Genomic DNA, 57,044 nt, shown 5'->3' with positions numbered 1-57,044 from the left:
TTAGCGGATCTATTCGGCTCATGTAGTGAGCCGATTAAAACCCGTATTCGGCTCATTGTCCAATTGCGTGGCTTGAGCTGCAGCGACGGGCACAGGGTAGGGTGGTTTAGTGCGGGCGATACCGATCGTATGACGGGAGAATTCGTGTCGCGCGTTTATCGGAGAAATGGAGGGCCCAGTAGGGTGGAAGCGGGTTTCACGAAGCGGCTTTGCGCCGCTGGAACGCCCGAATCTCTGATTTCGGGCGGGAATAGTCCCATGGGGTCTTGCGCGACCGAAGGGAATGGTGGGCCCAGTAGGACTTGAACCTACGACCAATCGATTATGAGTCGACTGCTCTGACCAACTGAGCTATAGGCCCACTTATTTACAGCAGTGGCGGATTATACGGACTGCGCTTGGCTGTGGCTAGCGGCTGTGTGGGGCCGGGGGCTGCGGGGCACTGGAGGAGTGCCTCGCAGCCAGGGGGCCTTACTCGCTGATGTCGATGCTGGACAGGCGTTCAGCTTCGATCTGCGTGCGGGTGAAGGGCAGGCGGTGCCAGTTCTTGTCCGAGTAGGCTTCGGTGTAGTCCGCGTAATGCGGGCTGGCAGGGTCGGTGGATTGGGCGTTGCTCAGGAATGTATAGGCGCGCACGGGCTCGCCTTCGGGGAAGTCCACCACGTGCATGTAGGTATTGCGCAGCACGGTGAAATAGCCCTCGGCGCCTTCACCGCCGTACTGCGGAATCTCCCTTCCTGGTTTGAGGAAATACTGGATGTCGTCGAGTCTGGCATTCAGCGGGATATCCGCTTCGACTAGCTCAGCTACCGCGGTGCTGAACGCCTCGCGTACGGCGGTCTGCACCTCGGAGCTGGCGCTCAGGCCTGCCGGGGTGTTTATCGGATCGGCGGGGTCGAAGGGGGTCGCGTAGATATCCACCTCCTGGGTCGCCAGCGCGTTCCAGAATGCGGTCCAGATGTGCGCGCCGACGGCGTCCAGTTCACCGGTATCGTTCCAACGGGCGAGAATCTCGCAGGCCTGCTGCTCGGCGTCTGGCGCGCCGTCCTGGCAGACGCTGGCAAGAACCTGATCTTTCAGCAGTTCGGCGCTGTAGACCCGACTGTTGAGGGCGATCTCGCGAATGTTCTCGCTGCTGGCCAGGTTGCCGTTCAACCCGTCGGTCCCGGCCAGCCGCTCGCGCACCAGCGTATGGCCCATGCGGGTGCGCAGGGTCTGCCGGTAATCCTCCCGTCCGATGATGCCGTCGAACCCGGTCAGGGGCTGCTCCGGGTTGCTCAGCCAGTAGCTGTCATTCATGTTGGCCACGTACTCGGTGGTGAACAGGCTGGGCAGGTTGTCGGGGCCGAAGGCGCCGGGCTGCCGCGAATCGCCGTCGGTGCGCCAGTCGCATTCAGTGCGGCTGCCGTCCAGCAGCGGCAGGCCGGGTACCGCCTCGATGACCACGTAGCCCAGCGGATTGGCCAGGCAGCCGGGGAGCATGCTGTCCGGTACGTTGGGCACGGCGGTGATGTCGGAATACAGCGCCCGGTCATCGCCCCGGCCGATGGCGGTGGTATTGACCCAGGGTATGCCGACGTATTGCCGGGCTATGTCATAGAAATCGGTCAGCGACTCGGCCTGGTTCCAGGCAAAGAAGTTCTCGAAGCCGCGGGTGTTCTCCAGATTGATGTCGCGCAGGGTAAACGCAGTCTGCTCGTTCCAGTCGGGCAACCCCATGCCGGCCAGATTGATCATAGGTCCATATACCGAGCGGTACAGGGTTCGGGACACCGGTACCAGGGAGCCGTCCGCCTGTTTGACCTGAACGGTGAGGTCGACAGTCTCCAGCGCGTGCTCCTCGCCGTCCTGGATATAGCGGGTGGGGTCGCCGTCGGCGAGCTGCAATTGATACAGGGTAAAGCGGTAAGCCGTGGAGACCGTATGCGCCCAGGCAATATCATCATTGAAGCCCATCTGAATCATCGGTGAGCCCATGATGGATGCGCCGGCCGCATCCAGTTTGCCGGGGATGGTCATGTGCAACTGGTAGAAACGATCGATGCCCAGGTGGTACCAGTGAGGGTTGGCAAGCAGCAGGCTGCCGCCGGATTCGGTGGTGTCACTACCGAAGGCAAAGGTGTTGCTGCCGATCTCGCCATGACGGCCCAGTCTGAATCGCTCCGGGTCGAGCTCCGGATCCGGAACTGCGCGGCGCATCCGCTGAGTTGCCGCTGCCGCGCCGGGTGGCTGCGCACTGGTGATCTCTTCCACCCAGTTGGCGCTGCTGGCAGCAAGGTTCAGGGCTATCAGGCGGCGCATGAGATCGTCTGCGGTGACACTCGTCAGCCATTGCTGATCTCGGCAGGTGGCGTGGCGACCTGCATGCTGACCCTCTTGAATCTCCCTGACATAGCGGTTGTAACCAGCGGTAAAACCGTGCAGCAGCTCGCGTACATCTGCTGATTGGGCGTCCTTGAATTTTTCCACTGTGTGGTCGTCAACCACGAAGCGGAAGAAGAAGTCGGCCTCCAGATTGGGCGGCGAACCGAAGGTGCTCATGGGGGCAGCGGGTTGTTCCGGGCCGAAATGCGCTGACCGCTCACCACGGAAGGTCAGAAAGGCGTCGGCCAGTACGCACAGATTGTCTTCGGCAATAGCGTAACCGTGGCCATAGCCCGCGCCGGCGAAATCATCGGCGGTGATATGCGGAATGCCATAGGTGGTGCGTTCAATGGTGGCCTTGTAGCCGGTGGGGGGCGGGGCAGGGTCGCTGCCGCCACCACCGCCTCCGCCGAACTTGCATGCACCCAACATCAGGAAGGCGCTGATCAAACTGAGCCGAGCGAGCTGTCCATACCGCATGGTTTGCCGCATTTGTCGTTCCTCTTGTTTTATTGTTAGCCCCCCATTCGGGGGATGCTGCGAAGCAGAATAGGCGAGGATCGCAACGCTGGACAGGCGAAGCCGTAATTTTGTGCGGATTAGTGGGCGGACATGAAAACGCCCGGCAAGCCGGGCGTTTTTCATACTGCTGGCGCTTACTCGTCGAGGAAGCTGCGCAGGTGATCGCTGCGGGTCGGGTGACGCAGCTTGCGCAGGGCCTTGGCTTCGATCTGCCGGATCCGCTCCCGGGTGACGTCGAACTGCTTGCCGACTTCTTCCAGGGTGTGGTCAGTGTTCATGTCGATGCCGAAGCGCATGCGCAGTACCTTGGCTTCACGGGCAGTGAGGCCGGACAGCACTTCGCGGGTGGCTTCCTTGAGGCTTTCCACGGTGGCCGAGTCGATCGGCGACTCCATGGCGCCGTCCTCGATGAAATCACCCAGGTGCGAGTCTTCGTCGTCACCGATGGGGGTTTCCATGGAGATCGGCTCCTTGGCGATCTTCAGCACCTTGCGGATCTTGTCCTCGGGCATTTCCATGCGCTCGCCAAGCTCTTCCGGGGTGGGTTCGCGGCCCATTTCCTGGAGCATCTGCCGGGAGATGCGGTTGAGCTTGTTGATCGTCTCGATCATGTGCACCGGAATCCGGATGGTGCGGGCCTGGTCGGCGATCGAGCGGGTGATAGCCTGCCGGATCCACCAGGTGGCATAGGTCGAGAACTTGTAGCCGCGGCGGTATTCGAACTTGTCCACCGCCTTCATCAGGCCGATGTTGCCTTCCTGAATCAGGTCCAGGAACTGCAGGCCGCGGTTGGTGTATTTCTTGGCAATCGAGATCACCAGACGCAGGTTGGCCTCGACCATTTCCTTCTTGGCGCGACGGGCGCGGGCTTCACCGATCGACATGCGACGGTTGATGTCCTTGACGTCGGCGATGCTCAGCTGGGCGTCTTCTTCCAGTGCAATGAGCTTCTTCTGCGCGCGGAGTACGTCGGCCTTGACCGCTTCCAGCTCGGCCGCGTAGCGCGGCTTGTCAGCCAGCAGGCTATCGATCCAGCCTTCGTTGGTCTCGTTGCCGGGGAAGCTGCGCAGGAAGTCGGCACGGGGCATGCGCGCATCACGCACGCACAGCTGCATGATGGCGCGTTCCTGGGCGCGGATGTGGTCCTGGGTGCTGCGAACACGCACGACCAGTGCATCGTACTGCTTGGGTACCAGCTTGATCGGCATGAACAGCTGGGCCAGCGCTTCCAGTTCGGCTACGCCTTCGGGGCTGTGGCGACCGTGCTTCTTGAGCGCCTTGCGGACCTTCTGCAGCTGCTCGTTGATAGCACCGAAGCGCTGACGGGCCAGTTCCGGATCCGGGCCGCCATCACCTTCTTCGGCCTCGTCCTCTTCGGTTTCCTCGTCCTCTTCCTCGTCTTCGTCGTCCGTCTTCTTGTCGTTCTTCGGCTTGGGTGTCTCGCCGGGAACGATGGCATTGTCGGTGCCGGACATGCCGTCATCGTCAGGGTCGATGTAACCGCTGAAGATGTCTGACAGGCGCCCGCCTTCCTCGGCGATGCGCTGGTATTCGGTAATGATGCCCTCGACGGTGCCGGGGAACATGGAGATGGCCGCCATCACCTCGCGGATGCCTTCCTCGATGCGTTTGGCGATTTCGATCTCGCCTTCGCGGGTCAGCAGCTCGACGGTGCCCATTTCGCGCATGTACATGCGCACTGGGTCGGTGGTGCGGCCAATGTCGCTTTCAACGGCGGCGAGTGCGGCAGCGGCTTCTTCAGCGGCGGCCTCGTCGGCGTCGTTATCGGCGAGCAGAAGAGCATCGGCATCGGGTGCAGTCTCGAAGACCGTGATTCCCATGTCGTTGATCATGCGAATGATGTCTTCAACCTGTTCCGGATCTGAGATATCCTCCGGCAGATGGTCGTTGACTTCCGCGTAGGTCAAGTAGCCCTGCTCGCGACCGCGGGCAATGAGCTCTTTGAGACGGGATTGCTGTTGCGCTTTTCCGGACATAACAACCCTATGTGGATGCCTTGGTGTGCAAAAAAGTAAGCTGCGGATTATACCCAAAATCAGGCTGTCTTGCCAGTTGGCCTGATTGTCAGCTCTCGGCAGTTGGTGTATGGCGCCTGCCCAGAAGCTCGCGCAGCTGCTGTTTTTCCTCGGCGGTGAGTGGCGTTTGAGCCGACTTGTCGAGGAGGTATTGAATCTGACGGTCGGTCTGTCTTGCCATCAGTGTAGTTATGGTGTCGAAAAATTGTTGTTCAAGGTTGGCACTGGGAATATTCAGTACCCATTCCTTTTCCGCCAGTCGATTGAGCTGCTCGCCCAGCGCCGTTCCATGCCATCTGGCCAGTAATTCAATGGTCGACAGCTGCGGATTCTTTTGCAGGGTATCGATCAGCGCGATCAGCAGCTGGGCTTCTTCGTCATCCTCGTTCGCCAGTTGACTGGCCTGCTTCGCCAGCCCCGCCAGGTGGGGATGGTGCAGCAGGGTGCGGGTCGCGCTCATGACGGGGCTTTCCACGCCGCTGGTATCGCGCTGCCGTGGCCGTTGCGGTGTCCGCTGGGAGCGACTGGCACGGGTGGTCGCGGGCTGCGGCTCGCCCCAGCTCGGTGTTTCATCATAGTGCCGCTCGTAGCTGTCCCAGGCCGGCGCGCCATAATCGTCGGGTGCTGCCGGTGCCGGGGCCGGTTCGACCGCTGGCGCCGCAGGCAGGCTGTCCAGGTCCATGCCGGTGCGTGCTTCCAAGGATTGGCGCAGCAGGCGCCTAAGCAGGCTGCCGGGCACCTGTTCGATCAGCGGTAGCGCCAGGGTCGCCAGGTGGGCCTTGCCCTCCAGGCTGTTCGGTGGCGCCTCTTCAGCCAGATGGCGGAACAGGTAGTCGGTCAGCGGTTGCGCCTGCTGCACCATGCGCGCCCGGAAGGCGTCATGCCCTTCGCTGCGGATCAGGCTGTCCGGATCATGACCTTCAGGCAAAAACATGAAGCGCACATGGCGACCATCTTCCAGCGCCGGCAAGCAGGACTGTAGGGCGCGCCAGGCGGCCTGACGCCCGGCATTGTCGCCGTCGAAGCAGAAGATCACGCTGTTGACGATGCGGAACAGCCGTTTGAGGTGTTCCTCACTGGTGGCCGTGCCGAGAGTGGCGACGGCGTTGGTCACGCCGTGCTGGGCCAGGGCAATGACGTCCATGTAGCCCTCGACCACCAGGATGTCGTCGAGCTGCCGATTCTGCTTGCGCGCCTCGTATAGGCCATAGAGTTCTCGCCCCTTGTGGAACACCTGCGTTTCGGGCGAGTTCAGGTACTTGGGCTTGTCGTCGCCCAGCACCCGGCCGCCGAAACCGATGACCCGACCGCGGCTGTCGCGGATAGGGAAAGTGATCCGGTCGCGGAAGCGGTCGTAGCGCTTGCCGCTGTCGGGGTTCTCCACCACCAGGCCTGCTTCGATCAATACCTTCTCTTCGGTATTGTCTGTGGCCAGGTGCCCCATCAGGTTGTTCCAGCCGGGCGGCGCAAAGCCGATATCGTACAGCTTGGCGATTTGTCCGGTGAGGCCGCGCTGCTGCAGGTAATCCACGGCCCGCTTGCGTTGGGCGTGATGGCGCAGCTGCTGGCGATAATAGGCGGCGGCATTCTCCAGTACCGGATACAGCGGGCTGTCCTGGCGTGACGGACGAGTCCCGCCGCGGCGGTCGCTGCGCTCCTCCCGGGGTACATCCACGCCGGCCTGGCGCGCCAGTTCTTCCACCGCCTGGGGGAAATCCAGGCGCTCGAAATCCATCAGAAAGCCAATGGCATTGCCGCCGGCACCGCAGCCGAAGCAGTAATAGAACTGCTTGTCGGGGCTGACGCTGAAGGAGGGTGATTTCTCGTTGTGGAAAGGGCAGAGCGCCGAGTAGTTCTTGCCGGTCTTCTTGAGTTTCAGGCGTGAGCCGACCACTTCGACCACGTCGGTGCGTCCAAGAAGATCGTCAATGAAACCCTGCGGGATCAGCCCGGCCATGCATGCTGCCTTGCAAAAGTGGTGAGTACCCAGGGTCGAAGACCCTGCTCTGCCGCAACACCTATGTCTGGGGGTTGGGCAAGTGGCTATCGGGGCAAGATGATAGCACACGCAGGCAACACAAAAATCCAGCCATTTCCAGTAATACCGGAAGGCCGGACCAATGTGTGCTCTGTCAGTTCTGTCCCGTTGCCATTGCGCGGGTTGCGCTCGGCGGGCCTGGGATCAGGCCCTGCAGGACGTTACAGCTGAACTCAGTACAGACGCTCGCGGCGACGGTTTTCGCGCTGCAGCTTCTTGGCGTGACGTTTGACAGCAGCAGCTGCCTTGCGCTTGCGCTCGGTAGTAGGCTTCTCGTAGAACTCGCGACGGCGGACTTCAGCCAGGACGCCAGCTTTTTCGCAGGAGCGCTTGAAACGACGTAGGGCCACGTCGAAGGGTTCGTTCTCTTTTACTTTGACGGCAGGCATTTCGTACCTTTCTCAAAAACAGTGGGTAATTGCCCCGACCACGATCAGAGCGAATGCATTTCAAGGGGAGCGGATGTTACCGCCTTTGAAGCGTAAATGCAAAGGGTCGGTGGCTTAGTTCAGCGCGGCGGCTGACGCGCGGGCAGATTGAGCGATTTATATTGAGCCTGTCTCGGCTTTGAAACAGAATGCTGGCGCAATGAAGGCAACCAGCAATGCATCAGGGAATCGCCAGGGCGATGAACCGCATCATCGCCAACTACAAACCTTATCGGGAGGCGGCCGGACTGGAAGGGCGCTTCGCCATGCGCGTGGTTGACAGTCGCACGGTATTCGCCGGCCAGGGGCTGCTGGCGGCGCATACCGTTCATCTGATCAAGCAGGGGGTGTCCAGGAACGCGCTGCGCCAGCAGGTGGATGATTTTACCCGGCATATCTATGGCTGCGCCATTCCACGAAACCTGGATTACATCCGCCAGCGCAGCCTGTCCCGTGGTGAGAAGAGTGTCTCGGCTACCTCGGCCTTTCTCGCGCGGCATCTGAAGATTACCCCGCTGATCTGGGGGCAGGGCCATAATGGCGGCCCGGTGTTCCGGGCGCGCAGTTTCGAGGCTGCGGTCGAGCGCATGATCGATTACGCCTGTGCCCGCATCCGCGCCGGCCTGTTGTCGCCCTATGTGGTGTTTACCGCGGGCATGGACCTGGACGAGATGGCCAGCTTGCCCGGCTTCGACCAGCTGCAGCAGACCTGCCGAGACCACGGTGTGGAGCTGCTGGCCACCCCGGCCAACATCACCAGTAATATCTACGCCGGCCCCGGTGGCGCCGGGTTGGCGCTGGCGGCTGAGCCGCACCGCTTCCAGGATACCCGCTGAGCCGGGCGCCGCTGCCGCTACGGTGGTCAGGAAAGGCTGGTCTGGGGCGGGCATGGGCATTATCATGCACGCCTCTTTCCAAGCTGACCGGCATTCCTGATTCCATGCGTGTTCTGGGTATTGAAACCTCCTGTGATGAAACCGGCGTTGCGCTGTACGACAGCGAGCGCGGCCTGCTGGCGGACGCTCTGTTCAGTCAGATCGACCTGCACCGCATCTACGGCGGCGTGGTGCCGGAGCTTGCCTCCCGGGACCACGTGAAGCGCCTGGTACCGCTGGTGCGGGAAGTCTGCGAGCGGGCCGGAATTGGCGCCGGTGAGGTGGACGGCATTGCCTATACCGCCGGGCCAGGTCTGGTGGGCGCGCTGCTGGTCGGCGGCGCTTTTGCCAGGGCGCTGGCCTTTGCCTGGCAGGTGCCGGCGTTGGGCGTGCACCACATGGAGGGCCACCTGCTGGCCCCCATGCTGGAAGAGCAGCCGCCGGCCTTTCCCTTTGTGGCGCTGCTGGTATCCGGCGGCCATACCCAGTTGGTGCGGGTCGATGGCATCGGCCAGTATCAGCTGCTGGGCGAGTCCCTGGACGACGCCGCCGGTGAAGCCTTCGACAAGACGGCCAAGCTCATGGGGTTGCGGTATCCGGGCGGGCCGGAAATCGCCCGCCTGGCCGAACAGGGGCAGCCGGGGCGGTTCGTCTTTCCCCGGCCGATGACTGATCGCCCTGGCCTGGATTTCAGTTTCAGCGGTCTCAAGACCTTCACCCTGAACACTTGGCAGCGCTGCGTCGCCGAGGGCGATGAGAGCGAGCAGACCCGCAGTGACATTGCCCTGGCCTTTGAGCAGGCGGTGGTCGAAACCCTCACCATCAAATGCCGGCGAGCCCTGAAGGCGACCGGTCTCAAGCGCCTGGTCATTGCTGGCGGCGTCAGTGCCAACCGACGGCTGCGTGCGGCCCTCGGAGACATGGCCCAAGGCCTCAAGGGCGAGCTGTTCTACGCCCGTACCGAGTTCTGTACCGATAACGGCGCCATGATTGCCTACGCTGGCTGCCAGCGCCTGCTGGCCGGGCAACAGGACGGGGCAGGCCTCGAAGCCCGGGCCCGCTGGCCCCTTGAAGCCCTGCCAGCTATCGTCAGCTGATCACGAGCGGAAGCGGTTTTCGGTACCGGCAAGCAGCCGACCAATATTCAACCGGTGGCGCAGCAGTATCACCAGCACCATGAGGCTGACGGGGATCTGCAATTCCGGGCTATGCCAGGCCAGCCAGGGCAGCATCAGGATACAGGCAGCGAGCGAGGCGAGGGAGGCAATGCTGCGGATGGCGAAGGCGCCCAGCCAGGCCAGTGCCGCCACCAGTGCCGCTGGCCAGGACAGCACCAGGAGCACACCGCCCGCCGTTGCCACACCCTTGCCACCCTGGAAGCGGTGGTACAGGGGCAGGATATGACCGACCACGGCAGCGAGCCCTACCCAGGCCTGCTGCAGTGGCTCAAGCCCCTGGTGGCGGGCGAGCCAGACCGCCAGGGCGCCCTTGCCCATGTCGCCGACCAGGGTGGCCAGGGCCAGGGGTCGATTGCCCAGGCGCAGCATGTTGCTGGCGCCGGGATTGCGGGAGCCGAAGCTGCGCGGGTCGGGTTGGTGGCGCAGGCGCGACAGCACCACAGCGAAGGATATCGAGCCGAGCAGGTAGGCCACACACAGCAACAAATTGAATTCGATGTTCATGGTGTCCCTGGCCGGGTTGATTGAAAAGCCATTGTAGTCGACATGGGAGCAAACGGTGGATCAGGTATTTGTCAGAGGTCTGGAAGTCGAGACGGTCATCGGCGTCTACGATTGGGAGCGCGGCATCCGCCAGCGCCTGGTATTGGACCTGGAGATGGCCTGGGATATCAGCGCAGCGGCAGCCCAGGACGATCTGCGCCTGACGCTGGACTACGCTGCGGTCAGCCAGCGCCTGATCGAATACGTCAGCTCGACCAGCTTCGAGCTCATCGAAACCCTCGCCGAGCGGGTGGCCGATGTGGTGCTGGGTGAATTCCAGGTGCCCTGGCTGCGCCTGACCCTGACCAAGCCCGGTGCGGTGCAGGCAGCCCGCGGCGGCGTGGGCGTGGTCATCGAGCGGGGCCAGCGCGCCCCATGAACACCGTCTACCTGGGCATCGGCAGCAACACCGACCGCGAGCATCATCTGCGCCGCGGGCTGGATGCCCTCGAACAGCTGCTCGGCCCACTGGAAATTTCCCCGGTATTCGAAAGCGATGCCGTGGGCATGCTCGGGACGCGCTTCTACAACCTGGTGGTAGGCGCGCGCTGCCAACTGGGGCTGGCCGATCTTAACGCCGCGCTCAAGGCCATCGAGGCAGCCTGTGGCCGGCGCGAGCAGGCCTCACCCGGGCGGATCACGCTGGACATTGATGTACTGCTATATGGTGAGCTGGTAGGGCGCCATGAGGGCGTGCTGCTGCCACGCCCGGAAATCCGCCGCAACGCCTTCGTCCTCTGGCCGCTGGCATTGCTGGCGCCGACGGTGCAGCTAGCCGGCAGCGAGCTGAGCATTGGCCGGTTGTGGGACGATTGGCGCGGTGAGCAGAAGGTCTGGCCTGTGCCGTTCGAGTGGCGTGGCCAGGCACTGACGCCGACGGCGCTGCTGCGCGAGCGGCTGCCTGCACACAGTCCTGCTCCCGGGAGCGGGGCGGCCTGAGCCGCAGCTCGGTGAGCACCTGCCAACGATTTTGGTCTTAGCGCGCTGCCCGACGATACTCGGCCAGCAGCCGCAGGCGCTCCTGCTCCAGGCCTGTTCCCAACTCGGCGCCCTTGAGTCCCTGTTCCAGTAGTTTCTGCACATCCGCCGAGCGCGCTGCCGCGGCAGCTCCTCGCAGATAGTCCGGCTGCGGGTAGGGCCGCTGCTCCAGTCCGGTGCGGCCGCGGGCATCGGCCTCGCAGGCGCCGAGAAATTGCTCGAAGCGCTCCGGCCGGCGGTAGATATCGAAGGCCTTGAACAGTTTCAGCAGGGTGCTGGGCTTGAGCTCCAGGGCGCGGTGGCAGTGGGTATGGAACTCGCAGGTCAGCAGCGCCAGCTCCTGGCAGTCGCGCGGCGCCTTGCAGCGCTGGTTGACCGCCTTGACCGCCGCCAGGCCCTTGGTTTCATGGCCGTGGTGCTTGGGCCAGAACCGCTCCGGGGTGCGCCCCTTGCCCAGATCGTGGAGCAGGCAGGCCCAGCGGGCGGGCAGCGGCAGGGCCATGTCCGCCGCCGTGCGCAGCACCAGCAAAACATGCTCGCCGGTATCGACTTCCGGGTGGTGGGCCTCGGGTTGCGGGACGCCAAACAGGCAATCGACCTCGGGCAGGAGCTCGGCCAGCGCGCCGCAGTCGCGCAACACCCGGATGAAAACATCAGGCCGGGTTTCCATCAGCGCCCGGCTGATTTCCTTCCAGCTGCGCTCGGCCGTGAGCGCCTGCAGCTCGCCGGACTCCGCCAGCTCGCGCATCAGTTGCATGGTTTCCTCCGCGACGCGAAAGCCCAGCGGCGCATAGCGGGCCGCGAAACGGGCGACCCGCAACACCCGCAGGGGATCTTCCGCGAAGGCCGGGGAGACGTGGCGCAGCAGCCGGTCTTGCAGGTCCTGCTGACCGCCGTAGGGGTCGACAAGGGTGCCGTCGCCCGCCATGGCCATGGCATTGATGGTCAGGTCGCGGCGCAGCAGATCCTGCTCCAGGGTGATATCCGGCGTGGCGTGGAAGGTGAAGCCGCCGTAGCCGCGCCCGCTTTTACGCTCGGTCCGTGCCAGGGCGTATTCTTCGCCGGTTTGCGGATGGAGAAAGACCGGAAAGTCCTGCCCCACCGGGCGAAAGCCGGCCGCGACTAGTTGTTCCGGCGTAGCGCCGACCACGACCCAGTCGTGTTCGTGCCAGGGGATGCCCAGCAGCTGGTCGCGCACGGCGCCGCCAACCAGGTAGGTGGTGAAATCTGTTTTCATGGCGCGACTGTAAGGCATTGTGCCCGGCAGGCCAAGAACCTGCGGAAACCAGCCGCTGGCGGCTGGCTTCCGAGGAGCGCGGCGGAGTCCGCTGGGTTCAGATAGGCGGGATATTCATGTCGAAGCGGGGGATGGCCTGCTCGCCGGCAGCGGGGCGCGGCGGCATATGGGACTCGCTCTTGACGGTATCGCCGTCCATGCTCACCAGATGAATATCGAACCCCCACAACCGGTGCAGATGTTTCATCATCCGCTCGGTCGTCTCGCCCAGGGGTTTGCCGTCATGGCGCTGGTGGCGCAGGGTCAGTGAGCGATCACCCCGACGATCCACCTTCCACACCTGGATATTCGGCTCGTTGTTCCCCAGGTTGTATTGCGCGGCAAGCAGCTCGCGAACGCGGCGGTAGCCGTTGTCGTCATGAATGGCGGCAACTTCCAGGTGGTCGTCCTTTTCGTCATCGACGATGGCAAACAGCTTGAGGTCGCGGATCACCCTGGGCGACAGGTACTGCAGGATAAAGCTTTCATCCTTGAAGGTGCGCATGGCGAATTTGAGGGTCTCCAGCCAGTCACTGCCGGCGATGTCAGGGAACCAGTCGCGGTCCTCGGCAGTGGGGTGTTCGCACATGCGGCGGATGTCCTGCATCATGGCAAAGCCCAGCGTGTAGGGATTGATGCCGCTGAACCACTGGCTGTCGAAGGAGGGCTGATAGATAACGCTGGTATGCGATTGCAGGAACTCCATCATGAAGCCGTCGGTGACCTTGCCCTCGTCGTACAGATGGTTGAGCAGGGTGTAATGCCAGAAGGTGGCCCAGCCTTCGTTCATCACCTGGGTCTGGCGCTGCGGGTAGAAATACTGCGCCACCTTGCGCACGATGCGCACCACCTCGCGCTGCCAGGGTTCCAGCAGCGGCGCGTTCTTCTCGATGAAGTACAGCAGGTTTTCCTGGGGTTCGGCGGGGTAGCGCGCTTCCTCCTGGTGTTTGTTGTGGGCATCGGGGTTGACCGGGATGGTGCGCCACAGGTCGTTGACCTGCCGCTGCAGGTATTCCTCACGCTCCTGTTGGCGTCGCCGTTCTTCCTCGGCGGAAACCGGATAGGGCCGCTTGTAGCGGTCCACGCCGTAGTTCATCAGGGCGTGGCAGGAGTCGAGCAGGTCTTCCACCGCATCGATGCCGTAGCGCTCCTCGCACTGGCCGATGTACTGCTTGGCAAACACCAGGTAATCGATGATCGAGCCGGCGTCGGTCCAGCTGCGGAACAGGTAGTTGCCCTTGAAGAAGGAGTTGTGGCCGTAGCAGGCGTGGGCGATCACCAGCGCCTGCATGGTCATGGTGTTCTCTTCCATCAGGTAGGCGATACAGGGATCGGAGTTGATCACGATCTCGTAGGCCAGGCCCATCTGGCCCCGCTGGTAGTGCTTTTCCGTATGCAGGAAATGTTTGCCATAGGACCAGTGGTGATACCCCAGCGGCATACCCACCGAGGCGTAGGCGTCCATCATCTGTTCGGCGGTAATGACCTCGATCTGGTTGGGATAGGTGTCCAGGCCGTAGACCTCATGGGCGATGCGCCCGATTTCCCGGTCGTATTCGCGGATCAGGTCGAAGGTCCATTCCGATTCGGTGGAAATGGGCTGTCGGATCATGTTGCCATCCTCTTCTGGAACAGCTTGCGGAACACCGGATAGATATCCCCCGCCTCGACGATCTGCTGTTGGGCGAAGCTGTCGGGGAAGTGTTCGGCGACCTGCTCATACTCATACCACAGTGCCTGATGCTCGCGCGGGGTGATTTCCACGTAGCAGTAATACTGCATGGCGGGCATCAGCTGGCGGATCAGCAGCTCCCGGCAGATCGGCGAGTCATCGTTCCAGTTGTCGCCATCGGAAGCCTGGGCGCAGTAGATGTTCCACTCCGCCGGCGAGTAGCGATCGGCGATGATCTGCTGCATCATCCGCAGGGCGCTGGAAACGATGGTGCCGCCGGTCTCCCGGGAATAGAAAAATTCCTCCTCATCCACTTCCTTGGCGCTGGTGTGGTGGCGGATGAAGACCACTTCGATGCGCTCGTAGTTTCGCTGCAGAAACAGGTACAGCAAGATGTAGAAGCGCTTGGCAATATCCTTGGTCGCCTGGGTCATGGAGCCGGACACGTCCATCAGGCAGAACATCACCGCCCGGGAGCTGGGATCGGGTTGCTTGACCAGCAGGTTGTAGCGCAGGTCGAAGGTATCCAGGAAGGGGATACGGTCGATCCGGGCGCGCAGCTGCTCGATCTCTTCCTCCAGCGCCTTGATATCCACCAGGTTGTCCGGCTGCTGCTGGCGCAGCAGTTCGAGCTCCTTGGTCGCGGCGCGCAGGCGCGCCCGGCTGCCGCCGGACAGGGCGATCCGCCGGGCGTGGGCCGCGCGCATGGAGCGCACAATGTTAATGCGTGACGGATTGCCCTGCTGGCTGATGCCGGCGCGCACGGTGCGGAAGGTGTCGGTACCGGTCAGGTGACGCTTGATCAGGTTGGGCAGCGCCAGGTCCTCAAACATGAAGTCGAGGAACTCCTCCTGGGTGATCTGGAAAACGAAGTCGTCCTCGCCCTCGCCGGAATTGCCTGCCTGGTTGCCGCCACCGCCTCCGCCGCCGCCCTCGGGGCGGGCGATACGGTCGCCGGTAGCAAACTCGCGATTGCCGGGGAACACCCGGGTCTGCCGGCCACCGGGGCCGTGATGGAAAATGGGTTCATCGATATCCCGCCCGGGGATACTGATCTGCTCCCCGTGCTCGATGTCGGTAATGGAGCGCCGGCCTACTGCTTCTTCCACCGCTTTCTTGATATGCGCCTTGTAGCGGCGCAGAAAACGTTGGCGGTTGACCGTGCTCTTGTTCTTGCCGTTCAGACGACGGTCGATCACATAACTCATAAGGCCCCTCCGGCCAGCTTCAAGCTTGAGGTAGCAAGCTGAAGCAACCCCAGTTGTTGTCTGCCGCTCCTGCGGTACCATCCCTGGCTTCCAGCTTCCAGCTTCCAGCTTCCAGCTTCCAGCTTCCAGCTTCCAGCTGCCTTATTGCGCCTTGCGCACCCGCAGGTACCATTCCGACAGCAGACGCACCTGTTTCTCGGTATATCCCCGTTCGACCATGCGGGTGACAAAGTCGTTGTGCTTCTTCTGGTCCTCGGTGGAGGCCTTGGCGTTGAAGCTGATAACCGGTAGCAGGTCCTCGGTGTTGGAGAACATTTTCTTCTCGATCACCACGCGCAGCTTCTCGTAGGACAACCAGCTGGGGTTCTTGCCGTTGTTGTGGGCGCGGGCGCGCAGCACGAAGTTGACGATCTCGTTGCGGAAGTCCTTCGGGTTGCTGATGCCGGCCGGCTTCTCGATCTTTTCCAGCTCCTCGCTGAGGGCCGCGCGGTCGAGGATCTCGCCGGTGTCGGGGTCGCGGTATTCCTGGTCCTGGATCCAGAAGTCGGCGTACAGCACGTAGCGATCGAAGATGTTCTGGCCGTATTCGCTGTAGGACTCCAGATAGGCGGTCTGGATCTCCTTGCCGATGAACTCGACGTAGCGGGGTGCCAGGTATTCCTTGAGGAAGCGCAGGTAGCGCTCACTGACCTCGGCCGGGAACTGCTCCTGCTCGATCTGCTGCTCCAGTACATACAGCAGGTGCACCGGGTTGGCCGCCACCTCGGTATTGTCGTAGTTGAACACCTTGGACAGGATCTTGAAGGCGAAGCGGGTCGACAGGCCGGTCATGCCTTCATCCACCCCCGCGGTGTCGCGGTACTCCTGGATCGACTTGGCCTTGGGATCGGTGTCCTTCAGGTTCTCCCCATCGTAGATGCGCATCTTCGAGTAGACGTTGGAGTTTTCCGGCTCCTTCAGGCGCGACAGCACACTGAATTGGGCGAGCATCTTCAGCGTGTCGGGCGCGCAATGGGCGCTGGCCAGCGAGCTGTTGGTGAGCAGCTTCTGGTAGATCTGGATCTCGTCACTGACCCGCAGGCAATAGGGCACCTTGACGATATAGATCCGGTCGATGAAGGCTTCGTTGTTCTTGTTGTTGCGGAAGGTGTGCCACTCCGATTCGTTGGAGTGCGCCAGGATCACGCCATTGAAGGGGATGGCGCCGAGGCCCTCGGTGCTGTTGTAGTTGCCTTCCTGGGTGGCGGTCAGCAGGGGGTGCAGCACCTTGATCGGTGCCTTGAACATCTCGACGAACTCCATCAACCCCTGGTTGGCGCGGCACAGCGCGCCGGAATAGCTGTAGGCATCGGGGTCGTTCTGGGGGAACTCCTCCAGTTTGCGGATATCCACCTTGCCGACCAGCGAGGAGATGTCCTGGTTGTTCTCATCGCCCGGTTCGGTCTTGGCGATGGCGACCTGTTGCAGGATGGAGGGGTACAGCTTGACCACCCGGAACTGGCTGATGTCGCCATTGAATTCATGCAGGCGTTTCACCGCCCAGGGGGACATGATGCTGGTCAGGTAGCGCCGCGGAATGCCAAAGTCCTCCTCGAGGATATGCCCATCTTCGGCGGCGTTGAACAGCCCCAGTGGGGATTCGAACACCGGTGAGCCCTTGATCGCGTAAAAGGGCACCTGCTGCATCAGCGCCTTGAGCTTCTCCGCAATCGACGATTTACCGCCGCCGACCGGACCCAGCAGGTAGAGAATCTGCTTCTTCTCTTCCAGCCCCTGCGCGGCGTGCTTGAAAAAGGAAACGATATGCTCGATCGCATCCTCCATGCCGTGGAAGTCGGCAAAAGCGGGGTAACGCTTGATCACCTTGTTGGAGAAGATACGCGACAGCCGTGGATCCAGCGAGGTGTCGATCAGCTCCGGCTCGCCGATGGCCATCAACAGGCGCTCGGCGCTGGAAGCGTAGGTCATGGGGTCCGACTTGCACAGATCAAGATACTCCTGCAGGGACATTTCCTCCTGCTGAACGGTCTCGAATCGGTTCTGAAAATGACTGAATATGCTCATGGCACGACCTCGCTTTTACTGAAGAAGAGGTTCGGGGCTTCCGGGTAGGAGCCCACCTGCCATGCAGTGAAGGGCGAACGTGATGGCATACGCAAATCCCCCAATACCGCCTGTCAGACAAGGCCCAGGAAGTGGGTCGACGGCAGCCCCCGCTGCGGTTCGACTTTCTCCCCTGTTATCGGAAGCCGGCGGACCGACTTTTTATTGTGTTGTTGACTGCCTTGCTTTCAGGATAGTTGGTTTGTGCGAGGGTGACAGAGGATGCGCAAAATATTTTGCCGGGGGAGGGCGGGATTCAGCCGCGGCTGACGAGATCGGGATACTGCTGGTGCCAGGATTCAAAACCACCATCCAGGCTATAGACCTGGCTGAAGCCCAGCCCGGCAAGCCAGGCGGCGGCCTGCTGGCTGGAGTTGCCGTGGTAGCAGCACACCAGCAGCGGCTGCTGGCGGTCAGCGGTCGTGACGAATTGCTGGACGTTATCGTTATCCAGCCGCAGGGCGCCGCGGATATGGCCGGCGAGGTAACTCTGCGGGTCACGGATATCCACTACGCAGGCGTCGGCCTCGAGCATCTGGGCGGCCGTATCGGGAGAGATGCGCTGGAAAGTGTTCATGGCGGTGCTCCGTCGGGTTGATGGGCCTAGGCTAGGGCAGGAACCTCAGGCTGGTCAATGGTCGCAGTCGCACTGGTGTTTTTCACCGGTATCCACATTCATCAGCGTCAGGCTGTTGCCCCACACGCAGCCAGTATCCAGCGCATGGATGCCGGGCACGTCCACTTTGCCCTCCAGCGCCGCCCAGTGCCCGAAGATGACGCGGATCTCCGGTGCCCGCCGCGGCAGCGTGAACCAGGGTGAGAATCCCTTGGGCGCGCGGTCGGCGGCTTCCTTGGCCTTGAGGTCCAGGGTGCCGTCTGCGCTGCAGAAGCGCATGCGGGTCAGGTAGTTGGTGATCACCCGCAGGCGGCGGGTGCCGTCGAGGTCGGGGTGCCAGCGGGCCGGCTCGTTGCCGTACATTTCGTCGAGAAACCAGGGCAATTGCTCGTCGCAGCGTAGCACCGCCTCCACTTCCGCAGCGAAGGAAACGGTCTCCTCGGGGCTCCAGATCGGTGGGATGCCGGCATGGGTCATGATGACGCCTCGGGCAACGTCCAGGTGGGCCAGCGGGCGCTCGCGCAGGTTGCGCAGCAGGCGCTCGCGGTCCGGTGCCTCGAGAATGGGTCGCAGGGTATCGGACTTGCGCAGCCGCTTGACATCGTAGGCCACCGCCAGCAGATGCAGGTCATGATTGCCCAGTACGCTGAGGCAGGCATTGCCGAGGTTGTCGAGAAAGCGCAGGGTCTCCAGGGAGGAAGGTCCCCGGTTTACCAGGTCACCCGCTGCCCAGAGCGTATCCCGGGACGGATTGAAGTCGACTTCCTGCAGCAGGCATTGCAATGGCTTGAGACAGCCCTGGATATCTCCGACAGCGTATACGGTCATGCGAACCTCAGTTGAGCGCGTTGGGTCTGGCCAAACGGAAGACCGCAATCGGCGCGCTGAATTCCTTACCGTCGGCGCCGCGCATGCCGTAGCTGCCGCGCATGCTACCCACCGGCGTCTCCAGCAGGCAGCCGCTGGTGTAGGTGTGGCTGGCGCCAGGCTCAATCAGCGGCTGCTCGCCGACCACACCAGGGCCGCGCACTTCCTGGGCTTTGCCGTTACCGTCGGTGATGATCCAGTGGCGATCGAGCAGGGTGGCGGCCTGGGTGCCGGTATTGTGGATGGTAATGGTGTAGGCGAAGGCGAACCGGTTCTGCGCGGGGTCCGACTGCTCGCTCAGGTAGCGCGTCTGCACCTCGACCACAATGCTCTGCAGCCGCGAATCAGTCATGGGTACGCTGCTCACGGGCCAGGCGGTTGGCGAGCCGAACGAAGCCGGCCAGGTCGATCTGTTCCGGACGCAGGGTCGGGTCGATGCCTTCCTCGGCGATGGCATCGGCCTCCAGCAGCCCCTTGAGGGTGTTGCGCATGGTCTTGCGCCGCTGGTTGAAGGCCTCGCGAACGATAAGCTCCAGCATCTGCGGGTCATCCGCCGGATGCGGCAAGGTGGCATGGGGTGTCAGCCGGACGATGGCGGAGTCGACCTTGGGCGGCGGGTTGAAGGCGCCGGGGCCGACATCGAACAGGTGCTCGACCTGGCAGTGGTACTGCACCATGATGCCCAGCCGGCCGTAATGGTTCATGCCGGCACCGGCGGCCAGGCGCTGCACCACTTCCTTCTGCAGCATGAAGTGCATGTCGGCGATGCAGTCGGCCTGCTTCAGCAGGTGGAACATCAGCGGCGTGGAGATGTTGTAGGGCAGGTTGCCGACCACCCGCAGCTTCTCACCCGGTTGGGCCAGGGAGCCGAAGTCGAACTTCAGGGCGTCGCCCTTGTGCAGGGTGAAGTGCGGATTGCCGCCGAAGCGGGCCTGCAGCACGGGATGCAGGTCGTGATCGAGTTCTACCACGTCAAGCTTGCAGCCGCTGGCGAGCAAGCCTTCGGTCAGGGCACCCTGGCCCGGGCCGATCTCGACCAGATGCTGTCCTTCGCGCGGGGCAATGCCGCGCAGGATGCGGTTGATCACGCCGTGATCGTGCAGGAAATTCTGACCGAAACGCTTGCGCGCCCGGTGTGGAGCAAATTCGGTCATTGCTGGCCTCGGGCTTCGATCATGTTGATGGCGGTGTGCAGGGCGACTTTCAGGCTACCCACATCGACGCGGCCGGTACCGGCCAGGTCCAATGCCGTGCCATGGTCAACCGAGGTGCGGATGATCGGCAGGCCCAGGGTCACGTTCACGGCCTGGCCAAAGCCCTTGTGCTTGAGTACGGGCAGCCCCTGGTCGTGATACATGGCCAGCACCGCATCGGCGTGGTCCAGATGCTTGGCGGTGAACAGGGTGTCGGCGGGCAGCGGGCCTTCGAGCTGCAGGCCTTCGCTGCGCAGGCGCTCGAGCAGCGGGATGATGATGTCGATCTCCTCCCGCCCCAGGTGTCCCCCTTCGCCAGCATGGGGATTCAATCCGCAGACCAGGATACGCGGCGCGGCGATGCCGAACTTGTCCCGCAGGTCGGCATGCAGGATACGGATGACCCGCTCCAGGCCCTGCGGGGTGATGGCATCGGCCACCTCGCGCAGCGGCAGATGGGTGGTCGCCAGGGCCACCCGCAGGCCCGGACAGGCGAGCATCATCACCACCTGCTCGGTACCGGTCTGGTCAGCGAAAAATTCGGTATGTCCGGAGAAGGGCACACCGGCGTCGTTGATCACGCCCTTGTGCACCGGCGCGGTCACCACGGCGGCAAACTGACCGTCGAGGCAGCCTTGACCGCCGAGGCGCAGGGTTTCCAGCACGTAGCGGGCATTGGCCGGGTTCAGCGTGCCGGGTAGGCAGGGCGCGGTCAGCGGTACGGGCAGTACGCTGAGTTGGCCGGCCCGCTGGGGGGTTGGCGGCCGAGCGGGGTCGAAGACCTGCAGTTCGACCGCCAGGCCAAGCTGGCGCGCACGTTCGGCGAGCAGGTCGGGATCGGCGATCACGACCCGTTCATGGGAGCAGGGTTCACTGGCAAGCAACAAACACAGATCGGGACCGATGCCGGCGGGTTCGCCGGCGGTCAGGGCAATAGCGGAGGTGGTCACTTAACTCTTGATCTCTACATAAGCTTCGTCGCGGATCTCCAGCAGCCAGGTCTGCAGTTCTTCATCGAACTTGCGATTCTGCAACAGATTGCGCGCTTGCTGCTCGCGCATCTCGTCGGTCATGTCGACCTCACGCTGGCCTTCCACCTGCAAGATGTGCCAGCCGAACTGGCTCTGGAACGGAGCGGAAATCTGGTTCTGCGGCGTGGTGGTCATCACGTCGCGGAACTCGGGAACCATGGCATCGGCAGTCACCCAGTTGAGCGAGCCGCCGTTGAGCGCCGAACCCGGATCTTCGGAGAACGAGCGGGCCAGGTCGGCAAAGGATTCGCCGGCGCGGATGCGTTGGTACAGCCGCTGGATCAGTTGGGCGGCTTCTTCCTCGCTGCGGATCTCGCTGGGCTTGATCAGGATGTGGCGCACGTTGAACTCGTCCACCAGCAGGTTATCGCCACCGCGCTTTTCCAGCAGCTTGAGGATATGGAAGCCGGCCGGGGAGCGCAGCGGAGAGGTGACCCCGCCGATCTCCAGGTCATCCACGGCCGCGGCAAAGGCGGGCGGCAATTGCGCAGCCTTGCGCCAACCCAGCTCGCCGCCTTCCAGCGCCTGCTCGCCACCGGAGCGGCTGACCGCCAGGCGGGTAAAGTCGGCACCTTCGCGCAGCTCGCGGTAGATATCGTTGATGACCTCGGCCTGCTGCCGAACCTCATCATTGCTGGCGCTTTCCGCAACCGGCAATACGATCATCGCCAGGCGGTAGTCAGCCGAGGTCTGGTAGCGGCCCACTTCGGAATTGAGGAAGTTGCGCACTTCCTGGTCGCTGACCTGGATGCGCTCGGCCACCCGGCGCTGGCGTACGCGGTTGATGATCATCTCCCGACGTACCTGCTCCCGGGCCTTGTTGTAGCTGATACCGTCACGCTCCAAGGCTGCCCGGAACTGGTCCAGGGTCACGCCGTTGCGTTCGGCCAATTGCTGCATGGTCTGATTCAGGCTGGCATCGTCGATGCGAATGCCGGCCCGCTCGCCCATCTGCAGTTGGATGCTCTCCAGTACCAGGCGGTCGATCACCTGGGTGCGCAGTACATCCTCAGGCGGCAGCTCGGTACCCCGCTCGGCGAGCTGCTGGCGGATGGTGGCCATCCGTTCTTCTACCTGGCTTTCCATCACTACGTCGTTGTCGACGATGGCGGCGACCCGGTCCAATTCAACCATCTGGGCTTGCAGGGCAGTACTGATCAGCAGACCGGCACACAGGCCGATCAGCTTGCGGTGTAGCTTAAAATGCATTGTTTTCACGCTCTCTGTAGCCAGGGATGCCTTCGTCGAGAAGACTGTCGACACGATTGCCGGTAACGCTGCCGAGTCCCTTGAGGACCACCTGCAGGAAGATGCCGCGGTTGCCCTCGTCACGGGTAACCGACTCGAATTCGTTGTAGTCGACCCAGTAACGGTTGATGAAACGGAGCTTCCAGCAGCAGCTGTCATATTCAAGACCGCCGAAGGCTTCCAGGGTTCGGTCACCGGCGAAATCATGCTGCCAACGGCCGATCATGCTCCACTGCGGGTTGAGCGGCCAGATGAAGGACATGTCCGACTGATCGATGCGGCGATTCTCGTTTTCGTTGAACGTGCCGGTCAGGGCATTGAAGGTGTTGGTCTCATTGCGGAAACGGTAGCCCGCGTTGATCACCTTGCGTGGCTCCGGCTGGTAATTGACCAGCAGGCTACCGGCGTTGTTGTTGTTCTCCTGGGGATCCCAGAGTACGTCACCGCGCAACTTCCACGCATTGCTTACCCGGTACATGAACTCGGCGGCATAAGCGGAACTGGAGTTGTCGTTCTCTTCGCGGCGCTGACCTTCGGTCTCCAGCAGCTGCACGCGTTGATCCTCGAAATAGAGGATCTGGCCGAAGCTGGCGCGGGCGCGCTCGACGCCGTTGCTTTCCAGCGCCCGGCTGGTCACGCCCAGGGCCAGTTGGTTGGCATCGCCGACACGGTCGCTGCCGCTGAAGCGATCGTCGCGGAACAGCGCGTTGTAGCTGAAGGTGTTCTCGTTGGTATCGAACAGCGGCTGGTCATCCTGGTCGCGGTTGGGCGCGTACAGGTAGAAGGCGCGGGGCTCCAGGGTCTGCCGCAGATCGCGGCCGAACCAGCTGGTGTCGCGGTCGAAATACAGCCCCGCATCCAGGCTGGCTACCGGAATGGTGCTGGAGGGGTTGGTGTCGGCGCTGTCGTAATCGAAAGCCAGGGCCGGGTCCCGGTGCTGGCGATCATCGAAGTCCAGATCGTAATAGGTCGACTGCACCCGCGCCGCTGGAGTGAAGTAGCCCCAGCTGTTCTGCATCGGATAGCTGAGTCGGGGGCTCAGGCTGACGCGGTGGCCGGTGGCACGCTGAAGACCCACCAGGTTCTCGTCCGGGGTCCAGATCGGGCCAAAGGCGTCAAAGTGCACACCGTCTTCACCTACCAGGAAGCCCCGGTCGAAATCCCGGTCGAAATAGGCGTATTCGGTGCGATAGTCCAGCTTCAGCCCGCTGTCTCCCAGCCAATGACCGCCGTCCAGACGCAGCTGCGGCAGACGCTCATAGGGCGTGACCGCGGTAATCGTGGCCAGTTCGTAGGCATGAACGGCCGCCTGGAACTGCCAGCCGTTACCACGATAGGTGACGGCGCCACGCTGGTTGACGTAGGTATCGCTGCGCGCGTCCAGGGAACTGTTGAGGTCCTGGAAGAAGAACGGATCGCTGATGTCGAAATATTCGACCTCGGTGGTCCAACGGCTCTGCAGGCCGCCGAGGTGTTCCCAGCCGTACAGCCAGCGGTTGTCATCGAACTCCCGGTCATCCAGGAAGGAGGCAGTGAGCTGGCCCTCATGGTCTGGCTGCATATAGCGGAACTCGCCTTCCATCTGCAGGCCGCGCTTGCTCATCATCCGCGGGTACAGCGTGGCGTCGTAGTTCGGTGCGATATTGATGTAGTAGGGCGTGACCAGCTCGGTGCCGTTGTCCGTGGAGTTGCTCAGGGACGGGGGCAGCAAACCGGTGTGGCGGCGATCATCCAGCGGGAAGTAGATGTAGGGGGTGTAGAACACCGGCACATCCTTGACCTTCAGCACCACGTGCTTGGCTTCACCCCAGCCTTTTTCCTGGTCCAGTTCGATGTCGTCACTGTGCAAAGCCCAGGTGTTGCGGCCCGGGTCGCAGGTGGTGTAGCTGCCGTCGGTCATGACGATCACTGCATCGTCCCGGCGCATCAGCTTCTCGGCGCTGCCCCGGGCGTTGGCGTCGTGCACCACGTAGCGCACCTGCTCGATGCGGGTTTCGCCACTGTCGATCTGCATCTGCGCCCGATCGCCCAATACCAGCACGCCCTGGTCGCGCAGGCGCACGTCGCCCTCGAGGCGAACCAGGTTGTTGTTCTGGTCGAAGCTGGCCTGGTTGGCCTGGGCCTGGAGGCGGCCCTGCTGCAGCAATACGTCGCCCTGCAGCGTGCCGGTCTGGCTGCGCTGCTCGAAACTGCTGGAATCGGCGCTGGCATAGACGGGGAGCTGGTCGAAGGGGGTGTTGTCATTCCGACCGGCGCGCGGCGGTTCGATGTAGTCGCCGCTGCAATAGGGCGCAATGGCCGCCTGCTGGGCTGCGGTCAACTGGTCGCGGGGTACCCAGTCCAACTCGCTGAAATCGGCGCTGCGCGGGCGGGCCGCCGGCTGGCGTGTGTCGCTGACGACGCGCTCGGCCTCCGGCTCCGGTTCGGCGGCGCGGACCACCGGTTTGCCAGGGCGCGGCGGCAGGTCTGCGGTGGCTTTCAGCGGGGTGCAAACCCAGCCGCCACCGCTGCTGTCGGCGCGGCATTCGACCTGGCTTGCCGCCAGGCTGGTGGCAGGTTGAGCCAGCAACAGCCCACTGACCAGCAGCAGGGAAAAGGAGGGGCGAAACGGTGGTGTTGGGTAGGCCATTTTGTCGTTATCCGGGATTCAGTCGGGCGTGCAGGCTCGCGATGACTCGGAAGCGTCTCCCTTGTGCGAGGCAATTGCAACATGCATGCTGCGTCTGCTTATCGAGATCGTGGATAATAAAGCATTGTTAGGCGCCAGAGCCAGTGCGGAAGCAGGAGAGCCCAGAGTGGATGCAAGACGACGTTTATTGGAGGCATGGTTGCCCGCAGCCGTAGCCGAGGCGCACCAGGCCCAGGGCTGGGCCCAGGCCGGTGCCGGTGAATTGCAACCGGCCAGTGCCGATGCCAGTTTCCGCCGCTATTTTCGCTGGAGCGACGGCGCTCACAGCCTGATCATCATGGATGCCCCGCCGGAGCAGGAGGACGTGCGCCCCTTTATCCGCATCGCCGGCCTGCTGGCCGCAGCCGGCGTCAAGACGCCCGCCATCCTCGCCGCCGACCCTGACCAGGGCTTCCTGCTGCTGGAGGATCTGGGCGCGCGGACCTATCTGCAGAGCATCCAGGCCGGGGTCAGCGAGGCGGAGCTCGAACGCCTGTTTGCCGGGGCGATCAGTACGCTGGTGCGCTGGCAGGCAAGCAGTCGGCCCGGTGAGCTGCCGGACTACGATGAAGCCGTGCTGCGCCGCGAACTGGGGCTGTTTCCGGACTGGTTCGTCGGGCGCCATCTGCAACGCGAACTGACCGCCGGGCAGTTGGCGGACTGGGACGTTCTGTGCGATACCTTGCTGGCCAGTCACCTGGCCGAGAACCGGGTATTCGTGCACCGGGACTATATGCCGCGCAACCTGATGACCGCGCCGGGCGAGCCCGGCGTGCTGGATTTTCAGGATGCGCTCTATGGTCCGGCCAGCTACGACATTACCTCGCTGTTTGCCGATGCCTTCTTCAACCTGCCGCTGGCCGAGCGGGAAAACTGGGTTCGGCGATACTGGGAGCAGGCGCGCGCCGCCGGTATCGCCTTGCCGGAGCGCTTCGAGGAGTTCCTCGGACAGTCGCGCCTGATGGGCGTGCAGCGGCATCTCAAGGTGCTGGGCATCTTCGCCCGCATCCGCTATCGGGACGGCAAGCCCCATTACCTGGACGATGCACCGCGCTTCGTGCAGTACCTGCGCGATGCCTGCGACCAAGATCAACGCCTGGCCCCGCTGGGCCGATTGTTGGACAGCCTGGAGTTGTAAGAGATGAAGGCGATGATCCTCGCGGCGGGGAAGGGCGAACGCATGCGCCCGCTGACCCTGCACACCCCCAAACCCCTGCTGCCGGTGGCCGGCAAGCCGCTGATCCAGTGGCATATCGAAGCCCTGCAACGGGCCGGGCTGAACCGGTTGGTAATCAACCATGCCTGGCTGGGGGAGCAATTGGTGGCGGCCTTTGGCGAGGGCGCCGCGCTCGGCGTGCGTATTGACTGGTCGCCCGAGACTGAGCCCCTGGAAACCGCCGGCGGCATCCGGCGGGCACTGCCCCTGCTGGGGGCGGAACCCTTCGTGCTGGTCAACGGCGACATCTGGACCGATTTCGACTTTGCCCGCCTGCGGCTGCCGGCCGGCAAGCTGGCGCACCTGGTGCTGGTGGACAATCCCCCGTTCAAGGACCAGGGGGATTTTTCGCTCTGCGAAGGAGCTGTCGGTAACCCCGCGGCCGCGGCTGCCCGGCACCACGCCCTGACCTACAGCGGCATCGCTGTGCTGGCGCCGCGGCTGTTCGACGGCCTGGCCGAGGGCCCACAGCCCCTGGCGCCGTTGCTGCGCGCCGCCGCCGAACGGGGGCTGGTAAGCGGCGAGTATTTCAACGGCAGCTGGATCGATGTGGGGACGCCGGAACGATTGCAGCAGGCTGACCTGCGGGCGCAGGCGGGCTGAGATGCTGTGGCCGCTGACCGTTGCGGGAGTGTTGCTGGGCGGCGCCGTGGCCGGGGTGTCCGGCGGCATCCTGGGCGGTGTGCTCGGGCACGCGCTGGATCGCCACTGGGGCTTGCGGCGCTGGTCACAGCTGCCCGCCCAGCTTGCCCGGTGGCTGGGGCTGCGGCCTGATTTCAACCAGGTGTTGTTCCTGTGCCTGGGCCGGATGGCCAAAGCACATGGCCGCGTCACACCCCAGCACCTGCAATTGGCCCGCGAGCTGATGCAGCAATATCGCCTGGAGGAGCCGCAGCGGTTGGCGGCCATGGCCGATTTCAATCGGGGTAAACAACCGACCACGCGCATCGAACGTCAATTGCAGCGCCTGTGCCGCCAGCAGCCGGGGCGCGGCGCAGAATTGCTGGACGGCTGCTGGCGCATGGCCTTGGTGCACGGTCAGCCGAGCGCGGTGGCGCTCCGCCTGCTGGAGGGCTGGGCGGACCTTGCCGGGCTGAGCAAGGCCGAGCAGCAGCGGCTGCGCCAGCGTCATCAGCGCCATCAGCGCGGCTCGGCTGCACCGGTAGCCACCGGCGGCGGTCTGCAACGCGCGGCCGCCCTATTGGGCGTGGATCTGGATGCCGAGCCGGCGCAGATCAAGCGCAGCTATCGCCGGTTGCTCAGCCGTCACCATCCGGACAAGTTGATGAGTGCTGGTGCCAGCGAGGCGGAGCTGGCCGCCGCCGGTGAGCAGGTACACCGCATCCAGCAGGCCTACGAAAAGATCCGGCGCTATCGCGGCTTTCGGTGAGCAGCCCCTCCCAGGCTTGCCGGCGATCAAGCGGGTCCCCACGAAGCCGGCCCGAGAGGGTAGAATGGCCCGGTTCCGATTATCCCCCAGAGGTCTGCCATGCCTGATTACGCGATTGCCCCGTCCATTCTCTCTGCCGACTTCGCCCGCCTGGGGGAGGATGTGGACCGGGTGTTGGCGGCGGGTGCCGACATTGTCCATTTCGACGTAATGGACAATCACTATGTACCCAACCTGACCATCGGCCCGATGGTCTGTACCGCGCTGCGCAAATACGGCGTCACCGCGCCCATCGACGTACATCTGATGGTGCGCCCGGTGGATCGTATCATCGGTGACTTCCTCGAGGCCGGCGCCTCCTTTATCACCTTCCATCCCGAAGCCAGTGATCATGTTGACCGCTCCCTGCAATTGATCAAGTCGGGCGGCGCCAAGGCCGGTCTGGTGTTCAACCCGGCTACGTCGCTGGATGCCTTGAAGTACGTGATGGACAAGGTCGACATGATCCTGCTGATGAGCGTCAACCCGGGCTTCGGTGGCCAGAAGTTCATCCCGGGCACCCTCGACAAGCTGCGCGAGGCGCGCGCTCTGATCGACGCCAGCGGCCGCGATATCCGCCTGGAGGTCGACGGTGGTGTCAATGTGCAGAATATCCGTCAGGTAGCCGAGGCCGGGGCTGATACCTTCGTCGCTGGCTCGGCAATCTTCAATGCGCCGGACTACAAGACCGTGATCGACCAGATGCGTGCCGAACTGGCCCAGGTCCAGCGCTGACATGAATGCGCTTGAGCAACTGTTCGACGGTGCCTTGCCGCGCCTGGTGATGTTCGACCTGGACGGCACCCTGGTCGATTCGGTACCGGATCTGGCCGCCGCGGTGGACCAGGTCTTGGCGCTGCGCGGGCGCCCGCCGGCTGGCGTCGAACAGGTCAAGGACTGGGTGGGCAATGGCGCCCTGGTGCTGGTGCGGCGCGCCCTGGCCGGCAGCATCGACCATCAGGAGGTTGACGAGGCGCAGGCCCAGGCGGCGCTGGCCGACTTCATGCAGGCCTACTCGGGCGGGCACAGCGGTACCACAGTCTACGAAGGTGTACTTAAGCTGCTGGGCTGGCTGCGGGAGCGCGGCGTATCCTTGGCCGTGATCACCAACAAGCCTGAGCGCTTCGTTGCACCGCTGCTGGAAGAGAAGGGCCTGGGGGAGTTCGCGTGGATCATCGGCGGCGACACCCTGCCGGTCAAGAAGCCCGATCCGACCGGGTTGCTGCACGTCATGGCGGCCGCGGGCGTCACCCCCCGGCAGTGCCTGTTTGTCGGCGATTCGCGCAACGATGTGCTCGCGGCCCGTGCCGCCGGGGTAAAGGTGGTAGCGGTCAGTTACGGCTATAACCATGGCCAGCCCATCGCCCTGGAGAACCCGGACCTGCTGGTTGATTCACTCGATGCGCTCATATAGTCTTGCAGCGTTACCTTTCGACCATATCGATGGATCAGCCGTGTTTGTCAGCAGCCGCATACTGATGGGAATCATGAAAGCGCTCGCCCGTTGGCGTTGGCGTCCCTGATAGTTCTTCGCCCGCAATCCATGCGGGCATCGGTTGGCATACGACGTTCACCCGCCCCCTGAGGCTGATCATGACCCAAGACGAATTCCTCCGCCTGGCTAGCCAGGATTACAACCGTATCCCCGTCGTGCGCGAAGTGCTGGCGGACATGGATACCCCGCTGTCCATCTACCTGAAACTGGCCGATGCACCCTATTCCTACCTGCTCGAATCGGTGCAGGGCGGAGAGAAGTGGGGCCGCTACTCGATCATCGGCCTGCCGGCGCGTACCGTATTGAAGGTGCACGGTTATACCGCCAGCGTGCAGGTGGATGGCGTCGAGACCGAATCCCACCAGTGCGCCGACCCGCTGGCCTTCGTGGAAGAATTCAAGGCGCGCTACCGGGTGCCGAGCATCCCGGGCCTGCCGCGGTTCAATGGCGGCCTGGTGGGCTACTTTGGTTACGACTGCGTGCGCTATGTCGAACGCCGCCTCGGCGATTCGCCGAACCCGGATCCGCTGAATAACCCCGACATCCTGCTGATGGTGTCCGATGAGGTGGTCGTATTCGACAACCTGGCCGGCAAGCTGCATGTCATCGTGCTGGCAGATAGCGGCACCAACGAGGCTTGGGCGGAGGCCAACCGGCGACTGGACGAACTGCTGGCGCAGCTGTCTGCCCCCTTCACGCCGCGCCGCGGGCTCGATCTGGCGGCGGTGGTCGAGCGTGACCTGGAGTACCGCGCCAGTTTCACCCGCGAGGACTACCAGGGCGCGGTGAGCCGCATCAAGGACTACATCCTTGCTGGCGACTGCATGCAGGTGGTGCCGTCCCAGCGCATGAGCATCGACTTCAAGGCCGCGCCGATCGATCTGTATCGCGCCCTGCGCAGCCAGAACCCCACGCCCTATCTGTATTTCTTCAACCTGGATGATTTCCACGTGGTCGGCAGCTCCCCCGAGGTGCTGGTGCGGGTGGAAGACGGTGATGTGACCGTCCGGCCCATCGCCGGCACCCGCCCGCGGGGCGCCACCGAAGAAGCGGACCTGGCACTGGAGCAGGACCTGTTATCCGACGCCAAGGAGCTCGCCGAGCACCTGATGCTGATCGACCTGGGGCGCAACGACGTGGGGCGGGTGGCGGAGATTGGCCAGGTGCAGGTGACCGAGAAAATGGTTATCGAGCGCTATTCCAACGTCATGCACATCGTCTCCAATGTCCAGGGCCGGCTCCGCGCCGGGCTGACCGCGATGGATGCGCTGCGCGCTATCCTGCCAGCGGGTACCCTGTCTGGCGCGCCGAAGATCCGCGCGATGGAGATCATCGACGAGCTGGAGCCGGTCAAACGCGGCGTCTACGGCGGGGCAGTGGGTTATTGGGCATGGAACGGTAATATGGATACCGCCATTGCCATCCGCACCGCGGTGATTAAGCACGGCGAGCTGCATGTGCAGGCCGGTGCTGGCATCGTCGCCGACTCGGTGCCCGAAACCGAGTGGGAAGAAACCATCAGCAAGCGCCGGGCGATGTTCCGTGCGGTGACGCTGGCCGAACAGTCTGCCAAGTGAGGGTCGTAGCATGCTTTTGATGATCGATAACTATGATTCCTTCACCTGGAATCTGGTGCAGTATTTCGGTGAGCTGGGCGCCGAGGTCAAGGTGGTGCGTAACGACGAGCTGACGGTTGCCGAGATCGAGGCGCTGCAGCCGGAGCGCATCGTCATTTCACCCGGCCCGTGCACGCCCACTGAAGCGGGGGTGTCGGTGGCGGTGCTCCAGGAGTTTGCCGGCAAGCTGCCGATCCTGGGGGTCTGCCTGGGCCACCAGAGCATCAGCCAGGCCTTTGGTGGCGAGGTGGTACGTGCCCGGGAAGCCATGCATGGCAAGACCAGTCCGATTCACCACCTGGGCACGGGTGTATTCACCGGGTTGGCCAACCCGCTCACGGTGACCCGTTACCATTCCCTGGTGGTGCCCCATGCTACCCTGCCTGACTGCCTGGAGCTGACCGCCTGGACGCAGCATGCGGACGGCAGCGTGGATGAGATCATGGGGCTGCGGCATCGCCAGTACATGATCGAGGGCGTGCAATTCCACCCCGAGTCCATTCTCAGCGAACAGGGCCACGAACTGCTGGCCAATTTTCTCAAACAGCAGGGCGGAATGCGTAGCTAGGGTTCAACCGACCCGACAATCAGGAGAACAATGATGGATATCACCACAGCACTGGCAAGGGTCGTCGACCATATCGACCTGTCCACCGAGGAAATGCAGGACGTGATGCGTCAGATCATGACCGGCCAGTGCACCGATGCGCAGATAGGCGGCATGCTGGTCGCGCTGCGCATGAAGAGCGAGAGCCTGGACGAGATCACCGGCGCGGCCCTGGCCATGCGGGAGCTGGCGTCCAGCGTAGCCATTCCGGGTGATAACCTGGTCGACACCTGCGGTACCGGCGGCGACGGGGCGAATATCTTCAACGTATCCTCGGCAGCCGCTTTCGTGGTCGCGGCAGCGGGCGGTAAGGTGGCCAAGCACGGCAACCGTGCGGTGTCCGGCAAGAGCGGCAGTGCTGACCTGCTGGAGGCGGCCGGTATCAACCTGGACCTGACGCCTGAGCAGGTGGCGCGCTGCGTGGAGCATGTTGGGGTGGGCTTCATGTTCGCGCCGGCCCACCACGGGGCGATGAAGCATGCGGTGGGCCCGCGCCGTGAGCTGGGCATGCGCACGCTGTTCAATATGCTCGGGCCGATGACCAACCCGGCCGGGGTCAAGCACCAGGTGATTGGTGTGTTCAACAAGGCGTTATGCCGGCCGATGGCCGAGGTCATGGGCCGCCTGGGCAGTGAACATGTACTGATCGTGCACTCGCGTGATGGTCTGGATGAAATCAGCCTGGCCTCGCCCACGCATATTGCCGAGCTGAAGGACGGCAAGGTCATCGAGTACGAGGTCAGCCCGGAGGATCTGGGCATCAAGAGCCGTAGCCTGATCGGTCTGACCGTGGAAGGCCCGGAGGCCTCGCTGAAGCTGATCCGCGACGCGCTGGGCAAGCGTGAAACAGAGATAGGCGAGAAGGCGGCAGACATGATTATCCTCAACGCCGGCGCGGCTCTCTATGCCGCGAACATCGCCGACACCCTGCGCGAGGGCGTGGAGCTGGCCTCCGATGCGCTCTACTCGGGCATGGCCCGGGAGAAGCTGGCTGAGCTGGCGTCCTTCACTGAGATCTTTCGCGAGGAGGCGCTGCAGAAATGAGCCTGCCGACCATTCTGGACACTATTGTTGCGCGCAAATATGAGGAGGTGCGGGAGAATCGTGCCCGCGTCTCGTTGGATGAATTGCAGCGGCTGGCCGCCGCTGCCGATGCCCCGCGCGGTTTTGCTGGTGCGCTGCGCAAGCGGGCCGCGCTGCAGCAGCCGGCGGTGATCGCTGAGGTGAAGAAGGCCTCGCCAAGCAAGGGCGTGATCCGCGAGAACTTCAATCCGGCGGAGATCGCGGCCAGCTACCAGCAGGGCGGTGCGGCTTGCCTATCGGTATTGACGGACGTGGATTTCTTCCAGGGTAGCCCGGACTATCTTCTGCAGGCCCGCGCGGCCTGCGATCTGCCGGTCATTCGCAAGGATTTCCTGGTCGATCCCTATCAGGTGGTCGAGGCCCGCGCGATGGGGGCTGACTGCATCCTGTTGATCGTGGCGTCGCTGGAAGACGGCCAGATGGCGGAGCTGAACGCCGCTGCGGTCGAGCTTGGGATGGATGTGCTGGTAGAGGTGCATGACGGTGCCGAGCTGGACCGGGCGCTGGAGCTGGATACGCCGTTGGTGGGCATCAACAACCGTAATCTGCATACCTTCGAGGTGTCGCTTGATACGACGCTGGACTTGCTGCCCCGGGTACCGGCGGATCGTCTGGCGGTGACCGAGAGCGGGATTCTTGCCCGTGCCGATGTGGAGCTGATGCTGGAGAACGGGGTTTACAGTTTTCTGGTGGGTGAGGCGTTCATGCGGGCTGAAGATCCTGGTGCGGAGTTGCGGCGGTTGTTTTTCTGATCGGGTTGGATTGATGGCATGAGTGCTTGTTGGGACGTGCAGCGCCACGGGGGTGCCTGGCTCTGCCCGGACCCGCTCGGGCCATCCATGGGCGCTCGTGTGATGGCCTTCCCTGGCCATCACACGGTCCGGTCAGGGCCAGACACCCCCGTGGCGAGATAGCGCGCCACAGCGTTTTTGATTGATCGATAAATCAGATCTTTTCCATCCGGTAATTCCCCTTTTTGTTTTCCTGTATCGATGTATGATCTTCCCATCACGCATTTACAGGACGTACCTCATGCAGCTTAAAAATACCGCGCAGCGCTACGGGCTGGTGGCCATCCTGTTGCATTGGCTGGTCGCGGCGACCGTGATCGGGCTGGCCATTCTGGGGTTGTGGATGACCGACCTGAGTTACTACAGCCCCTACTATCGAAGCGCGCCTTTCTGGCATAAGAGTATCGGCATCACCTTTGCCGCCGTGCTGGTGTTGCGCTTGTTGTGGCGTTGGGGCAATCCGCGTCCGGCCCATCTGCCCAATCACCAGCGTTGGGAGGTGGGTATGGCTGCGGTGGTACATGGGCTGTTATACCTGTTGCTGTTCGTGATCGTAGTCAGCGGTTACCTGATTTCCACAGCCAAGGGGCAGGGCATCAGTGTCTTCGGCTGGTTCGAGATACCCGCGTCGATTACCGGCTTGCCCAGTCAGGCGGATCGGGCAGGTGCGGTGCATTACTGGGTGGCGATAACCGTCTTGGGGCTGGCCGCGCTGCATGCGCTGGGGGCTCTGAAACACCATTTTCTAGATCGTGATGATACGTTGCGCCGCATGCTGGGCATGCGCCCGCGGCAATTGATGGATTCCAAGGAGAAGCAGCTATGAAGAAGATTCTTTCCGGTATTGCGTTGGGTGGCCTGATGGCACTGTCCGGTTCGCTGTATGCGGCCGAGTATGCGATCGACAAGGAAGGCCAGCACGCTTTCATCAATTTCAAGACCGGGCACATGGGTTTCAGCATGCTGCATGGTCGTTTCAATGATTTTGACGGCACCTTCAGCTGGGACGCGGCGAAGCCGGAAAACAGCAAGGTGAATGTCACTATCAATACCGCCAGCGTGGACTCCAACCATGCCGAGCGTGACAAGCACCTGCGCAGTGATGACTTCCTCAATGTGGATAAGCATCCGCAGGCCACCTTCGTGTCCACCGGTGTGGAAGTGACCGGGAAGAACACCGCCAAGGTGACCGGCGATTTCACCCTGAACGGAGTGACCAAGCCGGTGGTGATCGATGCCCGCTTTATCGGTGAAGGGGAAGATCCCTGGGGCGGCTACCGTGCCGGTTTCGAAGGTACGACCAGCATCAAGCTGGCGGACTACGATATTTCCATGGACCTGGGGCCGGCCAGCGCGGTAGTCGAGCTGGACCTCACCATCGAGGGTATTCGCCAGTAAGCACTGGCAATAGCCAAAAGCGAGCCCCCGGGCTCGCTTTTTTGTGCCTGCCTGATTGCACCATGAAAACGCTTCCGTTAGCATGCAAACAATAATTATTCTTAGCTACTCTCTGTTTCCCGGTGGGCTGACAGCGCTTTGCTGTTGCCGCGGGCATCCCGAAAAGGAGTCGTCATGCTGTCAGGTCTATCCCGTTTTGCTGCTGTATCCAGCGTCTGTCTGGCCCTGGCCCTGGGGGCCGGTGCGGCTGTGGCCCATTCCGAGACGGTCACGGTGGCCCACTCCAGTGGCCAGACCCAGGTGCCAGTGCAGCCGCACAAGGTCGTGGTGCTCGATTGGTCGACACTCGATACCCTGGCGCAGTTGGGCGTGACGGTTGCCGGGATACCTTCTTCGAACCCGCCGGAAATGCTCAAGCAGTACCGCGAAGGCGACTTCGTTCGCGCCGGCACCCTGTTCGAGCCTGACTTCGAAGCACTCAAGAGTGCCGAGCCCGACCTGATCGTGCTGGGCCGGCGCGCCCAGGGCAAGTATGAGGAGGTCAGCAAGTTCGGTACCACGATCGACCTGACGCCCGATCCGAATGATCTGCTCGGTAGCGTTGAGCGCAACACCCTGCTGCTGGGCGAGATCTTTGGCAAGCAGGACAAGGCCGCTGAGCTGGTGGCCCGACTCAAGGCTTCGGTCAGCGAGCTGCGCGAACTGACTGCCGGCCAGGGCGATGGCCTGCTGGTGCTGACCACCGGCGGCAAGATGGCGGCCTTCGGCAAGGGCACGCGTTTTGGTCTGATCCATGATGTGTTCGGCGTCGAGCAGGCGGTGGATGAGTTGAAGACCGGCCGCCATGGCCAGTCGGTGTCCTTCGAATTCCTCCTGGAGGCGGACCCGGACTGGCTGTTCGTCATGGACCGGGATGCGGCTATCGGCCGTGAAGGGACTGCGGCTGCCGAGTTGATGGATAACGAACTGGTCGCTGCCACCAGCGCTGGCAGCAAGGGGCAGATCGTCTATCTGGACCCGGCCAGCTGGTATCTGCTGGATAACAGCGGTATCGGTGTGATGCAGAACAGTGTCGATGAACTGATCAAGGTCTTTTCCGCCGCTCGCTGAGTCGTCGCCCTTCGCTGTCAGGCAGGATGCATGTCCCATTCCCGATCTTCCGCAACAAGGGCGCCCGTTCCGGGCGCCCTCTGGTTGTTTCTTCTGCTGGTGCTGGTGGTGGTGCTCGGGCTGTGCAGCCTGAATGTCGGCGCCAGTCGGCTGAATCTGCTCAATGTGCTCACCGCCGACCCGGATGACCGGGTGTCGCGGATTCTCTTCGCCAGTCGGTTGCCCCGCACCATCGCGCTGATTCTCGCCGGCGCAGCGCTGGCGGTGGCAGGTGCCATCCTGCAGATGATGGCGCGCAACCGGCTGGTGGATACATCTACCACCGGCCCGATGGCCGCGGCGGCGCTGGGCATGCTGGTGCTGGCCATTGCGCTGCCCCAGGGGTTGCCGCTGTGGGGGCGGTTCCTGATCGTGAGCGGGTTTGCGGCGGGGGGGATCCTGCTGTTTCTCGGTGTGTTGCAGCGCATGCCGTTGCGCTCGGCGCTGATCGTGCCCTTGGTGGGCCTGGTGATGGCCGGGGTGATACACGCTGCCAGTGGTCTTATCGCCCACCATTTCGATCTTGCCCAATCGCTGCGGGCGTGGAATAGCGGCGATTTCTCCGCCATTTTGCGGGGGCGCTACGAGCTGCTGTGGGTCGCTGCCGGTCTGACGGTCGCGGCGATCCTGCTGGCGGACCGGTTCACCGTGATTGGCATGGGCCGCGATTTTGCCACCAATATCGGCGTGAACTACAGCCTGCTGATGGGGGCAGGGGTGGTGCTGGTGGCGATGATTGTCGGCAGCGTCGTGGTCACCGCCGGGGTGATTCCCTTTATCGGGCTGGTGGCGCCGAATCTGGTGCGGCTGGTGACCGGCGATAACCTGCGGCGGGCGGTACCGCTGATGGCGCTGCTCGGCGCCGCGCTCATGTTGGCGGCGGACCTGATCGGCCGGTTGCTGATTCACCCCTATGAAGTGCCGTCGTCGAATTTGCTGTCGATCGCTGGCTGTGCGGTCTTCCTGGCGGTGCTGCTGCAGGGGAGGGCGAAATGGTCCTGACCTTCTGGCGGCGGCCAGCCAGCCGGGTAGCCCTGCTGGGGCTGGTGGCGGTGCTGTGTTGCATTGGTTTCATGACGGTGAATGTCCAGACGGACTGGCAGTTCATTATCGAATACCGGGGCAGCCGGCTGCTGGCACTGGTGCTCACCGCCGTGGCCCTCGGCGTCTCCACCATCCTGTTCCAGACCATTACCCAAAGCCGGCTGCTGACCCCCTCGCTGATGGGATTTGATGTGCTCTACGTGCTGGTCAACACCCTGGCGATGTTGGCGGTGGGGGGCAGCGCGCTGGCAGAATGGGCGCCGTCGCTGCGCTTTGCGCTGCAGGTGATGCTGATGGTCGCCCTGGCGTTGCTGCTGTTTCGCCTGCTGTTTTCCGGTTCGGTGCGCAGCCTGCACCTGATGATCCTGCTCGGCATGCTGGCCGGCATGCTGTTTCGCGAATTGTCCGAACTGGGCGCAAGGGTGCTGGACCCGAGCGAGTTCGGCATCAGCACCGGGGTTGCCCAGGCCAGCTTCGCCCGCGTCAATACCGACCTGCTCGGCGCCGCGGCGGCCGCGCTGGCGGTGGGCGGGCTGCTGCTGTGGCGTTGGTGGCGTTGTCTGGATGTGCTGAGTCTCGGCCGGGACATCGCCATCAACCTGGGCGTGGCCCATGGCCGGGTGGTGCAGGGCGTGATGGCGGTGACCGCCATCCTGGTGTCGGTGGCGACCGTGCTGGTCGGCCCCACGCTGTTCTTCGGGCTGCTGATTGCCAACCTGGCCTATTGGTTCACCGGCTCCCAGCGGCACTGCTGGACCCTGCCGGCCAGTGTGCTCGCCGGCATCATCTGCCTGGTCGGCGGCCAGTTGCTGCTGGAACACCTGCTGTCCTCCACCCTGCCGCTGGCACTGGTCATCGAAGTGGCCGGCGGTCTCCTGTTCATAGTGTTGCTGATGCGCGGAGCCAGACAATGATCGAAACCCGGGGCGTGTCCAAACGCTATGGTGATGTGCTGGTCGTCGATGATGTCAGCCTGAGTATCCCTCGCGGCGGTTTTACCTCGATCATCGGCCCCAACGGCGCGGGCAAGTCGACCCTACTGTCGATGATCAGCCGCCTGACGCCGATGAGTGCAGGCAGCGTGCTGGTGGACGGTCTGGACGTGACGCGCACGCCGGGTAATGTGCTGGCGCGGCGCCTGTCGATCCTTCGGCAGGACAACCAGACCTCCCTGCGCCTGACGGTACGGGACCTGGTCGCCTTTGGCCGCTTCCCGCACTCCGGTGGTCGGCTGACCGCGGAGGACCTGCGTCACGTGGACGAAGCCATGGACTACCTGCGACTGAACGACTACCGCGACCGGCCGATCGACGAACTGTCCGGCGGCCAGCGGCAGCGGGCCTATGTCGCCATGGTCATGTGCCAGGATACCGAATATGTGTTGCTGGACGAGCCGCTGAACAACATCGACATGCGCTTTGCGGTGGACATGATGCAGCTGCTGCGCCGCGCTGCTGACGAAAAGGGCAAGACCGTGGTGGTGGTGTTGCACGACATCAACTTTGCTTCCTGCTATTCCGACCACATCATCGCAATGCGCCAGGGCCGGCCGGCCTACCAGGGGACGCCGCAGGCGATCATCCGCGATGAGGTGTTGCGCGACCTCTACGAAATGGACATCCAGGTGCACGAGGTCAACGGCCAGCGCATCTGCACCTACTATCGGTAATCCGGCCAGCCGTCGCGCTCAACCGGCTGCAGCCTGGCGGGTGTACGCCTGTGCTTCGCTGATCACCCAGTCCCGAAATCCCTGCAGGGTCGCCGATTCGGCCTTGCGTTCGGGAATCACCAGATAATAGCCATCGCTGCTGGCGAAACTGTGGGGGTTGGCGATGACCAACTGCCCGCTCTCCAGCTCGCGCTGGATCAGGAACGGCGGTATCAGCGCCACGCCCATGCCGTGCATGGCCGCCTGGGCCAGCATGGAAAACAGCTCCAGCCGGGTGCCATTGAGGTCGTGCTCGACCCGCAGGCCGGCGGCGGCGAACCATTGTCGCCAGGCATAGGGTCGGGTGGATTGCTGGAGTAGCGGCAGCTGGCTGATCTGCTCGGCAGATAGCTGCGCCTGGCCCGCCAGCAGCCGGGGGCTGCAGACCGGCACCGGCGACTCCGGCATCAGATAATGCACCTCGGTACCCGACCACTCGCCATTACCGAAGTAGATTGCCGCATCGAATTCGGTATCGGCAAACAGGAAGGGGCGGGTGCGGTTGGTCATGTTTACCGTTACGTGCGGATGTTGCACAAGGTAGTTGCCCAGCCGGGGGAGCAACCACTGGGTGCCGAAGGTGGGAACCAGTGCCAGTTCCAGGGTGGCGGTGCCCTGGTTGCCCATCACCGACAGGGTGTCGCGCTCCACCGCATCGAGTCGATGGGCGATGCGCCGGCTATAGGTCTGGCCGGCCTCGGTCAGTCTTACGCCTCGCCGCGTTCGGCGAAACAGCTGAACATCGAGGAAGCTTTCCAGGTTGGCTATCTGTCGGCACACGGCGCTCTGGGTCAGGGCCAGTTCCTCCGCGGCCTTGGTGAAACTCTCGTGGCGGGCGGCGGATTCAAAACAGATCAGGGCCTGGGTTGGGGGGATCTTGCGGCGCATGGGGACTCCTGCGGAGCAGCGGTCGGCTGCAAGCGTCAAACACGTTGGCCATGCCAGGCCATGCATGTCTGGTCTTGGAATGACTGCCGTCGACTTGAAGGGATTGCTCTGGTTTCGGAGTTCCAATCTAGCACAGCTTGCTGATAAATACGCGTTTGCCTGTCGGCCGGCGAGTGGCTAGTCTTGATCCATCCTCGCGGAGCGCCGACCCGCATCCATATCAAGAACGACATACGGAGTTTTCATGGCTGACAGCAAAGCAAGTTTCAACTGGGCAGACCCGCTGCTGCTCGACCAGCAGCTCACCGAAGAAGAGCGCATGGTCCGCGACTCCGCGGCCCAGTACTGCCAGGACAAGTTGATGCCGCGGGTGCTCAATTCCTTCCGTAACGAGGAGACCGACGCGTCGATCTTCCGTGAGATGGGTGAGCTCGGTTTGCTGGGCGCCACCATCCCCACCGAGTACGGTGGCAGCGGCCTGAACTATGTCTGCTACGGCCTGATCGCCCGGGAAGTGGAGCGCGTCGACTCCGGCTACCGCTCGATGATGAGCGTGCAGTCCTCCCTGGTGATGGTGCCGATCAACGAGTTCGGCAGCGAAGAGCAGAAGCAGAAGTACCTGCCGAAACTGGCCAGCGGCGAGTTCATCGGTTGCTTCGGCCTGACCGAGCCGAACCACGGCTCCGACCCGGGCTCCATGGTCACTCGCGCGCGCAAGGTCGACGGCGGTTATCGGCTGAAGGGCGCGAAGATGTGGATCACCAACAGCCCCATCGCCGATGTGTTCGTGGTCTGGGCCAAGACCGAAGATGACCTGATCCGCGGTTTCATTCTGGAGAAGGGCTGGGAAGGTCTCAGCGCGCCGGCCATCAAGGGCAAGGTCGGGCTGCGCACCTCCATTACCGGTGAGATCGTGATGGACGATGTGTTCGTTCCGGAAGAAAACCTGATGCCCGGCGTTACAGGCCTGCGGGGCCCATTCACCTGCCTGAATTCGGCCCGCTACGGGATTGCCTGGGGCGCTCTGGGGGCGGCGGAATTCTGCTGGCACACCGCTCGCCAGTACACCATGGATCGCCTGCAGTTCGGTCGGCCGCTGGCCCAGACCCAGCTGGTGCAGAAGAAGCTGGCCGACATGCAGACCGAGATCACCATGGCCTTGCAGGGTTGCCTGCGCCTGGGGCGGATGAAGGATGAGGGCACCGCGGCGGTGGAAATTACCTCCATCATGAAGCGCAACTCCTGCGGCAAATCCCTGGATATCGCCCGGGTAGCACGGGACATGCTGGGCGGTAACGGGATTTCCGATGAATATGGTGTGATCCGCCACGTGGTCAACCTGGAGGTGGTCAACACCTACGAGGGCACCCACGATGTGCATGCCCTGATCCTGGGTCGGGCCCAGACCGGACTGCAAGCCTTCTTCTGAGGCTGGCTGGCAATACCGCAACGGCCCCCGTCATGGGGGCCGTTGGCGTTTCAGAGCTCGGTATTGATCGGGACCAGCAGGACGGGGCGCTCGCTTTCCCGGGCTACCCCTTCGGCGGTGCTGCCCACCATCAGTTCCTGGATGGGCGTGGTGCCGCGCTTACCCAGGATCACCAGGGATACCTGTTCGGCGTCAGCGACCTTGACGATCTCCCGTACCGCTGACCCCTTCAGGTGGCGGGCGATAACCTGCTCGTGACGCTGGCTGAGCTCGTCCAGCTGACCACGAACCACCGCCGCATTATCGTCGGCGTCGTCGGTTTCCACCCACACCACCAGGCCATGACGACCCGGGGTGAGAAAGCGTTCGAAGACCCGCTGGGCGACCTGGGCCGGACGCGAGCCATCGGTGGCCAACAGTACCGGGGCGCTGGGTTCGGGAACCGGGCCGCTGGCGGGGAGGATCAGCAAGGGGAGGTGGGTGATGCGGGCCAGGTTGAGGGCAACGTTGCCGTGAAACAGCGCCCGGCCGACGGAGTGGCTCTGGTTCAATACAATGATGCCGTCAGCCCGCAGCCGACGGGCGGCCTCGTGCAGTTCAGTGGCGGCGAACCCGCTGCGCACCTCGTAATTCACCGTGATGCCCATTTCGCCGGAGAGCTTGATGGCCAGGTCCTGCAGGTGGCTGGCGGCGGCAGCGGTGCTGTCCTCCACGTTCATGCGCCGGGTGGTGTCGACCACATGTACCAGCGTCAGCCGTTGCACCTTGACCAGTTGCACGATGGATGGCAGCCGCTCGCAGGTCTTCTGCCAGCTGTCCGAATAATCGAAGGCGAGAACACAATGGTTGAGCATGGGCATCCTCCTCAGCGTATGGGTATCAGTCTAGTACAGCCCGGCAGTCATGCCCGCCGGCATCAGAAGGACATGCGTTTCTCCGGTGCCATCTCCCCGCAATCGGCCTGGGTCCAGCGGGAAATTTCCTGCAGCTGCAGGCTGGTGGGTGTATCGGCGTCGGCGATGTCCGATTCGGTCTGCAGTCGAGACCGGCCGAGGAAGGAGGAGCGGATCTCGTAGCTGCTGACGATCTCTACGTGCCCCTGCATGTCGCCATGGAAGCCATCCTTACCCTGGCAGTTTCCATGCACATTGAGGGTAGAGCGATCCACGGGATGCACCGTCAACTCGCATTCAGGTACATCACGCTGGATTTCCCGTTGCATGTTCTCCAGGCGGACGAGCTCGGCGGCCTGGGGCAGGGTGATGCATTCCATCTCCACGGTGGGCTTGCCGTGGCCAATGGCCGCGTCGTCGAGTAACGCGCGGCGGTCGCTGGCAGTTCCATCCGGTAGCTGCTGCTGGGCCTGATCCAAGGTCTGGATACGACCCTCGCTCTCGATCACGATACGTTTTTCGCTACGCCAGAGGCCCGCTTCCGGTGTGGGGCTCAATTCATAGGCGTGGGTAGAGACAGCGAGTGGTAATAAAAGCACTAGCGCGGATGGGGCGCCCTTTTTCATCGAAGTCTCCTGAAAATGAATAACCCTTCATTGGGATTAATTACTATAGTCGCTCCGGTAAAAAACGCCCATTTTCAAGTTCAATGTTTTTCTCGGCGTTTTGCCCGGCTGCGTCGGTGCTCCTCCATCTGCCGTTCGGCCAGCACCTCGCGGACATAGTCGATATGTTCGCTGGCGTGGCGTCGGGCGTCATCCGCACGACCTTCGATAATGGCGTCGAGCAAGTCCCGGTGCTGACGCATCAGCATGTCCCGGGTGCTCATTCGCAGCGCATACATGCCGCCGATGTTGGTCAGTACGTTGCGCTTGAGCAGATCGAACAGGCCGCGGATGGTATGGAGCAAAATGATATTGTGACTGGCTTCGGCAATTGCAAGGTGGAATCGCGCATCGGCCGCACCTTCTTCGGTGCGGCTGCTGCCGCCTTCGCGGGCATAGCACGCCTGCAGGGTGTCGTAGGCTTTCCGCAGGTTCTGATGATCAACCTCGGTGGCCCGCAGAGCGGCGTAATAGGCGCAGTCGGCTTCCAGGGTGTGGCGGAACTCGAGGAGATCGCGGTGGGCCTCGGGATGGCCCTCGAGCAGGCCAAGTAACGGGTCGCTGAAGCTCGAGCCCAGGGTGGACGTCACGTAGTTGCCGCCACCCTGACGGCTGACCAGCAGGCCCCGGGCCGCCAATTTCTGGATTGCTTCACGCAACGACGGACGTGATACGCCGAATTGTTCGGCCAGTTGGCGTTCAGCAGGAAGGCGTTCACCCGGCTTGAGGATGCCGTCGAGCATCATCGTCTCCAGCTGTTCAACAATGTTGTCCGACAACCGCCGTTGCTGAATCTGACCAATTTCCACCCTGTCCTCCTTATTGGTCTGACCAATGATTCCAGAAGTATGCCGGCTAAATACCCCTTCGGAAAGTTTTTCTCGGGTTATGCGACCATCGTCTAGGAGATTCCGATTGACATGCTCTCTTGGCTTTTTTACGCTGACCAGCATCCCTGGATAATTGGTCTTACCAATTTGCCTGAGATCAAATAAAAACTATGGAGCATCTCGTATGTCCTCTGGTCTTCTCGCCATGCTGGCGTTCGCCCCCATTCTCCTCGCCGGCATTCTGCTGATCGGCCTGCGCTGGTCAGCTAGAACGGCGATGCCGGTGGTGTATGGCGTCACCGCCCTGATTGCCTTGTTTGCCTGGGACATGAGCCTCAACCGGGTGCTGTCGTCGACCTTGCAGGGGCTGGTCATCACTCTCAGTCTGCTGTGGATCATTTTCGGCGCCATCCTGCTGCTCAACACCCTCAAGTATTCCGGCGGTATCGCCGCCATTCGCACCGGCTTCGTTGCCATCAGTCCCGACCCGCGTATCCAGGTGGTGATCATCTGCTGGCTGTTCGGCTGCTTCATCGAGGGTGCTTCGGGGTTCGGCACCCCGGCGGCGATCGTCGCGCCCCTGTTGGTAGCCGTCGGCTTTCCGGCGATGGCCGCGGTGTTGATGGGCATGCTGCTGCAGAGCACGCCGGTATCCTTCGGGGCGGTCGGTACGCCGATCATCGTCGGGGTAACCGCCGGGGTGGATAACGTCGCCCTCGGCGAGATATTGGCGCTCGATGGGTATACCTGGACCGATTACGTGCACTGGGTGACGGTCAAGGTGGCCATCCTGCACGCCATGGTCGGCGTGATCATGCCGTCGCTCATGGTGTTGATGCTGACCCGCTATTTTGGCAAGGACAAGAGCTGGAAGGCCGGTTGGGAAGCGGTGCCCTTCGCCCTGTTCGCCGGGGTGGCCTTCGTCCTGCCCTACGTCTTGACCGGCATCCTGCTCGGGCCGGAATTCCCCTCGCTACTGGGTGGCTTGGTGGGCTTGGCCGTGGTGACGCTCTCAGCGCGGGCCGGCTTTCTGGTACCGAAGAATATCTGGCAGTTCGCGGACCGCAAGGATTGGCCGCTGAGCTGGGTGGGCACCATAGAAATGCGGGCCGAGGATCTGGGCAGTCGCCCGATGAGCAGCCTGCGCGCCTGGATCCCCTATGTGCTGGTGGGCCTGCTGCTGGTGATTACCCGGGTCTTCCCTGAGGTGACCGCCGCGCTCAAGGGCGTCGCCCTTACCTTCACCGGTATCCTCGGCGAGACCGGGATCAACGCGGGCCTGGATCCGCTGTACCTGCCCGGCGGGGTACTGGTCGCGGTGGTGCTGGCGACCTTCTTCATCCATCGCATGCGGCCAAGCGAACTGGCTCGGGCGGCACGCGAGTCCGGCGGGGTACTGCTCAGCGCCGGTTTCGTGCTGCTGTTCACCGTGCCCATGGTGCGGATCCTGATCAACTCCGGTATCAACGATGGCGGGCTGCCCAGCATGCCGGTGGCGCTGGCGCATTTCGTCGCCGATAGCGTGGGCGGCATCTATCCGCTGTTCGCCCCGGCCATCGGTGCGCTGGGGGCGTTCCTGGCCGGCTCCAACACCGTCTCCAACATGATGTTCAGCCAATTCCAGTTCGGTGTGGCCAACAGCCTGGGGCTGTCCACCGTGCTGGTGATTGCCGCCCAGGCAGTGGGGGCGGCCGCCGGCAACATGATCGCCATCCATAACGTGGTGGCCGCGTCGGCTACAGTGGGTATGTTGGGGCGCGAGGGGCTGACCTTGCGCAAGACCGCCGGGCCGACATTCTATTACGTGACCCTGGCCGGTCTGCTGACGCTGATCGGCTGTTATGTGTTGGGCCTCACCGACCCGGTAAACCTGGGTTGATGATCGGCACCGATCACTTACGACTACAAACGGGATATATTCGATGATCATCTCTGCCTCTACCGACTACCGCGCCGCCGCCGAGCGCAGGCTGCCGCCGTTCCTGTTCCATTATCTCGACGGCGGTGCCTACGCCGAACATACGCTCAAGCGCAACGTGGCCGACCTGGCCGACATCGCGCTGCGCCAGCGGGTGTTGAAGAACATGTCCGAACTGAGTCTGGAAACCCGCCTGTTCGACGAGACCCTGGCGATGCCGGTGGCGCTGGCGCCGGTCGGGTTGACCGGCATGTACGCCCGCCGTGGTGAAGTGCAGGCGGCACGCGCCGCGGCGGCCAAGGGCATTCCCTTCACGCTGTCGACGGTGTCGGTATGTCCGATCGAGGAGGTGGCGCCCGCCATCGACCGGCCCATGTGGTTCCAGCTGTATGTGCTGCGCGATCGTGGCTTCATGAAGAATGCCCTGGAGCGGGCCAAGGCGGCCGGGGTGACCACCCTGGTGTTCACCGTCGACATGCCGGTGCCGGGTGCGCGCTACCGTGACGCCCACTCCGGCATGAGCGGCGCCAACGGACCGCTGCGCCGGGTGTTGCAGGCCATGACCCACCCGCGCTGGGCGCTGGACGTCGGACTGCTGGGCCGCCCCCATGACCTGGGCAACATTTCCACCTACCGCGGCAACCCCACCGGGCTGGCCGACTACATCGGCTGGCTGGGCGCCAATTTCGACCCCTCGATCAGCTGGAAGGACCTGGAATGGATCCGCGAGTTCTGGGACGGCCCCATGGTGATCAAGGGCATTCTGGATCCTGATGATGCCCGTGATGCGGTGAGCTTTGGCGCCGATGGCATCGTGGTCTCCAACCACGGCGGTCGCCAACTCGATGGCGTGCTGTCCAGTGCCCGTGCCTTGCCGGCCATTGCCGATGCGGTCAAGGGCCAGATCAAGATCCTCGCCGACTCGGGTATCCGTACCGGGCTGGACGTGGTGCGTATGCTGGCGCTGGGCGCCGACTGCACGCTGATCGGCCGCGCCTTCATCTACGCCCTGGCCACCCACGGCGGGGCGGGGGTCACCAATTTGCTGGACCTGATTGAAAAGGAAATGCGGGTGGCCATGGTGCTGACCGGTGCCAAGTCGATCAGCGAGATCAATCCGGATCTGCTGGTGCGCGAACTGCCGCATCTGGCCCGCTGACAAGGGAACCCCATGAGCCTGCCCGCCGACTTCCTCAGCGCCGTCCGCGCACTGATCCCTGCCCAGCGGCTGTTTGATGATCCGCTCTCGACACTGGCCTTCGGCACCGATGCCAGTTTCTACCGGCTGATCCCCAAGCTGGTGGTACGGGTGGAGGCCGAAGGGGAGGTGGTAACGCTGTTGCAACTGGCCAGTCGCTTCCAGGTGCCGGTGACCTTCCGCGCGGCGGGCACCAGCCTATCGGGCCAGGCGCTCAGCGATTCGGTCCTGATCGTGCTGGGCGATCACTGGAACGGGCGGCAGATCCTGGATGGCGGGGCGCGTATCCGCCTGCAACCCGGGGTAATCGGCGCAGCGGCCAACGCGGCGCTGGCGCCGCTGCAGCGCAAGATCGGCCCCGACCCGGCGTCGATCAACGCGGCCAAGATCGGCGGCATTGTCGCCAACAATTCCAGCGGCATGTGCTGTGGCACCGCGCAGAACAGCTATCACACCCTGGCGGGCATGCGCCTGGTATTGGCCGACGGCAGCGTGCTGGATACCGAGGATCCGACCAGCGTGGCGGCGTTCCGACGCAGCCATGGGGACATGCTGAAACGCCTGGCCGAACTGGGCCGCCAGACCCGCGCTGATACAGCGCTGGCCGCGCGCATCCGCCACAAGTACCGGCTGAAGAACACCACCGGCCTGTCGCTCAATGCCCTGGTGGACTTCGACGAGCCGCTCGATATCCTCACCCACCTGATGGTCGGCTCGGAGGGCACCCTGGGCTTCATCAGTTCGGTGACCTATGACACCGTGCCTGACCATCCCCACAAGGCCAGCGCGCTGCTGGTATTTCCCGACGTCGAAACCTGCTGCCGGGCGGTACCGGTGCTCAAGCAACAGCCGGTCTCGGCAGTGGAGCTGCTGGATCGCCGTAGCCTGCGCTCGGTGCAGGATATGCAGGGCATGCCCGCCTGGGTGCGCGAGCTGTCGGCCAGTGCCTGCGCGTTGCTGGTGGAGTCGCGGGCGGCCAGCGCTACGCTGCTGGAGGAGCAGATTCTTCAGGTCATGGCGGCTGTTGAGGCGTTCCCGCGGGAGCGGCAGGTCGAGTTCAGTACCGATCCGGTGGTCTACAACCAGTTGTGGCGCATTCGCAAGGATACCTTCCCAGCAGTGGGTGCGGTGCGCGCCACCGGGACCACGGTGATCATCGAGGATGTGACCTTCCCGGTCGAGGTGCTGGCCGAAGGCGTCAATCGCCTGCTGGCGCTGTTTGATCGCCATGGTTATGCCGAGGCGATCATCTTCGGCCATGCCCTGGAGGGCAATCTGCATTTTGTCTTCACCCAGGGCTTCGACGACCCCGCCCAGGTGGCGCGCTATGAGGCCTTCATGGGCGACGTAGCGCAACTGGTGGCGGTGGAGTTCGGTGGCGCGCTGAAGGCCGAGCACGGTACCGGCCGCAACATGGCGCCCTTCGTCGAGCTGGAGTGGGGCGCCGATGCCTATGGGTTGATGTGGCAGATCAAGCGGCTGCTGGATCCGGCCGGCATCCTCAACCCGGATGTGATCCTGTCGGACGACCCCAAGATCCATCTGAAGAACCTCAAACCCCTGCCGGCCGCCGACCCCATTGTGGACAAGTGCATCGAATGCGGTTTCTGCGAACCGGTATGCCCATCCAATGGCCTGACCCTGACGCCACGGCAGCGGATCGTGATCTGGCGGGATATCCAGGCGAAGAAGCGGGCGGGTGTCGACACCCGTGAGCTGGAGCGGGCCTACCAGTACCAGGGCATCGACAGCTGCGCCGCCACCGGCCTGTGTGCCCAGCGTTGTCCGGTGGGGATCAACACTGGCGACCTGGTGCGCCAGCTGCGTGCAGACCAGGCGAGCCATGGCGCCCGGGCGGACTGGTTGGCCGGCCATTTTGCCGCCGCCCTCCAGGGCACGCGGCTGATGCTGGCAACCGCCAACACGGCGCGACGCCTGCTGGGCGCGCCGCGGTTGGAGCGGCTCAGCCGCAGTGCCCGGCAGCTGTCCGGCGGGCGCCTGCCACAATGGACGCCGGCCTTGCCGCAACCGGTGAAATGGGTGCAGGCCGGGTCACCGGGTAGCGCCGACAGGCCCAAGGTGGTGTATCTGCCGGCCTGTGTGTCACGGGTCATGGGGCCGGCAGCAGGCAGTGGCGAGCAGCAGTCGCTGTTCGACAAGACCCGCGGGCTGCTGGAGAAGGCCGGATTCGAGGTGCTGTTCCCGGATGGGCTCGATGAGCTGTGCTGTGGCCAACCCTTTGCGTCCAAGGGCTACCCGCAGCAGGGGGAGAGCAAGCGTAACGAGCTGCTTGCGGCCCTGCTGCAGGCCAGCGACCAAGGCCGTCACCCGGTCTATTGCGATACCAGCCCTTGCACCCTGCGGTTGCTGCAGGGCGAGCCGGACGGCCGCCTGCAACTCTACGATCCGGTGCGCTTTATCCGCGAGCATCTGCTCGAACGGCTGGAGTTCCAGCCCCTCGACACGCCCGTGGCGGTGCATGTGACCTGCAGCACCCAGCATCTGGGTGAGGCGGATGCGTTGTTGGCCATCGCCCGGCGCTGCAGTACCCAGGTGGTGGTACCCGAAGGCATTCACTGCTGCGGTTTTGCCGGCGACAAGGGGTTTACCCTGCCGCAATTGAACAGCCATGCGCTGCGTACCCTCAAGGGCGCGGTGGGAGTGTGCGAACAGGGGGTATCCACGAGCCGGACCTGCGAGATCGGCTTGAGCAACCACAGTGGCATCGACTATCAGGGGTTGGTGTATCTGGTGGACCGGGTGACGCGTAGGCGACCGGCTGAACACTAGGGGACGGCGGGTAGATCAACCCAAGCCAGGGGGAAGAACGGGGCAGGGAATGACGGGAGCCGGGAACCCGGAATCGGTTCCGGGCTCCCGTCGTGCTGACGCTGCTTAACTACCCAGCAGCGCCGGCTTTTCCCGCTTGCTGCGCGGGCGCGGAGCGTTTACAGCGGTTTCGGGCACGGCGCGGTTACCCAACGCCTGCAGGCGGCGCTCGCGGGCCACGGCATCATCGGGCTCGGCAATGCCCGGACGCTGCTGCGGCCGGCGCGGCTTGGCCGTGGCGCTGTTGCTGGTGTTGCTGCGCGGCTTGTCGTTGCGACCGCTCGAACTGCGCGGCTGGGCAGCGCCGGTACCGGTGCTGCGGCGCTGATTACGGCCGTTGTTGGCCGGTGCGCTGCCGCGCGGCCGCTCGGGCCGGTCGCTGTTGAGTTCGGCCTGCGCCGGCGGCACGAAGCCCTCCAGGCTGCCTTCCTCGAACTTCTGCCGGGTCAGGCGCTCGATGGCCTTGAGCAGTTTCTCCTCATCGGGGCTGACCAGGGAGACCGCCTCGCCACTACGACCGGCGCGGCCGGTACGACCGATCCGGTGGACGTAGTCCTCCGATACGTTCGGCAGCTCGAAGTTGACCACGTGGGGCAGTTGATCGATATCCAGGCCGCGGGCGGCGATATCGGTGGCCACCAGTACGCGAATCTTGTTCGCCTTGAAATCGGCCAGGGCCTTGGTGCGGGCACTCTGGCTCTTGTTGCCGTGAATGGCTGCAGCGGGCAGGCCGTTCTTGTCCAGGTATTCGGCCAGGCGGTTGGCGCCGTGCTTGGTCCGGGTGAAGACCAGGACCTGTTCCCAGGCACCCATGGTGATCAGGTGGGCAACCAGCGCCCGCTTGTGTCCGGCAGCCACGCGATATACGCGCTGCTCGATACGCTCGACCGTGGTGTTCAGCGGAGTGACCTGGATGCGCGCCGGGTTGTGCAGCAGGCGGTTGGTCAGCTCGGTGATCTCGGCCGAGAAGGTCGCGGAGAACAGCAGGTTCTGGCGCTTGGACGGCAGCTTGGCGATGACCTTCTTGACGTCGTGGATGAAGCCCATGTCGAGCATGCGGTCGGCTTCGTCCAGCACGAAAAACTGGACGGCAGACAGATCGACGGCGCGCTGGCCAACCAGGTCCAGCAGGCGGCCGGGGCAGGCTACCAGGATATCCAGGCCGGGGGCGATGGCTTTCATCTGCGGGTTGGCACCCACACCGCCGAAGATGCAGGCACTGTGCAGCTGCAGTTCTGTAGCGTAGGAGCGGATATTGTCGTGGACCTGGGCAGCCAGTTCACGGGTCGGGGTCAGCACCAGGGCGCGCACCTGACGGGGTACGCGTTTGTAATCAGCGGGGCGCTGGCCGTTGGGGAACAGCAGCTCCAGGATTGGCAGGGAGAAGCCGGCGGTCTTGCCGGTGCCGGTCTGGGCGGCGACCATCAGGTCGCGGCCTTCCAGGACGGCCGGGATGGCCTGGGTCTGGACGGGAGTAGGCGTGGTATAACCAGTGGCAGCCACGGCGCGCACCAGCGCGTCGGACAAGCCGAGAGAAGCAAAGGACATTCAGATAACCCTGTGATGGCCGTTTGCGAACAAGGACTGTCCGTGCGGCCGAAAATGAAGAGGCTGGAGTGTAACAGAAATTAACCAGCCCCACAGAAAAAGCTTGCCCATGGGCGGGAATAAGGGCAGGCCGGGTAGCGTCCCGGCCGCCCCTATAGCGCTGCTCAGGGCAGGTTGCGCAGGATCGCCAGGCTTGGTTCGGCCTGGTTCAACGTGTAGAAGTGCAGGCTCGGGGCGCCACCGGCGACCAGGCGTTCGCACATCTGGCTGATGACCTCAGTGCCGAACGCCGCGATGCTGGCGCTGTCATCGCCGTAGGACTCCAGCTGCTTGCGGATCCAGCGTGGGATTTCCGCACCGCAGGCGTCAGAGAAGCGCGACAGGCTGGTGTAGTTGGTGATCGGCATGATCCCCGGCACGATCGGCAGGTCGACGCCGGCCCGGCGCACCCGGTCGACGAAATGGAAGTAGCAGTCGGCATTGAAGAAGTACTGGGTAATCGCGCTGTTGGCCCCAGCCTTGGCCTTGCGCACGAAATTCTCCAGGTCCGCCTCGAAGTTGCGTGCCTGCGGGTGGGCCTCGGGATAGGCCGCGACTTCGATGATGAAGTGATCGCCAGTCTCCTCGCGGATGAATTCCACCAGCTCGTTGGCGTAGCGCAGTTCACCGGAGGCGCGGCCCATACCGGAGGGCAGGTCGCCCCGCAGGGCGACGATGCGGCGGATGCCCGCGGCGCGATATTGCTGCAGCAACGCGCGCAGGTCCTCCTTGCTGTCGCCGACGCAGGACAAGTGCGGCGCCGTCGGGATCTTCACCTGCTGGTCCAGCTGCAGCACGGTATTGATGGTGCGGTCACGGGTCGAGCCCCCGGCGCCGTAGGTCACCGAGAAGAACTCCGGTTGCTGGTCAGCCAGGACATGGGCCGCCGCGATCAGTTTTTCATGGCCAGCTTCGGTCTTGGTTGGAAAGAACTCGAAGCTGACGGGAATGCTTTTATTGGTCGTCATGACGCGTCTCTTCTCAAGCGGCTAGCCACCAGCTGCCAGCGACAAGCTGATCGTGCTGGATGCACGGCCGGCTTGCAGCCTGTCGCTGATGGCTAGCTGCTGCTTTTTCAGTAGCGGTAGGTGTCCGGCTTGAACGGGCCATTGACCGGTACGCCGATATAGTCAGCCTGCTGCTGGGTCATGCGGGTGATGACGCCGCCGAAACCCTTGACCATTTCCAGTGCCACTTCCTCGTCCAGTTCCTTGGGCAACACTTCCACGCGCAACAGGTCGGCCTTGGCCGCGGCATCTAGGTTGGCGTAGCCCTGCTTGAACAGGTGGATCTGTGCCAGCACCTGGTTGGCGAAGGAACCGTCCATGATGCGGCTGGGGTGGCCGGTAGCGTTGCCCAGGTTGACCAGACGGCCTTCGGCCAGCAGGATCAGGTAATCATCATTAGCCGGATCGAAGTTGTCCTTGCCGGTGCGGTGGATTTTGTGCACCTGCGGCTTGACCTCTTCCCAGTACCAGTTCTTGCGGGTGAAGGCGGTGTCGATCTCATTGTCGAAGTGGCCGATGTTGCACACCACGGCGCGCTTCTTCAGCGCCTTGAGCATGTTGGCATCACAGACGTTGACGTTGCCGGTGGTGGTGACGATCAGGTCGATATTGCCCAGCAGCTCGCGGTTGATGCAGGCCTCGGTGCCGTCGTTGATGCCGTCGATATAGGGCGAAGTCACCTCGAAACCGTCCATGCAGGCCTGCATGGCACAGATCGGGTCAGCTTCGGCCACGCGCACTATCATGCCTTCCTGGCGCAGGGACTGGGCCGAGCCCTTGCCCACATCGCCGTAACCGATGACCAGCGCCTTCTTGCCGGACAGCAGGTGGTCGGTGGCACGCTTGATGGCGTCGTTGAGGCTGTGACGGCAGCCGTACTTGTTGTCGTTCTTGCTCTTGGTGACCGAGTCGTTGACGTTGATCGCCGGGACTTTCAGGGTGCCCTTCTTCAGCATCTCAAGCAGGCGATGCACGCCGGTGGTGGTTTCCTCGGTAACGCCGTGGACGTTCTCCAGCACCTGGGGGTACTTCTCGTGCAGGATCAGGGTCAGGTCACCGCCGTCGTCCAGCACCATGTTGGCATTCCAGGGCTGGCCATCCTTGAGGATGGTCTGCTCGATGCACCACTCGTACTCTTCCTCGGTCTCACCCTTCCAGGCAAACACCGGAATGCCGGCCGCGGCGATGGCAGCCGCCGCATGATCCTGGGTGGAGAAGATGTTGCACGAGGACCAGCGCACTTCAGCGCCGAGGGCCACCAGGGTCTCGATCAGCACGGCGGTCTGGATGGTCATGTGGATGCAACCCAGGATGCGCGCGCCCTTGAGCGGCTGCTCGGCCTGGTACTTGCGACGCATGGCCATCAGCGCCGGCATCTCGGATTCGGCGATGATGATTTCGCGACGGCCGTAGTCGGCCAGGCTGATGTCAGCCACCTTGTAGTCGGCGAAATTGCTCTGGATAACTGCGCTCATACTTTTCTCCAATCAGTTTCTGGTGGAAGACGCGTTAAGATAGCGCCTTCAATATTTCCAAGGGATGTAACGATGTTCGCTGTTCCAAACCCCAAAATTCTGTTGCTGGCCGCCTGCGGCCTGACCCTGGTTGGCTGTGCGGCCGAGACCGATCCCGATTCGCCGGAAGGCAAGCGCCAGGCGGCGTTCCAGACGTTCCTCGAACACAGCGAGCCGATGGGCGGCATGCTCCGTGACCGCCTGCCCTTCGATGGCGAGGCCTTTGCTGTCCATGCCCAGGCCCTGGCGGCCAATGTCGAAGCGCCCTGGGCGCACTTCCCCGAGCCGGGCGACACCAAGCAGAAGCATGATGCGCTGCCCGAGGTCTGGACCAACCCCGAGGGCTTTGCCCAGGCGATCGATCGTTACCGCAAGGCGGTAGCCGAGCTGGCTGCGGTCACCGAGCAGGGCGTGGAAACGCCTGAACAGGTAACCCCAGCCTTCGCCGCCGTGCAGCAGAGCTGCAAGGGCTGCCACGACAATTTCCGCCGCTGATTCCCGGGCGGATGCTGCTGCGGTCAGACCTTGGCGTCTGAGCGCAGCGCCTCGGCCTTGTCCGTCTTCTCCCAGGGGAAGGCGGTGAAGGTGTCATTACCCACGGTCATCTCGAACGGGTTGCGACCGAAATGACCGTAGGCCGCGGTGGCGCGGTACATCGGGTGCAGCAGGTCGAGCATGCGGGTGATCGCATAGGGCCGCAGGTCGAAGTGTTCCCGCACCAACTTCACGATCTGCTCATCACTGATCTTGCCGGTACCGAAGGTGTTGACCGACATCGAGGTCGGCTGGGCCACGCCGATGGCGTAGGACACCTGGATCTCGCAACGCTCGGCGAGGCCGGCGGCGACAATGTTCTTGGCTACGTAGCGCCCGGCATAGGCGGCGCTGCGGTCAACCTTGGACGGATCCTTGCCGGAGAAGGCGCCACCACCATGGCGGGCCATGCCGCCGTAGGTGTCGACAATGATCTTGCGCCCGGTCAGGCCGCAGTCACCCACCGGCCCGCCGATAACGAACTTGCCGGTCGGGTTGATGTGGTACTGGGTGTCGGCATGCAGCAGCTCGGCCGGAATCACGTGCTTGATGATGGTCTCCATCACCGCCTCACGGAGGTCGGCCTGCTCGATGTCCGGGTTGTGCTGGGTCGACAGCACGATGGCGTCGATGCCCACCACCTTGCCATTGTCATAGCGGCAGGTGACCTGGGACTTGGCATCCGGGCGCAGCCAGTTGAGCATGCCGTTCTTGCGCACCTCGGCCTGGCGCTCGACCAGCCGGTGGGCGAAGGTGATGGGGGCGGGCATCAGCACATCGGTCTCGTTGCTGGCGTAGCCGAACATCAGGCCCTGGTCACCGGCACCCTGGTCTTCCGGCTTCTGCCGGTCGACACCCTGGGCGATATCGGGTGACTGCTTGCCGATGATGTTGATCACGCCGCAGGTATCGGCGTCGTAACCGACCTCGGAGGAGGTGTAGCCGATATCCTTGATGACGCTGCGCACCAGGTCCTCCAGGTCGACCCAGGCGCTGGTGGTGATCTCGCCACCAACGATGGCAACCCCGGTTTTCACCATGGTTTCGCAGGCCACGCGGGCAAATTTATCCTCGGCGAGAATGGCATCCAGCACTGCGTCGGAAATCTGGTCGGCCAGCTTGTCCGGATGGCCTTCGGAGACCGATTCGGAGGTGAAAATCGAGTATTCGCTCATGGTCACAGCCCTTTCGTTGACAGGGGACGGGCAGCGCGGTGACGCATCACCGGAGGCCCTTGGTAAATTGTTGCAGCTGGATCTGGAAACCGTTGCGCAGGCCCATGTACAGGCTGCTGCCGATCTCCAGTCCGGCGTTGCCAGCCCAGCGGGCCAGGTCGTCCTGATCAAAGCCCAGCCAGAGATCCCCGCAGGTATCCCTTACCCAGCTCTGGTCGTGACTGCACAGCTCGGTCAGCACCAGGGTGCCGCCCGGCTTGAGCAGGTCGGCGAAGCGGCGCAGCGCCTCGGCCGGGGCCGGCATGTGGTGCAGCACCATATTGCTCACCAGGCAATCCGCGGCCGGCAGCGCCTGGGGCTGCAAGGCATCGGCCAGCAGGCAGTCGACATTATCCAGGCCCGCATCGACACACTGCTGCCGCGCCCGCTCCAGCATAGCCGGCGCGTTATCCAGCGCCAGCACCCGGTCGAAGCGGCGCGCCAGATCCGGCAGAAAACCGCCTTCACCGGGGCCCACTTCGATGGCCAGTTCGGTGGCCGGCAGGGCCAGGCTGTCAATCAGCCCCAGCAGCGGTTCCCGATACAGGCCGAAATGGGCGATCAGATCCTGTTGAGCTGGGGTGCCGTCGGCAAAGCGGGCAAAGAACTGCCGGGACACCTCGCCGCGCTGGCTGTGGACCGCCGCAATCGCCTCGCTCAGCGCCGGTTCCAGGGGCAGGGCATCGAGGCCGTTCAACAGTTGCTCATGCAGCTGGCGCCAGTGGCTGCCGGCATCGGGCAGGCTGCGCCGATAGAAGATCGAGTTGCCCTCGCGGCGGGTTCGCACCAGGTCGGCGGTGGCCAATACCTTCAAATGGTGACTGATGCCTGACTGCCGCATGCCGAAAATCTGCGCCAGCTCCAGTACGCCAAAGGAATCGGTGCGTAATGCCCGCAGGATATCCAGGCGCAATTGATCACCGGCCGCCTTGCAGAACAGGGCCAGGTGTTCGGTGGCGGAGTCACTGCGGGGCAAAAGCCGTGCTGGTTCATTCATGCCGGGCAGTGTAGTGAAGCCCCCGACCAAGCGCAATGCCTATATCAAAATATTTTGATATAGGTGGTCGGCCAGGCCCATTCGTCTCGCAAAGAGGGTGTTTAGGCCAGGGTGTCGGGGTTTTCATTGCCCGTAGCCCCAGTTTGGGCGAAAATGCCCGCCTTTATTTCCCGGCCTGCCGACCTTCATCCCGGTTCGCCCTCTGTCTTGAAATCACAGGAGTAGTCCATGCCCAGTCGTCGTGACCGAGCCAATGCCATTCGTGCCCTCAGCATGGATGCGGTGCAGAAAGCCAACAGCGGCCATCCGGGTGCGCCCATGGGTATGGCGGATATCGCCGAGGTGCTGTGGCGCGACTTCATGAAGCACAACCCGGCCAACCCCAAGTGGGCTGACCGCGATCGCTTCGTGTTGTCCAACGGCCATGGCTCCATGCTGATCTATTCGTTGTTGCATCTGACCGGCTATGACCTGTCGATTGATGATCTGAAGAACTTCCGCCAGCTGCACAGCAAGACCCCGGGCCATCCGGAGCTGGGTTACACCCCGGGCGTGGAAACCACCACCGGCCCGCTGGGCCAGGGCATTGCCAACGCGGTGGGCTTCGCCCTCGCGGAAAAGATCATGGCCGCCCAGTTCAACCGCCCCGGCCACAACATCGTCGATCACGACACCTACGTGTTCCTCGGCGACGGTTGCATGATGGAAGGCATCTCCCATGAAGTCTGCTCCCTGGCCGGTACCCTGGGCCTGAGCAAGCTGACCGCCTTCTATGACGATAACGGCATCTCCATCGATGGCGAAGTGCATGGCTGGTTCACCGACGACACCCCGCGCCGTTTCGAGTCCTACGGCTGGCAGGTGATCCGCAACGTCAACGGGCACGATGCCGACGAGATCAAGACTGCCATCGAGACCGCGCGCAAGAGCGACAAGCCGACCCTGATCTGCTGCAAGACGGTGATCGGCTTCGGCTCGCCGAACAAGCAGGGCAAGGAGTCCTCCCACGGCGCCGCCCTGGGTGAAGCAGAGATTGCCCTGACCCGTGAAGCGCTGGGCTGGAAGCATGGCCCCTTCGAAATTCCCGCCGATATCTATGCGGAGTGGGACGCCAAGGACGCCGGTAGCCAGGCCGAGCAGCAGTGGAACGAGAAATTTGCC

48 protein-coding genes, 1 tRNA gene and 2 pseudogenes (1 of these 51 running past the window's edge) are annotated in these 57,044 nt (G+C 63.3%); 25 read left to right on the top strand and 26 right to left on the bottom strand.

Annotation, left to right across the window (positions count from 1 at the left end):
- Positions 1-284 precede the first annotated feature (284 nt).
- The 5 genes from VG99_RS06015 to rpsU form a co-directional block, all read right to left on the bottom strand.
- Positions 285-361: transfer RNA gene (locus tag VG99_RS06015), tRNA-Ile, on the bottom strand.
- A gap of 110 nt (positions 362-471) precedes the next feature.
- Positions 472-2,856: a penicillin acylase family protein gene (locus tag VG99_RS06010; protein WP_044498832.1), complete on the bottom strand. Its 2,385-nt coding sequence runs from the start codon at positions 2,854-2,856 to the stop codon at positions 472-474.
- Positions 2,857-3,020: 164 nt separating this feature from the next.
- A complete protein-coding gene (rpoD, locus tag VG99_RS06005; protein WP_044498831.1) occupies positions 3,021-4,883 on the bottom strand; it encodes an RNA polymerase sigma factor RpoD in 1,863 nt (620 codons plus the stop codon).
- A gap of 88 nt (positions 4,884-4,971) precedes the next feature.
- Positions 4,972-6,879, bottom strand: coding sequence for a DNA primase (dnaG, locus tag VG99_RS06000; protein WP_044498830.1), 1,908 nt, complete (start codon positions 6,877-6,879; stop codon positions 4,972-4,974).
- Positions 6,880-7,133: 254 nt separating this feature from the next.
- Entirely contained in the window at positions 7,134-7,349 is a 216-nt protein-coding gene (gene rpsU / locus VG99_RS05995) for a 30S ribosomal protein S21 (protein ID WP_036989131.1), read from the bottom strand.
- A 215-nt stretch (positions 7,350-7,564) separates the two neighbouring features.
- On the opposite strand from rpsU, the gene VG99_RS05990 reads away from it, so the two are divergent.
- Complete coding sequence (locus tag VG99_RS05990) at positions 7,565-8,224, top strand: DegV family protein (protein ID WP_082050000.1); 660 nt, start codon at positions 7,565-7,567, stop codon at positions 8,222-8,224.
- 104 nt (positions 8,225-8,328) lie between these two features.
- Positions 8,329-9,360 carry a tRNA (adenosine(37)-N6)-threonylcarbamoyltransferase complex transferase subunit TsaD gene (tsaD, locus tag VG99_RS05985; RefSeq protein WP_044498829.1) on the top strand — a complete coding sequence of 344 codons (1,032 nt, stop codon included), beginning with the start codon at positions 8,329-8,331 and terminating at the stop codon, positions 9,358-9,360.
- Here tsaD and plsY read toward each other — a convergent pair whose 3' ends face one another.
- The gene (plsY, locus tag VG99_RS05980) at positions 9,361-9,945 is read right to left on the bottom strand and encodes a glycerol-3-phosphate 1-O-acyltransferase PlsY (RefSeq protein ID WP_044498828.1); all 585 of its coding nucleotides are present in this window, start codon (positions 9,943-9,945) and stop codon (positions 9,361-9,363) included.
- Positions 9,946-10,000: 55 nt separating this feature from the next.
- Between plsY and folB the strand changes: the two genes are divergently transcribed.
- Complete coding sequence (folB, locus tag VG99_RS05975; RefSeq protein WP_044498827.1) at positions 10,001-10,363, top strand: dihydroneopterin aldolase; 363 nt, start codon at positions 10,001-10,003, stop codon at positions 10,361-10,363.
- On the top strand, positions 10,360-10,923 hold the full coding sequence (gene folK, locus VG99_RS05970) for a 2-amino-4-hydroxy-6-hydroxymethyldihydropteridine diphosphokinase (protein ID WP_044498826.1): 564 nt from the start codon (positions 10,360-10,362) through the stop codon (positions 10,921-10,923). The genes folB and folK overlap by 4 nt, the downstream gene beginning before the upstream one ends.
- A gap of 37 nt (positions 10,924-10,960) precedes the next feature.
- On the opposite strand, the gene VG99_RS05965 is transcribed toward folK, so the two are convergent.
- The 11 genes from VG99_RS05965 to VG99_RS05915 form a co-directional block, all read right to left on the bottom strand.
- Complete coding sequence (locus tag VG99_RS05965) at positions 10,961-12,199, bottom strand: multifunctional CCA addition/repair protein (protein WP_044501470.1); 1,239 nt, start codon at positions 12,197-12,199, stop codon at positions 10,961-10,963.
- Positions 12,200-12,296: 97 nt separating this feature from the next.
- On the bottom strand, positions 12,297-13,850 hold the full coding sequence (locus tag VG99_RS05960) for a SpoVR family protein (protein ID WP_044498825.1): 1,554 nt from the start codon (positions 13,848-13,850) through the stop codon (positions 12,297-12,299).
- A complete protein-coding gene (locus VG99_RS05955; RefSeq protein ID WP_044498823.1) occupies positions 13,847-15,118 on the bottom strand; it encodes a YeaH/YhbH family protein in 1,272 nt (423 codons plus the stop codon). The genes VG99_RS05960 and VG99_RS05955 overlap by 4 nt, the downstream gene beginning before the upstream one ends.
- A gap of 141 nt (positions 15,119-15,259) precedes the next feature.
- The gene (locus VG99_RS05950) at positions 15,260-17,182 is read right to left on the bottom strand and encodes a PrkA family serine protein kinase (RefSeq protein WP_044498821.1); all 1,923 of its coding nucleotides are present in this window, start codon (positions 17,180-17,182) and stop codon (positions 15,260-15,262) included.
- 295 nt (positions 17,183-17,477) lie between these two features.
- The gene (gene glpE, locus VG99_RS05945; RefSeq protein WP_044498819.1) at positions 17,478-17,798 is read right to left on the bottom strand and encodes a thiosulfate sulfurtransferase GlpE; all 321 of its coding nucleotides are present in this window, start codon (positions 17,796-17,798) and stop codon (positions 17,478-17,480) included.
- Between the two features lie 54 nt (positions 17,799-17,852).
- The gene (locus VG99_RS05940; protein ID WP_044498817.1) at positions 17,853-18,665 is read right to left on the bottom strand and encodes a symmetrical bis(5'-nucleosyl)-tetraphosphatase; all 813 of its coding nucleotides are present in this window, start codon (positions 18,663-18,665) and stop codon (positions 17,853-17,855) included.
- A 7-nt stretch (positions 18,666-18,672) separates the two neighbouring features.
- On the bottom strand, positions 18,673-19,056 hold the full coding sequence (gene apaG / locus VG99_RS05935) for a Co2+/Mg2+ efflux protein ApaG (protein ID WP_044498815.1): 384 nt from the start codon (positions 19,054-19,056) through the stop codon (positions 18,673-18,675).
- On the bottom strand, positions 19,049-19,858 hold the full coding sequence (gene rsmA, locus VG99_RS05930; RefSeq protein WP_044498814.1) for a 16S rRNA (adenine(1518)-N(6)/adenine(1519)-N(6))-dimethyltransferase RsmA: 810 nt from the start codon (positions 19,856-19,858) through the stop codon (positions 19,049-19,051). Before rsmA ends, apaG begins: the two co-directional genes overlap by 8 nt.
- The gene (pdxA, locus tag VG99_RS05925) at positions 19,855-20,847 is read right to left on the bottom strand and encodes a 4-hydroxythreonine-4-phosphate dehydrogenase PdxA (RefSeq protein ID WP_044498813.1); all 993 of its coding nucleotides are present in this window, start codon (positions 20,845-20,847) and stop codon (positions 19,855-19,857) included. Before pdxA ends, rsmA begins: the two co-directional genes overlap by 4 nt.
- Positions 20,848-22,137: a peptidylprolyl isomerase gene (locus tag VG99_RS05920; protein ID WP_044498812.1), complete on the bottom strand. Its 1,290-nt coding sequence runs from the start codon at positions 22,135-22,137 to the stop codon at positions 20,848-20,850. It abuts the gene before it with no gap.
- Positions 22,127-24,805, bottom strand: coding sequence for an LPS-assembly protein LptD (locus VG99_RS05915; protein ID WP_044498810.1), 2,679 nt, complete (start codon positions 24,803-24,805; stop codon positions 22,127-22,129). The genes VG99_RS05920 and VG99_RS05915 overlap by 11 nt, the downstream gene beginning before the upstream one ends.
- Before the next feature lie 199 nt (positions 24,806-25,004).
- Here VG99_RS05915 and VG99_RS05910 point away from each other — a divergent pair, with 199 nt between their 5' ends.
- The 15 genes and pseudogenes from VG99_RS05910 (at position 25,005) to VG99_RS05840 (ending at position 38,341) form a co-directional block, all read left to right on the top strand.
- Positions 25,005-25,982 (top strand): aminoglycoside phosphotransferase family protein, encoded by a 978-nt coding sequence (locus tag VG99_RS05910; RefSeq protein WP_275425466.1) that lies wholly within the window; start codon positions 25,005-25,007, stop codon positions 25,980-25,982.
- Between the two features lie 3 nt (positions 25,983-25,985).
- Positions 25,986-26,663 carry an N-acetylmuramate alpha-1-phosphate uridylyltransferase MurU gene (gene murU, locus VG99_RS05905; protein ID WP_044498806.1) on the top strand — a complete coding sequence of 226 codons (678 nt, stop codon included), beginning with the start codon at positions 25,986-25,988 and terminating at the stop codon, positions 26,661-26,663.
- A gap of 1 nt (position 26,664) precedes the next feature.
- The gene (locus VG99_RS05900; protein ID WP_044498804.1) at positions 26,665-27,450 is read left to right on the top strand and encodes a DnaJ domain-containing protein; all 786 of its coding nucleotides are present in this window, start codon (positions 26,665-26,667) and stop codon (positions 27,448-27,450) included.
- 99 nt (positions 27,451-27,549) lie between these two features.
- A complete protein-coding gene (gene rpe / locus VG99_RS05895) occupies positions 27,550-28,224 on the top strand; it encodes a ribulose-phosphate 3-epimerase (RefSeq protein WP_044498802.1) in 675 nt (224 codons plus the stop codon).
- 1 nt (position 28,225) lies between these two features.
- A pseudogene (locus VG99_RS05890) lies at positions 28,226-29,012 on the top strand (phosphoglycolate phosphatase).
- A gap of 70 nt (positions 29,013-29,082) precedes the next feature.
- Positions 29,083-30,561, top strand: a complete 1,479-nt coding sequence (trpE, locus tag VG99_RS05885; RefSeq protein ID WP_044498799.1) for an anthranilate synthase component I — start codon at positions 29,083-29,085, stop codon at positions 30,559-30,561.
- A 10-nt stretch (positions 30,562-30,571) separates the two neighbouring features.
- The gene (locus VG99_RS05880; RefSeq protein WP_044498797.1) at positions 30,572-31,168 is read left to right on the top strand and encodes an aminodeoxychorismate/anthranilate synthase component II; all 597 of its coding nucleotides are present in this window, start codon (positions 30,572-30,574) and stop codon (positions 31,166-31,168) included.
- A 33-nt stretch (positions 31,169-31,201) separates the two neighbouring features.
- The gene (trpD, locus tag VG99_RS05875; RefSeq protein ID WP_044498795.1) at positions 31,202-32,251 is read left to right on the top strand and encodes an anthranilate phosphoribosyltransferase; all 1,050 of its coding nucleotides are present in this window, start codon (positions 31,202-31,204) and stop codon (positions 32,249-32,251) included.
- Positions 32,248-33,042 (top strand): indole-3-glycerol phosphate synthase TrpC, encoded by a 795-nt coding sequence (gene trpC, locus VG99_RS05870; RefSeq protein WP_044498794.1) that lies wholly within the window; start codon positions 32,248-32,250, stop codon positions 33,040-33,042. The genes trpD and trpC overlap by 4 nt, the downstream gene beginning before the upstream one ends.
- Before the next feature lie 280 nt (positions 33,043-33,322).
- Positions 33,323-33,907, top strand: coding sequence for a cytochrome b (locus tag VG99_RS05865; protein ID WP_044498792.1), 585 nt, complete (start codon positions 33,323-33,325; stop codon positions 33,905-33,907).
- On the top strand, positions 33,904-34,479 hold the full coding sequence (locus tag VG99_RS05860; RefSeq protein ID WP_044498790.1) for a YceI family protein: 576 nt from the start codon (positions 33,904-33,906) through the stop codon (positions 34,477-34,479). The genes VG99_RS05865 and VG99_RS05860 overlap by 4 nt, the downstream gene beginning before the upstream one ends.
- 174 nt (positions 34,480-34,653) lie before the next feature.
- Positions 34,654-35,589: a siderophore ABC transporter substrate-binding protein gene (locus VG99_RS05855; RefSeq protein ID WP_044498789.1), complete on the top strand. Its 936-nt coding sequence runs from the start codon at positions 34,654-34,656 to the stop codon at positions 35,587-35,589.
- Between the two features lie 84 nt (positions 35,590-35,673).
- Positions 35,674-36,630: an iron chelate uptake ABC transporter family permease subunit gene (locus VG99_RS05850; protein ID WP_044498787.1), complete on the top strand. Its 957-nt coding sequence runs from the start codon at positions 35,674-35,676 to the stop codon at positions 36,628-36,630.
- Positions 36,621-37,586 carry an iron chelate uptake ABC transporter family permease subunit gene (locus VG99_RS05845; protein ID WP_044498785.1) on the top strand — a complete coding sequence of 322 codons (966 nt, stop codon included), beginning with the start codon at positions 36,621-36,623 and terminating at the stop codon, positions 37,584-37,586. Before VG99_RS05850 ends, VG99_RS05845 begins: the two co-directional genes overlap by 10 nt.
- Entirely contained in the window at positions 37,583-38,341 is a 759-nt protein-coding gene (locus VG99_RS05840) for an iron ABC transporter ATP-binding protein (RefSeq protein ID WP_044498784.1), read from the top strand. The genes VG99_RS05845 and VG99_RS05840 overlap by 4 nt, the downstream gene beginning before the upstream one ends.
- An 18-nt stretch (positions 38,342-38,359) precedes the next feature.
- On the opposite strand, the gene VG99_RS05835 is transcribed toward VG99_RS05840, so the two are convergent.
- A complete protein-coding gene (locus tag VG99_RS05835; RefSeq protein WP_044498783.1) occupies positions 38,360-39,268 on the bottom strand; it encodes a LysR family transcriptional regulator in 909 nt (302 codons plus the stop codon).
- A 244-nt stretch (positions 39,269-39,512) separates the two neighbouring features.
- Here VG99_RS05835 and VG99_RS05830 point away from each other — a divergent pair, with 244 nt between their 5' ends.
- Positions 39,513-40,697: an acyl-CoA dehydrogenase gene (locus VG99_RS05830; protein ID WP_044498781.1), complete on the top strand. Its 1,185-nt coding sequence runs from the start codon at positions 39,513-39,515 to the stop codon at positions 40,695-40,697.
- A 50-nt stretch (positions 40,698-40,747) separates the two neighbouring features.
- Here the strand turns inward: VG99_RS05830 and VG99_RS05825 are convergent, their stop codons facing one another.
- From VG99_RS05825 to VG99_RS05815, 3 genes are all read right to left on the bottom strand, one after another.
- Positions 40,748-41,551, bottom strand: coding sequence for a universal stress protein (locus VG99_RS05825; protein WP_044498780.1), 804 nt, complete (start codon positions 41,549-41,551; stop codon positions 40,748-40,750).
- Positions 41,552-41,613: 62 nt separating this feature from the next.
- A complete protein-coding gene (locus tag VG99_RS05820; RefSeq protein ID WP_076939730.1) occupies positions 41,614-42,216 on the bottom strand; it encodes a DUF3617 family protein in 603 nt (200 codons plus the stop codon).
- 80 nt (positions 42,217-42,296) lie between these two features.
- Positions 42,297-43,064, bottom strand: coding sequence for a GntR family transcriptional regulator (locus VG99_RS05815; protein WP_044498778.1), 768 nt, complete (start codon positions 43,062-43,064; stop codon positions 42,297-42,299).
- A 205-nt stretch (positions 43,065-43,269) separates the two neighbouring features.
- Here VG99_RS05815 and VG99_RS05810 point away from each other — a divergent pair, with 205 nt between their 5' ends.
- From VG99_RS05810 to VG99_RS05800, 3 genes are read left to right on the top strand one after another with little or no spacing between them, the layout of a single operon-like run.
- Positions 43,270-44,964 (top strand): L-lactate permease, encoded by a 1,695-nt coding sequence (locus tag VG99_RS05810; protein WP_044498775.1) that lies wholly within the window; start codon positions 43,270-43,272, stop codon positions 44,962-44,964.
- Positions 44,965-45,007: 43 nt separating this feature from the next.
- Positions 45,008-46,162: an FMN-dependent L-lactate dehydrogenase LldD gene (gene lldD, locus VG99_RS05805; RefSeq protein WP_044498774.1), complete on the top strand. Its 1,155-nt coding sequence runs from the start codon at positions 45,008-45,010 to the stop codon at positions 46,160-46,162.
- 12 nt (positions 46,163-46,174) lie between these two features.
- Complete coding sequence (locus VG99_RS05800; RefSeq protein WP_044498773.1) at positions 46,175-48,991, top strand: FAD-binding and (Fe-S)-binding domain-containing protein; 2,817 nt, start codon at positions 46,175-46,177, stop codon at positions 48,989-48,991.
- Positions 48,992-49,432: 441 nt separating this feature from the next.
- Here the strand turns inward: VG99_RS05800 and VG99_RS05795 are convergent.
- From VG99_RS05795 to ahcY, 3 genes and pseudogenes are all read right to left on the bottom strand, one after another.
- Positions 49,433-50,578, bottom strand: a pseudogene (locus tag VG99_RS05795) (DEAD/DEAH box helicase); the annotation flags it as partial.
- Positions 50,579-50,742: 164 nt separating this feature from the next.
- Positions 50,743-51,585 (bottom strand): methylenetetrahydrofolate reductase [NAD(P)H], encoded by an 843-nt coding sequence (metF, locus tag VG99_RS05790; RefSeq protein ID WP_044498771.1) that lies wholly within the window; start codon positions 51,583-51,585, stop codon positions 50,743-50,745.
- Between the two features lie 107 nt (positions 51,586-51,692).
- On the bottom strand, positions 51,693-53,099 hold the full coding sequence (ahcY, locus tag VG99_RS05785; protein WP_044498770.1) for an adenosylhomocysteinase: 1,407 nt from the start codon (positions 53,097-53,099) through the stop codon (positions 51,693-51,695).
- Between the two features lie 72 nt (positions 53,100-53,171).
- Here ahcY and VG99_RS05780 point away from each other — a divergent pair, with 72 nt between their 5' ends.
- A complete protein-coding gene (locus tag VG99_RS05780; RefSeq protein WP_044498768.1) occupies positions 53,172-53,633 on the top strand; it encodes a c-type cytochrome in 462 nt (153 codons plus the stop codon).
- A 23-nt stretch (positions 53,634-53,656) separates the two neighbouring features.
- On the opposite strand, the gene metK is transcribed toward VG99_RS05780, so the two are convergent.
- Together metK and VG99_RS05770 are read right to left on the bottom strand one after the other, a co-directional pair.
- Complete coding sequence (metK, locus tag VG99_RS05775) at positions 53,657-54,847, bottom strand: methionine adenosyltransferase (protein WP_044498767.1); 1,191 nt, start codon at positions 54,845-54,847, stop codon at positions 53,657-53,659.
- Between the two features lie 46 nt (positions 54,848-54,893).
- The gene (locus tag VG99_RS05770; protein WP_044501468.1) at positions 54,894-55,883 is read right to left on the bottom strand and encodes an ArsR/SmtB family transcription factor; all 990 of its coding nucleotides are present in this window, start codon (positions 55,881-55,883) and stop codon (positions 54,894-54,896) included.
- A gap of 228 nt (positions 55,884-56,111) precedes the next feature.
- Between VG99_RS05770 and tkt the strand changes: the two genes are divergently transcribed.
- Positions 56,112-57,044, top strand: partial view of a transketolase gene (gene tkt / locus VG99_RS05765; RefSeq protein WP_044498766.1) — the start only. Its footprint extends 1,065 nt past the window's final position; only the first 933 of its 1,998 coding nucleotides appear in the window; the start codon lies at positions 56,112-56,114; its stop codon lies beyond the right edge, outside the window.

The sequence above is a fragment of the Pseudomonas saudimassiliensis genome (genome assembly GCF_000939975.1).
Taxonomy (GTDB): domain Bacteria; phylum Pseudomonadota; class Gammaproteobacteria; order Pseudomonadales; family Pseudomonadaceae; genus Halopseudomonas; species Halopseudomonas saudimassiliensis.
Note: the sequence above shows the minus strand (reverse complement) of the source record. Positions and strands in the feature narration are given on the sequence as shown.

Bases quoted from the DNA above. Each gene is read 5' to 3' on its own strand.
- VG99_RS06010 (WP_044498832.1), bottom strand. From the start codon at position 2,856: ATGCGGCAAACCATGCGGTATGGACAGCTCGCTCGGCTCAGTTTGATC.
- rpoD (WP_044498831.1), bottom strand. From the start codon at position 4,883: ATGTCCGGAAAAGCGCAACAGCAATCCCGTCTCAAAGAGCTCATTGCC.
- dnaG (WP_044498830.1), bottom strand. From the start codon at position 6,879: ATGGCCGGGCTGATCCCGCAGGGTTTCATTGACGATCTTCTTGGACGC.
- rpsU (WP_036989131.1), bottom strand. From the start codon at position 7,349: ATGCCTGCCGTCAAAGTAAAAGAGAACGAACCCTTCGACGTGGCCCTA.
- VG99_RS05990 (WP_082050000.1), top strand. From the start codon at position 7,565: ATGCATCAGGGAATCGCCAGGGCGATGAACCGCATCATCGCCAACTAC.
- tsaD (WP_044498829.1), top strand. From the start codon at position 8,329: ATGCGTGTTCTGGGTATTGAAACCTCCTGTGATGAAACCGGCGTTGCG.
- plsY (WP_044498828.1), bottom strand. From the start codon at position 9,945: ATGAACATCGAATTCAATTTGTTGCTGTGTGTGGCCTACCTGCTCGGC.
- folK (WP_044498826.1), top strand. From the start codon at position 10,360: ATGAACACCGTCTACCTGGGCATCGGCAGCAACACCGACCGCGAGCAT.
- VG99_RS05965 (WP_044501470.1), bottom strand. From the start codon at position 12,199: ATGAAAACAGATTTCACCACCTACCTGGTTGGCGGCGCCGTGCGCGAC.
- VG99_RS05960 (WP_044498825.1), bottom strand. From the start codon at position 13,850: ATGATCCGACAGCCCATTTCCACCGAATCGGAATGGACCTTCGACCTG.
- VG99_RS05955 (WP_044498823.1), bottom strand. From the start codon at position 15,118: ATGAGTTATGTGATCGACCGTCGTCTGAACGGCAAGAACAAGAGCACG.
- VG99_RS05950 (WP_044498821.1), bottom strand. From the start codon at position 17,182: ATGAGCATATTCAGTCATTTTCAGAACCGATTCGAGACCGTTCAGCAG.
- glpE (WP_044498819.1), bottom strand. From the start codon at position 17,798: ATGAACACTTTCCAGCGCATCTCTCCCGATACGGCCGCCCAGATGCTC.
- VG99_RS05940 (WP_044498817.1), bottom strand. From the start codon at position 18,665: ATGACCGTATACGCTGTCGGAGATATCCAGGGCTGTCTCAAGCCATTG.
- apaG (WP_044498815.1), bottom strand. From the start codon at position 19,056: ATGACTGATTCGCGGCTGCAGAGCATTGTGGTCGAGGTGCAGACGCGC.
- rsmA (WP_044498814.1), bottom strand. From the start codon at position 19,858: ATGACCGAATTTGCTCCACACCGGGCGCGCAAGCGTTTCGGTCAGAAT.
- VG99_RS05920 (WP_044498812.1), bottom strand. From the start codon at position 22,137: ATGCATTTTAAGCTACACCGCAAGCTGATCGGCCTGTGTGCCGGTCTG.
- VG99_RS05915 (WP_044498810.1), bottom strand. From the start codon at position 24,805: ATGGCCTACCCAACACCACCGTTTCGCCCCTCCTTTTCCCTGCTGCTG.
- murU (WP_044498806.1), top strand. From the start codon at position 25,986: ATGAAGGCGATGATCCTCGCGGCGGGGAAGGGCGAACGCATGCGCCCG.
- VG99_RS05900 (WP_044498804.1), top strand. From the start codon at position 26,665: ATGCTGTGGCCGCTGACCGTTGCGGGAGTGTTGCTGGGCGGCGCCGTG.
- rpe (WP_044498802.1), top strand. From the start codon at position 27,550: ATGCCTGATTACGCGATTGCCCCGTCCATTCTCTCTGCCGACTTCGCC.
- trpE (WP_044498799.1), top strand. From the start codon at position 29,083: ATGACCCAAGACGAATTCCTCCGCCTGGCTAGCCAGGATTACAACCGT.
- VG99_RS05880 (WP_044498797.1), top strand. From the start codon at position 30,572: ATGCTTTTGATGATCGATAACTATGATTCCTTCACCTGGAATCTGGTG.
- trpD (WP_044498795.1), top strand. From the start codon at position 31,202: ATGGATATCACCACAGCACTGGCAAGGGTCGTCGACCATATCGACCTG.
- trpC (WP_044498794.1), top strand. From the start codon at position 32,248: ATGAGCCTGCCGACCATTCTGGACACTATTGTTGCGCGCAAATATGAG.
- VG99_RS05865 (WP_044498792.1), top strand. From the start codon at position 33,323: ATGCAGCTTAAAAATACCGCGCAGCGCTACGGGCTGGTGGCCATCCTG.
- VG99_RS05860 (WP_044498790.1), top strand. From the start codon at position 33,904: ATGAAGAAGATTCTTTCCGGTATTGCGTTGGGTGGCCTGATGGCACTG.
- VG99_RS05855 (WP_044498789.1), top strand. From the start codon at position 34,654: ATGCTGTCAGGTCTATCCCGTTTTGCTGCTGTATCCAGCGTCTGTCTG.
- VG99_RS05845 (WP_044498785.1), top strand. From the start codon at position 36,621: ATGGTCCTGACCTTCTGGCGGCGGCCAGCCAGCCGGGTAGCCCTGCTG.
- VG99_RS05840 (WP_044498784.1), top strand. From the start codon at position 37,583: ATGATCGAAACCCGGGGCGTGTCCAAACGCTATGGTGATGTGCTGGTC.
- VG99_RS05835 (WP_044498783.1), bottom strand. From the start codon at position 39,268: ATGCGCCGCAAGATCCCCCCAACCCAGGCCCTGATCTGTTTTGAATCC.
- VG99_RS05830 (WP_044498781.1), top strand. From the start codon at position 39,513: ATGGCTGACAGCAAAGCAAGTTTCAACTGGGCAGACCCGCTGCTGCTC.
- VG99_RS05825 (WP_044498780.1), bottom strand. From the start codon at position 41,551: ATGCTCAACCATTGTGTTCTCGCCTTCGATTATTCGGACAGCTGGCAG.
- VG99_RS05820 (WP_076939730.1), bottom strand. From the start codon at position 42,216: ATGAAAAAGGGCGCCCCATCCGCGCTAGTGCTTTTATTACCACTCGCT.
- VG99_RS05810 (WP_044498775.1), top strand. From the start codon at position 43,270: ATGTCCTCTGGTCTTCTCGCCATGCTGGCGTTCGCCCCCATTCTCCTC.
- lldD (WP_044498774.1), top strand. From the start codon at position 45,008: ATGATCATCTCTGCCTCTACCGACTACCGCGCCGCCGCCGAGCGCAGG.
- VG99_RS05800 (WP_044498773.1), top strand. From the start codon at position 46,175: ATGAGCCTGCCCGCCGACTTCCTCAGCGCCGTCCGCGCACTGATCCCT.
- metF (WP_044498771.1), bottom strand. From the start codon at position 51,585: ATGACGACCAATAAAAGCATTCCCGTCAGCTTCGAGTTCTTTCCAACC.
- ahcY (WP_044498770.1), bottom strand. From the start codon at position 53,099: ATGAGCGCAGTTATCCAGAGCAATTTCGCCGACTACAAGGTGGCTGAC.
- VG99_RS05780 (WP_044498768.1), top strand. From the start codon at position 53,172: ATGTTCGCTGTTCCAAACCCCAAAATTCTGTTGCTGGCCGCCTGCGGC.
- metK (WP_044498767.1), bottom strand. From the start codon at position 54,847: ATGAGCGAATACTCGATTTTCACCTCCGAATCGGTCTCCGAAGGCCAT.
- VG99_RS05770 (WP_044501468.1), bottom strand. From the start codon at position 55,883: ATGAATGAACCAGCACGGCTTTTGCCCCGCAGTGACTCCGCCACCGAA.